Source organism: Streptomyces sp. NPDC002793, assembly GCF_040295485.1.
Classification (GTDB): domain Bacteria; phylum Actinomycetota; class Actinomycetes; order Streptomycetales; family Streptomycetaceae; genus Streptomyces.
On the sequence record NZ_JBEOVL010000010.1, the window covers coordinates 56,784 to 113,648 of the forward strand.

51 protein-coding genes (2 of these 51 running past the window's edge) are annotated in these 56,865 nt (G+C 71.3%); 31 read left to right on the forward strand and 20 right to left on the reverse strand.

What is annotated here, in order from left to right; genetic code table 11:
• Together ABT001_RS12085 and ABT001_RS12090 are read right to left on the reverse strand one after the other, a co-directional pair.
• A protein-coding gene (locus ABT001_RS12085) for an ROK family protein (RefSeq protein ID WP_351275717.1) crosses the window boundary here: on the reverse strand, positions 1–788 show its 5' portion. The gene continues 157 nt to the left of window position 1, outside the view; the window shows 788 of its 945 coding nt (coding positions 1–788); its start codon is at positions 786–788; its stop codon lies off the left edge, out of view.
• Entirely contained in the window at positions 785–1,744 is a 960-nt protein-coding gene (locus tag ABT001_RS12090) for a dihydrodipicolinate synthase family protein (protein WP_351275719.1), read from the reverse strand. The genes ABT001_RS12085 and ABT001_RS12090 overlap by 4 nt, the downstream gene beginning before the upstream one ends.
• Positions 1,745–1,906: 162 nt before the next feature.
• On the opposite strand from ABT001_RS12090, the gene ABT001_RS12095 reads away from it, so the two are divergent.
• A complete protein-coding gene (locus tag ABT001_RS12095) occupies positions 1,907–2,614 on the forward strand; it encodes a FadR/GntR family transcriptional regulator (protein ID WP_351275721.1) in 708 nt (235 codons plus the stop codon).
• A 52-nt stretch (positions 2,615–2,666) separates the two neighbouring features.
• Here the strand turns inward: ABT001_RS12095 and ABT001_RS12100 are convergent, their stop codons facing one another.
• From ABT001_RS12100 to ABT001_RS12115, 4 genes are all read right to left on the reverse strand, one after another.
• Positions 2,667–4,103 (reverse strand): sialidase family protein, encoded by a 1,437-nt coding sequence (locus tag ABT001_RS12100; RefSeq protein WP_351275723.1) that lies wholly within the window; start codon positions 4,101–4,103, stop codon positions 2,667–2,669.
• 73 nt (positions 4,104–4,176) lie between these two features.
• The gene (locus ABT001_RS12105; RefSeq protein WP_351275725.1) at positions 4,177–5,469 is read right to left on the reverse strand and encodes a GDSL-type esterase/lipase family protein; all 1,293 of its coding nucleotides are present in this window, start codon (positions 5,467–5,469) and stop codon (positions 4,177–4,179) included.
• A gap of 14 nt (positions 5,470–5,483) precedes the next feature.
• Complete coding sequence (locus ABT001_RS12110; RefSeq protein WP_351275727.1) at positions 5,484–6,488, reverse strand: acetylxylan esterase; 1,005 nt, start codon at positions 6,486–6,488, stop codon at positions 5,484–5,486.
• Between the two features lie 159 nt (positions 6,489–6,647).
• Positions 6,648–7,379 carry a FadR/GntR family transcriptional regulator gene (locus ABT001_RS12115; RefSeq protein WP_351275729.1) on the reverse strand — a complete coding sequence of 244 codons (732 nt, stop codon included), beginning with the start codon at positions 7,377–7,379 and terminating at the stop codon, positions 6,648–6,650.
• Between the two features lie 167 nt (positions 7,380–7,546).
• On the opposite strand from ABT001_RS12115, the gene ABT001_RS12120 reads away from it, so the two are divergent.
• The 5 genes from ABT001_RS12120 to ABT001_RS12140 all read left to right on the forward strand — a co-directional run bounded on the left by ABT001_RS12120 (position 7,547) and on the right by ABT001_RS12140 (position 14,068).
• Entirely contained in the window at positions 7,547–9,142 is a 1,596-nt protein-coding gene (locus ABT001_RS12120; protein ID WP_351275731.1) for an ABC transporter substrate-binding protein, read from the forward strand.
• 70 nt (positions 9,143–9,212) lie between these two features.
• The gene (locus tag ABT001_RS12125; RefSeq protein ID WP_351275733.1) at positions 9,213–10,163 is read left to right on the forward strand and encodes an ABC transporter permease; all 951 of its coding nucleotides are present in this window, start codon (positions 9,213–9,215) and stop codon (positions 10,161–10,163) included.
• Between the two features lies 1 nt (position 10,164).
• A complete protein-coding gene (locus tag ABT001_RS12130; protein ID WP_351275735.1) occupies positions 10,165–12,132 on the forward strand; it encodes a dipeptide/oligopeptide/nickel ABC transporter permease/ATP-binding protein in 1,968 nt (655 codons plus the stop codon).
• Positions 12,129–13,136 carry an oligopeptide/dipeptide ABC transporter ATP-binding protein gene (locus tag ABT001_RS12135; RefSeq protein ID WP_351275737.1) on the forward strand — a complete coding sequence of 336 codons (1,008 nt, stop codon included), beginning with the start codon at positions 12,129–12,131 and terminating at the stop codon, positions 13,134–13,136. Before ABT001_RS12130 ends, ABT001_RS12135 begins: the two co-directional genes overlap by 4 nt.
• A complete protein-coding gene (locus ABT001_RS12140; protein WP_351275739.1) occupies positions 13,133–14,068 on the forward strand; it encodes a dihydrodipicolinate synthase family protein in 936 nt (311 codons plus the stop codon). Before ABT001_RS12135 ends, ABT001_RS12140 begins: the two co-directional genes overlap by 4 nt.
• A gap of 78 nt (positions 14,069–14,146) precedes the next feature.
• Here ABT001_RS12140 and ABT001_RS12145 read toward each other — a convergent pair whose 3' ends face one another.
• Positions 14,147–14,902, reverse strand: a complete 756-nt coding sequence (locus tag ABT001_RS12145) for a chaplin (RefSeq protein ID WP_351275741.1) — start codon at positions 14,900–14,902, stop codon at positions 14,147–14,149.
• Positions 14,903–15,178: 276 nt separating this feature from the next.
• Here ABT001_RS12145 and ABT001_RS12150 point away from each other — a divergent pair, with 276 nt between their 5' ends.
• From ABT001_RS12150 to ABT001_RS12175, 6 genes are all read left to right on the forward strand, one after another.
• Complete coding sequence (locus ABT001_RS12150; protein WP_351275743.1) at positions 15,179–15,580, forward strand: rodlin; 402 nt, start codon at positions 15,179–15,181, stop codon at positions 15,578–15,580.
• 227 nt (positions 15,581–15,807) lie between these two features.
• Entirely contained in the window at positions 15,808–16,041 is a 234-nt protein-coding gene (locus tag ABT001_RS12155; RefSeq protein WP_502967457.1) for a chaplin, read from the forward strand.
• Positions 16,042–16,213: 172 nt separating this feature from the next.
• A complete protein-coding gene (locus ABT001_RS12160; protein WP_351275745.1) occupies positions 16,214–16,513 on the forward strand; it encodes a hypothetical protein in 300 nt (99 codons plus the stop codon).
• Between the two features lie 106 nt (positions 16,514–16,619).
• Complete coding sequence (locus ABT001_RS12165; RefSeq protein WP_351275746.1) at positions 16,620–17,030, forward strand: rodlin; 411 nt, start codon at positions 16,620–16,622, stop codon at positions 17,028–17,030.
• A 252-nt stretch (positions 17,031–17,282) separates the two neighbouring features.
• Complete coding sequence (locus ABT001_RS12170; RefSeq protein WP_351275748.1) at positions 17,283–17,456, forward strand: hypothetical protein; 174 nt, start codon at positions 17,283–17,285, stop codon at positions 17,454–17,456.
• A 98-nt stretch (positions 17,457–17,554) separates the two neighbouring features.
• A complete protein-coding gene (locus tag ABT001_RS12175) occupies positions 17,555–17,962 on the forward strand; it encodes a rodlin (protein ID WP_351275750.1) in 408 nt (135 codons plus the stop codon).
• Between the two features lie 134 nt (positions 17,963–18,096).
• Here the strand turns inward: ABT001_RS12175 and ABT001_RS12180 are convergent, their stop codons facing one another.
• Complete coding sequence (locus tag ABT001_RS12180) at positions 18,097–18,597, reverse strand: DUF5949 family protein (protein WP_351275752.1); 501 nt, start codon at positions 18,595–18,597, stop codon at positions 18,097–18,099.
• 317 nt (positions 18,598–18,914) lie between these two features.
• Here ABT001_RS12180 and rsgA point away from each other — a divergent pair, with 317 nt between their 5' ends.
• Positions 18,915–20,069, forward strand: a complete 1,155-nt coding sequence (gene rsgA / locus ABT001_RS12185) for a ribosome small subunit-dependent GTPase A (protein ID WP_351275754.1) — start codon at positions 18,915–18,917, stop codon at positions 20,067–20,069.
• 55 nt (positions 20,070–20,124) lie between these two features.
• Here rsgA and ABT001_RS12190 read toward each other — a convergent pair whose 3' ends face one another.
• Positions 20,125–20,607, reverse strand: a complete 483-nt coding sequence (locus ABT001_RS12190) for a DUF456 domain-containing protein (protein WP_351275756.1) — start codon at positions 20,605–20,607, stop codon at positions 20,125–20,127.
• A 74-nt stretch (positions 20,608–20,681) separates the two neighbouring features.
• Positions 20,682–21,668 (reverse strand): helix-turn-helix domain-containing protein, encoded by a 987-nt coding sequence (locus ABT001_RS12195; protein WP_351275758.1) that lies wholly within the window; start codon positions 21,666–21,668, stop codon positions 20,682–20,684.
• A gap of 301 nt (positions 21,669–21,969) precedes the next feature.
• On the opposite strand from ABT001_RS12195, the gene ABT001_RS12200 reads away from it, so the two are divergent.
• The 7 genes from ABT001_RS12200 to ABT001_RS12230 all read left to right on the forward strand — a co-directional run bounded on the left by ABT001_RS12200 (position 21,970) and on the right by ABT001_RS12230 (position 30,132).
• Positions 21,970–23,310, forward strand: coding sequence for a protein phosphatase 2C domain-containing protein (locus tag ABT001_RS12200; RefSeq protein ID WP_351275760.1), 1,341 nt, complete (start codon positions 21,970–21,972; stop codon positions 23,308–23,310).
• A gap of 60 nt (positions 23,311–23,370) precedes the next feature.
• On the forward strand, positions 23,371–25,113 hold the full coding sequence (locus ABT001_RS12205; protein ID WP_351275762.1) for a pyruvate dehydrogenase: 1,743 nt from the start codon (positions 23,371–23,373) through the stop codon (positions 25,111–25,113).
• Between the two features lie 60 nt (positions 25,114–25,173).
• Positions 25,174–25,941 (forward strand): helix-turn-helix domain-containing protein, encoded by a 768-nt coding sequence (locus ABT001_RS12210; RefSeq protein WP_351275764.1) that lies wholly within the window; start codon positions 25,174–25,176, stop codon positions 25,939–25,941.
• 237 nt (positions 25,942–26,178) lie between these two features.
• Positions 26,179–27,216 carry an iron-siderophore ABC transporter substrate-binding protein gene (locus tag ABT001_RS12215; RefSeq protein ID WP_351275766.1) on the forward strand — a complete coding sequence of 346 codons (1,038 nt, stop codon included), beginning with the start codon at positions 26,179–26,181 and terminating at the stop codon, positions 27,214–27,216.
• Complete coding sequence (locus ABT001_RS12220) at positions 27,213–28,256, forward strand: FecCD family ABC transporter permease (RefSeq protein ID WP_351275768.1); 1,044 nt, start codon at positions 27,213–27,215, stop codon at positions 28,254–28,256. The genes ABT001_RS12215 and ABT001_RS12220 overlap by 4 nt, the downstream gene beginning before the upstream one ends.
• Positions 28,253–29,305 carry a FecCD family ABC transporter permease gene (locus ABT001_RS12225; RefSeq protein ID WP_351275770.1) on the forward strand — a complete coding sequence of 351 codons (1,053 nt, stop codon included), beginning with the start codon at positions 28,253–28,255 and terminating at the stop codon, positions 29,303–29,305. The genes ABT001_RS12220 and ABT001_RS12225 overlap by 4 nt, the downstream gene beginning before the upstream one ends.
• A complete protein-coding gene (locus ABT001_RS12230) occupies positions 29,302–30,132 on the forward strand; it encodes an ABC transporter ATP-binding protein (protein WP_351275772.1) in 831 nt (276 codons plus the stop codon). Before ABT001_RS12225 ends, ABT001_RS12230 begins: the two co-directional genes overlap by 4 nt.
• 72 nt (positions 30,133–30,204) lie before the next feature.
• Here ABT001_RS12230 and ABT001_RS12235 read toward each other — a convergent pair whose 3' ends face one another.
• A complete protein-coding gene (locus ABT001_RS12235; protein ID WP_351275774.1) occupies positions 30,205–30,624 on the reverse strand; it encodes a guanyl-specific ribonuclease in 420 nt (139 codons plus the stop codon).
• 252 nt (positions 30,625–30,876) lie between these two features.
• Here ABT001_RS12235 and ABT001_RS12240 point away from each other — a divergent pair, with 252 nt between their 5' ends.
• Positions 30,877–31,287, forward strand: coding sequence for an ATP-binding protein (locus tag ABT001_RS12240; protein ID WP_351275776.1), 411 nt, complete (start codon positions 30,877–30,879; stop codon positions 31,285–31,287).
• Between the two features lie 4 nt (positions 31,288–31,291).
• Here ABT001_RS12240 and ABT001_RS12245 read toward each other — a convergent pair whose 3' ends face one another.
• Together ABT001_RS12245 and ABT001_RS12250 are read right to left on the reverse strand one after the other, a co-directional pair.
• Positions 31,292–32,377, reverse strand: a complete 1,086-nt coding sequence (locus ABT001_RS12245; protein ID WP_351275778.1) for a DUF2637 domain-containing protein — start codon at positions 32,375–32,377, stop codon at positions 31,292–31,294.
• Between the two features lie 205 nt (positions 32,378–32,582).
• The gene (locus tag ABT001_RS12250) at positions 32,583–33,431 is read right to left on the reverse strand and encodes a (2Fe-2S)-binding protein (protein WP_351275780.1); all 849 of its coding nucleotides are present in this window, start codon (positions 33,429–33,431) and stop codon (positions 32,583–32,585) included.
• A 143-nt stretch (positions 33,432–33,574) separates the two neighbouring features.
• Between ABT001_RS12250 and ABT001_RS12255 the strand changes: the two genes are divergently transcribed.
• Positions 33,575–34,321: a GntR family transcriptional regulator gene (locus ABT001_RS12255; protein ID WP_351275782.1), complete on the forward strand. Its 747-nt coding sequence runs from the start codon at positions 33,575–33,577 to the stop codon at positions 34,319–34,321.
• A 12-nt stretch (positions 34,322–34,333) separates the two neighbouring features.
• Here the strand turns inward: ABT001_RS12255 and ABT001_RS12260 are convergent, their stop codons facing one another.
• On the reverse strand, positions 34,334–35,119 hold the full coding sequence (locus tag ABT001_RS12260) for a hypothetical protein (protein ID WP_351275784.1): 786 nt from the start codon (positions 35,117–35,119) through the stop codon (positions 34,334–34,336).
• A 193-nt stretch (positions 35,120–35,312) separates the two neighbouring features.
• A complete protein-coding gene (locus ABT001_RS12265) occupies positions 35,313–37,019 on the reverse strand; it encodes a PucR family transcriptional regulator (RefSeq protein WP_351275786.1) in 1,707 nt (568 codons plus the stop codon).
• A gap of 274 nt (positions 37,020–37,293) precedes the next feature.
• On the opposite strand from ABT001_RS12265, the gene ABT001_RS12270 reads away from it, so the two are divergent.
• From ABT001_RS12270 to ABT001_RS12295, 6 genes are all read left to right on the forward strand, one after another.
• Positions 37,294–38,184, forward strand: a complete 891-nt coding sequence (locus tag ABT001_RS12270) for an FAD binding domain-containing protein (protein ID WP_351275788.1) — start codon at positions 37,294–37,296, stop codon at positions 38,182–38,184.
• A gap of 2 nt (positions 38,185–38,186) precedes the next feature.
• Positions 38,187–38,783 (forward strand): (2Fe-2S)-binding protein, encoded by a 597-nt coding sequence (locus ABT001_RS12275; protein ID WP_351275790.1) that lies wholly within the window; start codon positions 38,187–38,189, stop codon positions 38,781–38,783.
• A gap of 2 nt (positions 38,784–38,785) precedes the next feature.
• Positions 38,786–41,203, forward strand: coding sequence for a xanthine dehydrogenase family protein molybdopterin-binding subunit (locus ABT001_RS12280; protein ID WP_351275792.1), 2,418 nt, complete (start codon positions 38,786–38,788; stop codon positions 41,201–41,203).
• Between the two features lie 190 nt (positions 41,204–41,393).
• Positions 41,394–42,851, forward strand: coding sequence for an NCS2 family permease (locus ABT001_RS12285; protein ID WP_351275794.1), 1,458 nt, complete (start codon positions 41,394–41,396; stop codon positions 42,849–42,851).
• Positions 42,852–42,891: 40 nt separating this feature from the next.
• Positions 42,892–44,031: an XdhC family protein gene (locus ABT001_RS12290; protein ID WP_351275796.1), complete on the forward strand. Its 1,140-nt coding sequence runs from the start codon at positions 42,892–42,894 to the stop codon at positions 44,029–44,031.
• Positions 44,032–44,251: 220 nt separating this feature from the next.
• A complete protein-coding gene (locus ABT001_RS12295) occupies positions 44,252–47,890 on the forward strand; it encodes a S8 family serine peptidase (RefSeq protein ID WP_351276019.1) in 3,639 nt (1,212 codons plus the stop codon).
• Positions 47,891–48,068: 178 nt separating this feature from the next.
• On the opposite strand, the gene ABT001_RS12300 is transcribed toward ABT001_RS12295, so the two are convergent.
• Both ABT001_RS12300 and ABT001_RS12305 read right to left on the reverse strand, forming a co-directional pair.
• Positions 48,069–48,233 carry a hypothetical protein gene (locus ABT001_RS12300; protein WP_351275798.1) on the reverse strand — a complete coding sequence of 55 codons (165 nt, stop codon included), beginning with the start codon at positions 48,231–48,233 and terminating at the stop codon, positions 48,069–48,071.
• 167 nt (positions 48,234–48,400) lie between these two features.
• Complete coding sequence (locus tag ABT001_RS12305) at positions 48,401–49,945, reverse strand: peptidoglycan-binding protein (RefSeq protein WP_351275800.1); 1,545 nt, start codon at positions 49,943–49,945, stop codon at positions 48,401–48,403.
• A 427-nt stretch (positions 49,946–50,372) separates the two neighbouring features.
• Here ABT001_RS12305 and ABT001_RS12310 point away from each other — a divergent pair, with 427 nt between their 5' ends.
• The 3 genes from ABT001_RS12310 to ABT001_RS12320 are packed head-to-tail and all read left to right on the forward strand — an operon-like array spanning position 50,373 to position 52,849.
• A complete protein-coding gene (locus tag ABT001_RS12310) occupies positions 50,373–50,606 on the forward strand; it encodes an acyl carrier protein (RefSeq protein WP_351275802.1) in 234 nt (77 codons plus the stop codon).
• On the forward strand, positions 50,603–51,865 hold the full coding sequence (locus tag ABT001_RS12315; RefSeq protein WP_351275804.1) for a beta-ketoacyl-[acyl-carrier-protein] synthase family protein: 1,263 nt from the start codon (positions 50,603–50,605) through the stop codon (positions 51,863–51,865). Before ABT001_RS12310 ends, ABT001_RS12315 begins: the two co-directional genes overlap by 4 nt.
• Positions 51,866–51,883: 18 nt before the next feature.
• The gene (locus ABT001_RS12320; protein ID WP_351275806.1) at positions 51,884–52,849 is read left to right on the forward strand and encodes an alpha/beta fold hydrolase; all 966 of its coding nucleotides are present in this window, start codon (positions 51,884–51,886) and stop codon (positions 52,847–52,849) included.
• Between the two features lie 70 nt (positions 52,850–52,919).
• Here the strand turns inward: ABT001_RS12320 and ABT001_RS12325 are convergent, their stop codons facing one another.
• The 3 genes from ABT001_RS12325 to ABT001_RS12335 all read right to left on the reverse strand — a co-directional run.
• Positions 52,920–55,334 carry a DUF8508 domain-containing protein gene (locus ABT001_RS12325; RefSeq protein WP_351275809.1) on the reverse strand — a complete coding sequence of 805 codons (2,415 nt, stop codon included), beginning with the start codon at positions 55,332–55,334 and terminating at the stop codon, positions 52,920–52,922.
• 141 nt (positions 55,335–55,475) lie between these two features.
• Entirely contained in the window at positions 55,476–56,648 is a 1,173-nt protein-coding gene (locus ABT001_RS12330) for a DUF1266 domain-containing protein (RefSeq protein WP_351275811.1), read from the reverse strand.
• Positions 56,645–56,865 carry the final stretch of a DUF1266 domain-containing protein gene (locus ABT001_RS12335; protein WP_502967458.1) on the reverse strand. The gene runs 961 nt beyond the window's last position, so 221 of the gene's 1,182 nt are visible here — the last part of the coding sequence; the start codon falls outside the window, past its right edge; its stop codon occupies positions 56,645–56,647. The genes ABT001_RS12330 and ABT001_RS12335 overlap by 4 nt, the downstream gene beginning before the upstream one ends.

A 56,865-nucleotide genomic window follows, 5' to 3' on the forward strand; every position in this document is an offset into this window, starting at 1 on the left:
TACAGCGGACCGATCCGGGGGACCCCGCCGCCGACGACGACCCGGTCGGGGCCGAGCGCGTTGGCGAGGCCGCCGAGGGCCCGCCCGGCGGCCGTCGCCCCGGTGGTGACGGCACGCACGGCGGCGTCGTCGCCCCGGGCCGCCCGGGCGGCCACCGCTTCGAGCCGGTCCACCGGGGTGCCGGTGAGCCGTGCGTAGTGGGCGGCGATGCCCGGGCCGGAGGCGATGACCTCCAGATGTCCGGTGGCCCCGCAGGTGCAGGGCAGCCCGGCGGCCTCCGCGCTGGGGAGGTGGCCGAGGTGCCCAGCGATACCGGCGGCGCCGTGCAGCATCCGCCCGTCGACGGCGAGGGCGCCGCCCACGCCCGTGCCGACGGCCGCGAACAGCAGCGAGGCGTGGCTGCCCGGCAGGGCGGCGAGCTCCGGGCCCGCTGTGGCGCGTACGTCGTTGTCGCAGGCCACCGGCAGGCCGGTACGTTCCGCCAGGCCGGCGCCGAGCGCGGTGCCCGCCCAGCCGCTGATCGAGTCGGTGGCGCTGGTGACCATGCCGCTGCGGGGGTCGACGACCCCGGCGGCGGCGATGCCCAGGACCGTGGCCCGGCGGCCGGGGTCCACCTCGGCCGCCGCCGCGGCGAGCGCGTCGAGCACCGCTTCGGCGCCGTCCCGGGCGGGGGTGGGGCGGGTGTGCCGGGCCAGTACCGTGCCGCCGGCTCCGAAGAGCGCGCCGGCGATCTTCGTACCGCCGAGGTCGAGGCCGATCACCGCGGCCCCGGTCGGCCGCGCGCTCATCGGACCGGCGGCAGACCGGCGCCGCGCAGCCGCTCCGCGATCAGCGCGACGGACTCGTCGGACAGCTGGATCTGCGGGAAGGCGGTGGCGCCGTTGTCGATGACACCGAGCAGCCGCAGTGCCTGCTTGAAGGAGCCGAGCGCCGAGGAGCTGCGGCCCATGTCCTGTTCGGGACCGACGTCGACCATGGCGAACAGCTTGATGAGCCGCTCCTGTTCCCGGGCGGCGAGCTCCCAGTCGCCGGCCCGCGCGGCGTCGTACAGGCGGACGTAGCCGGCCGGGTCCACGTTGCCGATGCCGGGAACGACACCGTCGGCTCCGGCCAGCAGCGCGGCGTCCACGGTGAGTTCGGAACCGGTCAGCACGCTGAAGTGCGGCACGGGCCCCTGGGCCCGGCCCTCGCGCCCGCCGAGCTCCACGATCAGCCGCCGCAGACCGCCCTCGTCACCGCTGCTGTCCTTGAGCCCGGCGAGGGTGCCGTCCTCGGCCAGCTCGCGTACCAGGGCACCGGAGAGCTTGGAGTGCACGGCCACGGGGATGTCGTAGGCGAACAGCGGCAGGTCGACCGCGGCGCGCAGCCGGCGGAAGTGCCCGGCGATCTCCTTCGGGTGCGTACGGGTGTAGAAGGGCGCCGTCGCCACGAGGGCGTCCGCGCCGAGTTCCGCGGCGGTCCTGGCGTGCTCGGTGACCCGGGCGGTCGTCGTGTCGATGACCCCGGCGAGGACCGGGACCCGGCCGCCGGCCGCGGCGACCACGGTCCGCAGCGCGGTGGCGCGCTGGTCGTCGGTGAGATAGGCGACCTCACTGGTCGAACCGAGCGCGAAGAGCCCGTGCACGCCGCCGTCGACGAGGTGGCCGACGAGCCGGGTCAGGGAGGCCGTGTCGATCTCCCCGCGGTCGTCGAGCGGGGTGCAGACCGGCGGTACGACGCCGTGCAGCGGTGCGGTCAAGGACATGGTGAAGGGCTCCAGCTCGTTCGGTACGCCGGTCCGCCGCCGAAAGGGCAGCGGACCGAAACATGAGACGTAAGATGTCCTATGTCTGGACTCACCTTAAACAGATGCCCCGGCGACCGGTCAAGAGGTGCCGGCGGCCGGCGACACCCCAGGAGGACTGTTGTGGCCCGCCCCACCATGGCGCAGGACATCGAGCGAAGGATCAAGGAACTGATCCTCGAACGAAGGCTCGGACCGGGCGATCCTCTGCCCACCGAGGCCGAGTTGATGGAGCTCTTCTCGGCCGGACGCGTCTCGGTGCGGGAGGCACTCAAGGCGCTCCAGGCCATGAACGTCGTCGAGATCCGGCGCGGTTACGGAACCTTCGTCGGCTCCCTCTCCCTGTCGCCGTTCGCCGAGGGGCTGGCCTTCCGCGCCGCCGTCCGGCACGGGCAGGGCGAGCCGGGCCTGCTGGAGCTGATGAAGGTGCGTGAGGCGCTGGAGACCGGACTGGTCGGCGCAGTCACCGCCGGTGTGCCCGCGGAGGACCTGGCCGTGCTGAGGGGCCTCGTCGCGACGATGGAGGCCGAGGCCGCCCGGCACGGCCGGGTCGCCCGGGCCACCGACCGTGCCTTCCACCTCGCGCTCTACGCCTCGCTCGACAACCACCTGCTCAGCGAGGTGCTGGACGCGTTCTGGGCGGCCATGGACCGGGTGCGCGAGGACGTCGACGACGGTCACCAGGACCCCGCCGTCACCTGCGCCCAGCACCACGAGATCGTCGAGGCCGTCGCGGCGGCCGACGGTGTGCGTGCGGTGCGAGCCATGCGTACGCACTTCGGCGGGATCAGGGCCCGCCTCGAACCCCGGTCCGCGCCCGCTCGGGGATGACTGCTCGTCAGCCCGGCACGTCACGGCACCGCGCGCCCACCGTCCCCGGGTGTCACGGGGTGACGGTCACCGTCCGGCTGCCGGAGGCCTGCTTGCCGTCGGCCCTGTAGGTCACGGTGAGCCCCGCGCTCCCGGAGGCGCCCGCCGGGATCGTGACGGGGACCTTGATGTTCGCGCCCTCACCCGGCCGGACCTGCGGGAACGCCACCTGCTTCGTCGTCCAGCCGCTGGGCACCGTCAGATCGAGCGTTCCCGCCGAGCGGGTCACGTCCATCCGGTTGACGACCCGGACGGTGACCTCCGTGGCCGTGCCCGCCTTCAGGGTGGCCGGCGGGGTGATGGTGATGTCGGCGCAGGTGCCGCCGAGCCACTTCAGATCGAACGAGGAGTAGGTGATGTGCTGGTAGTTGTCGCGCTCGTACAGCAGGCCGACCCGGCCGTCCGGCAGTCGCGTCAGGGTCGAGTACGCGGCACTTCCCGGGTCGACGACCTTGCGGATCGGCCAGGACTTCCCGTTGTCGCAGGACATCTTCACGGTGAGGTTGCTCCGTGAGGACGTGCTCTCCGTGTTGCTGAACAGCAGCCAGGAGGACGTCGGGTCGGACGCGGGCGCGTCCGGGGCGTAGCGGATGACCGAGCCGTTGTTCGCCGGGTCCGGGAGCTCCGTGTCCTGTGTGAACGGCGTGTAGTTGACCCCGCCGTCCGTGGAGTAGGCGATCGTCCGGTACGGCGCGGAACGGTTGTTCAGCATGATGCGGCCGTCGCTGAGCTCGACGGTCTTGTTCTCGTCCCCGCCGGGCCCGACCGGGTTGCCCGTCCTCCAGGTCTCGCCGTGGTCGTCGCTGTAGGCGCTGACCGCGTAGTTGGCCCCGTTGTGGCGGATGGCGTACTGCTGGATCAGCCGCCCCTCGTACGTACCGTTGCGCACCTGGATGCCTTCGCCGGAGGCCGCGAACATCCCGCCCCAGGCCGGGTTCTTGATCTGCCCGGTGATCCGGCGGTGCGTCCAGGTCAGTCCGTCGTCGTCCGAGTAGCTGTAGTCGGCCTGGAGGACATCCGGGTCGGTCTCGTCGTTGCCGGTCGCCGAGCCGAAGAAGCCCTGGTTCACGGATCCCGCGTAGAAGACGAAGATGCGGCCCGTGGTGCGGTCCACGAGCAGGCTGGGATCGCCGAAGCCCTTGGGCGCGGCCTCCTTGCGGATGACCTGCTGGTTCTGCCAGGTCGTTCCGCCGTCGGTGCTGCGCCGCAGGACGACACCGAGGTTGCCCGGCAGGTCGCCGAGCGTGGGGCGGGAGTCGTAGGCGGCGAGCAGGGTGCCCTTGACGGAGGTGGTCAGCGCGGGGATGCGGTAGAAGGGGGATCCGACGCCCTGGGCCGTGAGGTCCTGGGAGGTCAGTTCGCCGGCGGCGGGGGCGCCGTGGGCGCTGCCGGCCGTGGTGGCCACCATGACGGCGGCGGACAGCAGGGCGACGGTGACTCTGCGCTGCATGAACGGTCTCTCTTCTCGTGTGGGGGAGAGCTACGGAGATGGAGCGGCGCGCGTGGCGTGACGGGCCGACGCGTCAGGGGACGGAAAGGGTGCACACCCGGCTGCCGGTGTCGAAGATCTGCAGCTCTTCGATCATCTTCAGGGCGATGCGGTGATGACCCCGCTCGTTGGGATGCAGCCCGTCGCTGAGCAGGGACAGGGGGACCTGACCGCCGTTGCCGGCCAGCCAGTCGTTGTAGTGGTCGACGAAAACGGCCTCCTGCTGCGCGGCGACCTCGCTCATGACCTGTGCGTACTGCGAAAGGTTCACCCGGGCGGGCCACTTGGCCGGATCGACCGGGTTGGGTGCCCGGAGGACCAGGGCCGGGGACCCGGGCAGCGCGCGCACCGAGCCGGCCAGCGAGAGGAGATGGGCCCGGTACTTCTCCGGGCCGAGGCCCGACGTCGCGATGTCGTTGGTCCCGATCATGATCGAGACGACCTTCGGCGAGAAGGCGGTGACCCGCTCGCCGAAGTACGAGACGAGTTCGGCGCTCGTGGCGCCGCTCACCCCCGAATCGATCACGAAGTCGCGGTTCTTGGGTTTGCCCAGCTCCCAGCGGACGCGTTCGGTCCAGTGCTCCGGATAGCTGCGCCAGCCGTTGGTGTGCAGGGCGCCGTGGGTGATGCTGTCACCGGTGAACAGCCAGGTGGCGGGGGTGTTGCTGTTGAGCGCCGTGGAGATCCGGCCGTGGTCGGCGACGACGGGACGCGGGCACTGGGCGACCAGTTCCTCCGTGCCGAGCACCCGGCCCCAGACCGCCGCCCGCTCGATGGTGCCCGTGAAGAACCATTCGCCGGACGGGTGATCGCTGTCCAGGTTCCCACCGAGCGTCAGCGCGGTCAGCCCCGACACACTGCCGAAGAACGGTCGGGTCGCCGTGTCGAACACCGCCTGGCCGCCCGCGTGGACCAGGGTGCGGGTGCCGCTGACGGTGACGGCGACGGTGTGCTGCCGACCGTCGTCGTAGCGTGTCCTGGTCGTGACGTCGAGGAGGACGGCGCCCTTCTGCCGGACCGAGAACCGCAGGGCTCCGCCGGTGAGGTTCAGCGTGAGGTTGGAGGAAGGAGCGGACGGGTCCGAGGCGCTGATCAGTGTCATCGCCTGGTTGTGGCTCGTGGTGCGGAAGGTGACGAGGATCGTCCCGGTGCTGAGCGGGGCGACGGCCCCCGCCGAGGACGACAGGTCGACATACGTGCGGCCTGCCAGGTCCACGGGCGTCCGGTGGTCCACGAGCGGGCCGCCGGTGGCGGCGAAGGCCCGGCCGGCCGGGTGGCCGGACAGGGCCGCCGCGCCTGCGGCAAGGAGTACGGAACGTCTGCGCACGGAGCTGCCTCCGGTCAGGAGAGTGCGGCCTGCCCGGTCGGGAGGCCGGCGAACAAGGAGTGGACCCAGGCCAGTTGCTCGGCCCGGTGGTACTCGGCGCCGCCCTCGTGCCCGTTGAACTCGTAGACGCGTACGTCCTTGGGGCCCGCGTAACGGTTGTAGGCCGTGAAGCAGGTGGAGGGCGGGCAGATCTCGTCCATCAGCGCGATGGAGAACAGCGCGGGCGCGGTCGCCCGGGTGGCGTGGTGCGCCCCGTCGAAGTACGACAGCGTGCGGAACACCGACTCGGTGCGGTCGCGGTAGAGCTGGAGGTAGGCGGCGACCTCGGTGTAGGGCGGCACGCCGGCGATCCGCGCGGCCCGGGAGATGTTGCAGAGGAACGGGACGTCGGGCATCACGCCGGCCAGCCCGGGTACGAGCCCGGCCACGGCCAGTGCGATGCCGCCGCCCTGGCTGAACCCGGTCACCACGATGCGGGCGGGATCGATCTCGGGGTGCTCGCGCATCGCCTCCACGCAGCGCACCGCGTCGGTGAACACCCGCCGGTAGTAGAAGGTCCCGGGGCTCTCCACGCCCCGGGTCAGGAAGCCCGGCACGGCACCGGCGGCCCCGGGGTCGGAGTCGGGTGTGACGCCGCCCGCCGCGGACCAGCCCTGGCCCCGGGTGTCCATGACCAGGTGCGCGTATCCGGCGCAGGCCCACATCAACTGCTCGTGTGCCAGCCCCCGGCCGCGCCCGTAACCCAGGAACTCGACGACGCAGCCGAGTGGTCCGGTGGCCCCGGTGGGGATGTGCAGCCAGCCGCGCACAGGACGGCCGCCGTACCCCGGCACGCTCACGTCGTACGTACGCACCTGGGTCAGCCCGCAGTCCACCTGCTTGTACCGGGGCTCGTCCTGGACGCCGTCGTGCGGCCCCTCGCCGAGCGTGTCGGCCCAGAAGGCGTCGAAGTCGTCGGGCAGCGGGAGTTCGGGCCGGTAGGTGAGGCATTCCGCGAGCGTGAGATCGGCCGACGGCATGGCTGTGCCCTCCTGGGGTACGGGAAGCGACAGGACAGAAGACGTCAGATGTCCTGTCGGCAACCGGACCCTAGGGAGCCTTGTGGCCGGACGTCAAGGGTGTGGTGACCACGGAGCCCGGCCTCCGGGGTGAGGGCGGGAGGCCGGGGCTCTCCTCGGTCAGGCCGGGGCCGCCCCGCGTGACCTGGCCTCGGCGATCCGCCGCCTGACGGGCGCGTAGTGATCGTCGAGGGCCTTGAGGAAGGCGACGACATCGCCCGCCCTGGCGGCGTCCACGATGTTCTGGTGGGCGGCGACCGTCGCCGTCTCGTCCGCGTGTGTGAATCCGTCGAGATGCGGCGCGACGATCGTGTAGACGTCCCAGAAGGCCATCGAGAGCTGGCCGATCAGATCGTTGCCGAGGGGGGCCACCAGGAGGGCGTGGAAGGACCGGTCCGCCGCGACGAAGCCGTGCCCGTCGCCCGCGCCGGTGGCACGCATGGTCGCCACGAGGCCGTCCAGGGTGTCGAGCTGCTCCGTGCTGAGCGAGGAGATGATCCGGTCGGCCATGCCCCTCTCGAAGAGTTCGCGGACATCGACGAGGTCGGCCATCACCTGGAAGTCGTCGTCGGGCGAGAGGAGGCCACGGAAGGTGAGGCTCTCCACCAGTGCGGACAGGCTCAGCCGGCCGACGTACGTCCCGTGGCCGTGGCGCACCTCGACGATGTCGAGGGCGGCGAGGATCTTGACGGCCTCCCGGACGCTGGACCGGCTGGCGCCGAGCGCCTCGCACAGGGCCGGCTCGGTCGGCAGAGGGTCCCCGGGGCGCAGCCGCTCGTCCAGGATGTAGCGCTTGATGCCCTCCACGACTTCCTGTCGCAACAGGGTGCGCCCGGGACGCGTGCCGGACATATCTGAACTCCCCACCTCTTGACCCCTCTCGATTGTCAAGCTACGTTCCCACGCTATCAAGGCATCAGACATCTGACGTCTGATGCTTGGTGGTTCATCGGCACCCCGACAGCCACCGGAACCGCACGTCTCCACCCTTTTCGCCATCGAAGTCCCTTGGAGGACCCGTGCCCGAGCTGAGGCCAGCCGGCGTCGAGCGCCGCACCTTCCTGCGTTACACGAGCGCCATCGGCGCGGCCGCCGCGATCACGGCAGGCCTTTCGGCATGCGGCGGGCCCTCCTCGACCGCCGACGGCGCGGCGGGCAAGGGGGACGGCAGCGGCACCATCGAGGCCGGTCTGTCGTACCCGCTGTCGACCGGATTCGACCCGATGATCACGTCGGGCGCCACGCCGTACGCCGCCAACATGCACATCTTCGAGGGCCTCGTGGATCTCGATCCCGCGACACTCGTGGCCCGCCCCGCGCTCGCCACCGAGATGCCGAAGAAGATCAACGCCACCACCTACCGGGCCACTCTCCGCGACGGTGCGACCTTCCACGACGGGTCACCGGTCACCGCCGATGACGTCGTGTTCAGCTTCGAACGCATCCTGGACCCGAAGAACGCCTCGCTGATGGCGCAGTTCGTGCCGTTCATCGACACCGTCACCGCCGTCGACACCAAGACGGTCGAGTTCAAGCTCAAGCACGCCTTCGCACTCTTCCCGTCCCGCATCGCCGTCGCCCGGATCGTGCCGAAGAAGACGGTCGAGGCGGACGTCAAGGGGTTCGACGCCAAGCCGGTCGGCTCCGGGCCCTACAAGTTCGTCGAGGCCACCCGCGAGGACAAGATCGTCTTCGAGAAGTTCGCCGCGTACAACGGCCCCCACCCGGCCAAGGCCGAGAAGATGATCTGGCGCCTGATGTCGGACCAGTCGGCCCGCGTCAGCGCCATGGAGTCCGGCCGCGTCCAGGCCATCGAGGACGTCCCGTACATCGACGTGAAGCGGCTCTCCGCCACCACGAAGACCGAGTCCGTGCAGTCCTTCGGCCTCCTCTTCCTGATGTTCAACACCGCCGACAAGCGCTTCGCCGACAAGCGGGTCCGCCAGGCGCTGCACTACGCGCTGGACACCGAGAAGATCATCAAGACCGCCATGGTCGGGAACGCGGCGGCCGCGACGGGATACGTCCCCCGGACGCACCCCGATTACCACCAGGCCGCCACCGTCTACACGCACGACGTGGCCAAGGCCAAGAAGCTGCTCGGCGAAGCGGGCGTGGGCAAGCTCGAGTTCACCGTCCTGACCACCGACACCGGCTGGGTCAAGGACATCGCCCCGCTGCTCAAGGAGAGCTGGGCCGCCGCAGGCATCGAGGCCACCCTGAGCATCGCGCAGTCCCCGGCCCAGTACGCCAAGGTCGACAGCGGCGACTTCGAGGTCCTGGTCGCACCCGGCGACCCCTCCGTCTTCGGCAACGACGCCGACCTCCTGATGCGGTGGTTCTACTACGGCTTCTGGCCGGAGAAGCGCTACGGCTGGGCCACGACCGCCGAGTACAAGCAGGTCAAGCAGCTCCTCGACAAGGCCGCCCGGGCCGCCGACGAGCCCGCGCGCAAGCAGCTGTGGGGCCAGATCACCGACCTCGTCGCCGAAGAGGCCGCGCTCTACCCGATCCTCCACCGCAAGCTGCCCACCGCCTGGAACGAGAAGGCCCTGCCCGGCTTCGAGCCGCTGCCCACCACGGGCCTGTCCTTCGTGGACGTCGGCCGCGCCTGACCCCCACCGGTCCGGGCCGCCCTCCCCGGCGGCCCGGACCGCAGTCCGCCCAATCGCAAGGAACCCGACGATGGTTGCTTTTCTCCGGCTCGCGCTGCGCCGCGTCGCGATGATGCCGGTGATGATCCTCGGCATCGCGCTGCTGGTCTTCGTGGTGTTGCAGTTCTCGCCGGTCGACCCGGCCTTCAACGCGCTCGGGGAGAGCGCCACCCCGGAGGCCCGGGAGGCCTTCGCCGAGGCCAACGGTCTCAATGACCCGCTGCCCGTGCGCTACGTCGACTTCCTCGGCCAGTTGCTCCACTTCGACCTCGGGATGACCGTCCCGCCGAGCCAGCCCGTGATCGACCGGATCACCGCGGCCTTCCCGCTCACCCTCCAGCTCACCTTCCTCGGACTGCTCCTCGCGGTCGTCCTGGCCGTCGTCGGCGGCGTACTGGGCGCCATGTACCGCGACCGCTGGCCCGACCAGCTCTTCCGGATCCTGTCCATGGCCGGTGTCGCCGTCCCGTCGTTCTGGCTCGGCGTCCTGCTCATCCAGCAGTTCGCCCTGAACACCCGGATCTTCCCGACCGGCGGATACACCAACCCCGCGGACTCGTTCAGCGGCTGGCTCACCACCATGGTCCTGCCCGCCGTCTCGCTCGCGGTACCCGTCGCGGCGTCCCTCGCCCGCCTCGTCCGCACCTCGATGGTCGCCGAACTCGACCGCGACTACGTCCGTACCGCCCAGGGCAACGGCCTGCCGGTCTTCCTGGTGATCCGCTCGGTGCTGCGCAACGCGCTCGTCACCCCGCTCACCGTGCTCGGCGTCAAGGTCGGCTACCTGCTCAGCGGAGCCGTCGTCATCGAGGCGATCTTCGACCTGCCCGGCATGGGCAAACTCATCCTCGAAGGTGTCACCGGCGGCGACGTGGCCCTGGTCCAGGGCACCGTACTGACCATCGCCATCGCTTTCCTGGTGGTCAACGTCATCGTCGACCTGCTCTATCTGCTGGTCAACCCGCGCATCAGGACGGTGTGACATGTTCACCACGGGCCGTCTGGCCAAGAAGCTCTCCCGACCGGGCATCGCCTTCCGCGCCCTCCCGGTCACCTCCCGCGTCGCCCTCGGTGTCCTGGTCGTCGTCGTCCTCGGCGCCGTACTCGCCCCCCTGCTCACCCAGGACCCGCTGACCACGGGCACCCCCGTGCAGGCCCCCAGCGGCGAGCACTGGTTCGGCACCGACCGGGCGGGACGCGACGTGTTCGCCCGCGTGGTGCACGGATCGCGCTACTCCCTGGTCATCGGCCTCGGCGCGACAGCCGTCGCGCTGATCGCCGGAGCCGTCCTCGGCTCGCTCGCCGCCACCTCGCGCAAACTCGGCGACGAATCCGTCATGCGCACCCTCGACATCGTGATGTCGTTCCCGCCGATCGCGCTCGCGGCCGTCCTCGTCGCCGTGTTCGGCACCAGCATCCCGGTGATCATCTTCACCATCGCCTTCGTGTACACCCCCTCGCTCGCCCGCGTCGTACGCGCCAACGTCCTCGCGCAGTACGGCGAGGACTACGTAGCGGCCGAGAAGGTCATCGGCGCACGGCGTGGCTACATCGTGCTGCGCCACGTCGCCGTCAACTGCATGGCCCCCGTCATGGTGTTCGCCACCGTCATGGTCGCCGAGGCCATCATCTTCGAGGCCAGCCTCTCCTTCATCGGCGCCGGCGTGCAGGACCCCGACCCCAGCTGGGGCAGCGTCCTCGCCTACGGCCGGCAGATCCTCCTGGCGGGCGGCTGGTGGGCCACCTTCTTCCCCGGCCTGGCCCTGCTGGTCACCGTACTCGCGCTCAACATCCTGTCGGAGGGCCTCACCGACGCCTCCGCCGCGCCCAGGAACGCACGCCCCTCGGCCGATTCCAGGACCGTCGCGGCCCCGGACCCCGTCGAGGCCGCCTCGACCGTCGACATCGACGCCGCGCTGGCCGAGCTCGCCCGGCACATCGACGCCACCGAGCCCGCGCTCACCCCGGTACCCGAGGACGCGGGCGAACTCCTCGTCGTACGCGACCTCGCCATCCGCTTCCCGGACCGCTACGGCGAGATCCCCGTCGTCGACAAGCTGAACTTCACCGTCCACGAGGGCGAGACCCTCGGCCTGGTCGGTGAGTCCGGGTGCGGCAAATCCATCACCAGCCTCGCCGTCATGGGCCTCCTCGCCCGCAACGCCGAAGTCAGCGGTGAGATCCTCTACCGCGGCCGGGATCTGCTGAAGCTTCCCCTCAAGGAACGCCGGGCGCTGATGGGCCCCGAGATCGCGATGGTCTACCAGGACGCGCTCTCCTCCCTCAACCCCTCCGTCCTCGTCGGCACCCAGCTGAAGCAGCTGACCTCACGCGGAGGCACCAAGACACCCGCCGAACTCCTCGAACTCGTCGGACTGTCACCGGAACGCACCCTGCGCAGCTACCCGCACGAGCTCTCCGGCGGCCAGCGCCAGCGCGTCCTCATCGCCATGGCCCTGTCCCGCAGCCCCCGCCTCCTGATCGCGGACGAACCGACCACCGCCCTCGACGTCACCGTCCAGGCCCAGGTCGTCGAGCTCCTGATCAGGCTGCGCGACGAACTCGGCTTCGCCATGGTGCTGGTCTCCCACGACCTCGCCCTGGTCGGCGACCTCGCGCACCGGGTCGCCGTCATGTACGCCGGACGCCTCGCCGAGATCGGCGACACACGAGCCGTCCTCACCGACCCCGCCCACCACTACAGCCGGGGCCTCCTCGGCTCCGTCGTCTCCCTGGAAGCCGGCGCGGACCGGCTCCACCAGATCCGCGGAGTCGTCCCCGCCCCCCAGGGCTTCGGCCAGGGCTGCCGCTTCGCGGGACGCTGCGGTGCGGCGACCCAACTCTGCCGCACCACGACCCCCGCGCTCACCGCACGCGGCACCGCGGAGGACCACGGCTCCGCCTGCCACCACCCGGCCGGAGCCGAGAAGCTGGAAGGGAGCGCCCTGTGATCGAGCTCAACGGCGTCCACGTACGCCACAAGGCACGCAGCGGAGGCCTCTTCAGCCGCGATGCCGTCCACGCGCTGACGGACGCGACCCTGCGGGTCGAACGCGGCGAGATCGTGGGTCTGGTGGGGGAGTCGGGCTGTGGCAAGTCCACGCTCGCCCGGGTGCTGACCGGTCTGCAGAAGCCCACCGAGGGTGAGGTCCTCTTCCACGGGCGCGACCTGTGGGAGATGTCGGCCGCCGAGCGGCGGGACGACTTCGGCGCGGCCGTCGGAGTCGTCTTCCAGGACCCCTCCACCGCGCTCAACCCGCGCCTCACCGTCCGCCAGATCCTCCTCGACCCGCTCGACGTCCACCGGCGCGGCACCCGCGAGGCGCGGGAGGCCCGGGTCGAGGAACTGCTCGACCTGGTCGGGCTGCCCGGACACACACTCGCCGCACTGCCCGGACAGCTCTCCGGCGGGCAGCGTCAGCGTGTGGCCATCGCCCGGGCCCTCGCCCTCGAACCGGAACTGATCGTCGCCGACGAACCGACCTCCGCGCTCGACGTCTCCGTGCGCGCCCAGGTACTCAACCTCCTCGTCGACCTGCGTGAACGCCTGGGCCTCGGCATGGTGTTCATCTCGCACGACATCCAGACCGTTCGTTACCTCGCCGACCGCATCGCCGTCCTCTACCTCGGCCGCATCGTCGAGGAGGGCCGGGCCGCCGAGGTGGCGGGCGCACCCGGGCACCCGTACACCGAGGCGCTGCTCTCCGCGACGCCCAGCCTGCTGGAGGCGACCCAGCGCATCGTGCTCACCGGCCCGGTGCCCTCCGCCACCAACCCCCCGCCCGGCTGTCCCTTCAGCACCCGCTGCTGGAAGGCGGACGCGGAGTGCTCCACGGCGTTCCCCGCGGAGACCTCCGGGCCCGGCGGGCACCGCTGGCACTGCGTCCACCCCCAGACCTCCGTCTCCCCCGCCGGGGACCGGACCCCCGTACCGCCCGCAAGGAGCACCGCATGACCACCACCGGCACCCCCTACTCCGGAGTGATCCCGCCCGTCGTCACCCCGCTCACAGCGGACGGTGAGCTCGACCGGGCCTCCCTGGAGCGGGTCGTCGGCCATCTCCTCGACGGAGGTGTCAGCGGCCTCTTCGCCCTCGGCAGCTCCGGCGAGACGGCCTACCTGACCCCGAGTCAGCAGGACGAGGTCATCAAGGTGATCACCGCGACGGCGGCGGGCCGGGTACCGGTCCTCGTCGGTGCCATCGAGACCACCACCAACCGGGCGATCGAGCGGGCACGTGCGGCGGCCGCACTCGGCGCCGACGCGGTCGTGGCCACCGCGCCCTTCTACACACGCACCCATGCCACGGAGATCGACCGCCATTTCCGGGACATCGCCGCGGCCGTGGAGCTGCCGCTCCTCGCGTACGACGTACCGGTCTGCGTGCACAGCAAGCTGGACCCGGAACTCCTGCTGCCGCTCGCGGCGGTCGGAGTGCTCGCGGGGGTGAAGGACTCCAGTGGGGACGACGGATCCTTCCGCCGGCTGGCCCTCGGGGCCAGGGACCTGCCGGGCTTCGCCGTGCTGACCGGACACGAGCTGGTGGTCGACGCGATGATGCTGAGCGGCGCCCACGGCTCCGTGCCCGGCCTGGGCAACGTGGACCCGCACGGTTACGTACGCCTGCACGAGGCGGCCGTACGCGGTGACTGGGCGACAGCCAAGGCCGAACAGGACCGTCTCGTAGCGCTGTTCGACATCGTGGGGGCCGCCGCACCCGGTACCGCCTCGGCGACGGCGGCCGGGCTGGGGGCGTTCAAGACCGCTCTGATGCTGCGCGGGATCATCGCGACCAACGTGATGAGTCCGCCGATGCGCCGTCTGGACGCGGAGGAGACGCACGTGATCGCCGCGTACCTGGACCGGGCCGGACTGTCCCGCGCCTGAGGCACCCCTCTGCACCACGACCACGGGCCGCCCCTCAGCGCTGATGCTGGAGGGCGGCCCGTGGCCGTGTGCACGGAACTAGTTGCGAGAACCGCGGGTGCGGCGCATGAGCACCGCGCCACCCAGCAGCAGCGCCGCGCTGGCTCCGACGGCCATGCCGATCTCGCCCGCACCGGTCTGGGCCAGCTGCGTGTCAGGCGTGTTCGGGCTGTCGGCCGGGGGCTCCTGGGCGGGAGGCTCGGTGACCGGCGGCTCCACCGGCGGCTTCGAGGTGGGCGGCACGACGGTCGGGGGCTCCTCCGTGGGGGGCTCCACCACCGGCGGGTCGACCGGCGGAACCTCGTGCTCGTAGCCGCTCTCGTTGGCGCAGGTGTTGCCGCCCGTGGGGTTGAGCAGGCCGACGACATTGATGCTGTTGCCGCAGGCGTTCACCGGGACGTCCACCGGCACCTGGCCCAGATTGCCGGACAGGACGCCGGGCGAGCCGACGGCCTTGCCGTCGGCACTGGCGCCGGAGGACTGCTGGCCGTGGCCTTCGCCGTACGCGTCGCCGTGCTCGTCACCGTACGCGTCGCCGTGCTCGTCACCCGAGCTGACGTTCGCGCAGGCGTTGCCGAAGGCCGGGTTCAGCAGTGCGATCACATCGACGGTGTTGCCACAGAGGTTGACCGGGACGTGCACCGGCACCTGTACGGCGTTGCCCGAGCCGACGCCCGGCGAGTTCGCGGCGACACCGTCGGCCGAGGCGTCGGCGTGCGCGTAACCGCCGGCGGCCGTCAGGATGCCCGACGCCGCCGCCATGACGATCATGCTTTTATTCAGAACCTGTCGCATTACATGCCCTTCTCCGGTGAAATTCGCGTGGGCGGTGACCCTGATGGCGGTCATTCCATCGACGCGGACGACTTCCTAACGACGCGACGGTTACGGGGGAAACTTGGAGATCGGTGGAAATTCTGTAACCACCCGAAAGGGTCACGTACGGATGTTCGCCCAAGGGTGGAGTTCCGGCATTCGGGTGAACGCCGCCGAACCGGAGGAACCAAACGCCCGGCGGTGAGTTGATCAGGGCGCTCCGCCGCGGGGCACTCGGTACGAGAAGGGTTCATCGTGATCAAGAAGGTTCTGGCTACGGGCGCCGTCGCCGCCTCCATCCTCGGTCTCTCGGCGACCAGCGCCATGGCGATCGGTGACGACACCGGCACCACGTCGATCAACGGCAACGGTGCCGAGTCCGCGTTCGGCAACAGCGCGACCAAGGGCGACCAGAGCCCGCAGCTCAGCCTGGTCCAGGGCTCGCTGAACAAGCCCTGTGTCGCGCTCCCGGTCAAGGCCAACGTCGGTTCGCTGATCGGGCTCATCCCGATCACGGTCCAGGACGTCAACGTCCTGTCCTCGCCGCAGAACCAGCAGTGCACGGACAACTCCACCCAGGCCAAGGGTGACGAGGCGCTGTCGCACATCCTGTCGGACATTCCGGTTCTCTCCGGCAACGGTGCCGGCAACAGCTGACCCTGACCGGGCCGCAACGACCGGTCCGGGCCGCCGACACTCCTCCATCGTGCGGTCCGGGCCTGCGGCATTCGGGCGGCTTTCCGGGAAACGGCTCCCATAGCGTTTCGATGGCGCCCGTCAATCGTTACGGATTACAGCTCCGGAGTCACGAGCGCGTTCCGACAGGCGCTCGTGCGGCACGAAAGACGTGTCCGTCGAAGACTCCGCTGCAGAAAGGGACGAAAGTGAAGTACACCAAGGTTGCCGCCGTCGCCGCCGGAACCCTCATGGCGCTGGGCGCCGCTGCTCCGGCCATGGCCGACTCCGGCGCCGAGGCCGTTGCCGCCCACTCCCCGGGTGTCCTGTCCGGCAACGTCGTGCAGGTTCCGATCCACATCCCGGTGAACGTCTGCGGCAACACGATCAACGTGATCGGTCTGCTCAACCCGGCGTTCGGCAACACCTGCATCAACGGCTGATCTTTCGCCGGCCGAGCCGACGGCTCGGCATGAGAAGGCCCCGGAGCGCGGTTACCGCTCCGGGGCCTTCTCGCTGTGCACGGGAAATGCCGTGCGCACAGTTTCCCCGCGCACCGTTCGATCGTTGTCCCTGCAAAGGCGGCGAATGCCGCCGGAGAAGGGAATTGAGAAAGTGAAGTACGCCAAGACCGTCGCCCTCGTCGCAGGATCCGTGGCCGCTCTCGGGGCGGCCGCTCCCGCCTTCGCCGCCACCCCCACGGCTCCTCGGATCAGCCTCACCACGGGTGTCAACCAGCTGTCCTCCACCCTGCCGACCGTCCCCGACCAGGTGGTGAATCCCGTGGTGGACGCGGTGGGCCACACGGCGGAGAAGGTGCGGGAGGACGGCACGGTCGCCAAGTCGGCGGACGCGGTCACCGGTGTCGCCGAGGCGGCGGGGCCGCTCCTGGGCGGGCTCTCGATCGGCGGCTGATCCGGGGAAATCGTTCGAGTGATATGGCGCAACCGAAACCGTCTGGGGGAGTTGTACAGAATGCTCCGGACAGGCGGGCAACAGAGAAATTCAGAAGGGCACGTTCATGATGAAGAAGATTCTGGCGTCCGCGGCAGTCGCCGCCTCCGTCGCAGGCGTTTCCGCCGCTGCCGCCCCCTCGGCCATGGCGGTCGGCAACGACCACGGCACGACGACGGTCAACGGCAACGGCGCCGACCAGTACTACGGCAACAGCAGCACGCACGGTGACATGAGCCCGCAGATCGGCCTCATCCAGGGTTCGTTCAACAAGCCCTGCATCGCCCTGCCGGCGAAGGCCAACCTCGGTTCGCTGATCGGGCTCATCCCGATCACGGTCCAGGACATCAACGTCCTGTCCTCGCCGCAGAACCAGCAGTGCACCGAGAACTCCACCCAGGCCAAGGGGGACGAGGCGCTGTCGCACATCCTGAACGACATCCCGATCCTCTCGGCCAACGGTGCGGGCAACAACTGACCCCGAGCGATCCCGGCTGCCCCTAGGCCCGTTCCGGCCAGGGGCACCACCTCCCGCCTCGACGTAGCCGGTGAAGACGTGTGGGGCCGTTCCGTCCGTGTCGCGACCGACTTCCGGTCGGCGCTCGGATGGGCCGGCCCCACACGTCCGTCCACTCCCGGTCTGCACGTCGGGTAGCCCGATAGTGCGGGAATTGGGCCGGTTGCCGCAGTCGAGGCCGAGGCGGCGCAACGGGCCGGGTAGGTGCGTTTCATGGATCCGTACGACAGTCATCACGCGCCCGGCGGCGACCGGTCGCCGGAGAGCTCCACGCCCATCTACGACCGGCTGCTCGCCGAATGGCGGTCCGCGCGAGGCCGGGAGGGTGTTTTCGTCCCCGCCGCCCGCGTGGAGGCCGGCCGCAGGCAGCGGCCACGTCGACCGTGAAGCGCATCCAACCCGTTCGAGTGGTGTAGCGGAACCAAACACTCCGCTCGTGGTTAACAGTACGTTCCACAACGGGACGCTCCGAAAGGTGAAGCGTAATGAAGAAGATGATGGCCGGCGCCGCTGTGGCTGTGTCCCTGATCGGTCTTTCCGCCGCTGCGGCCCCCTCGGCCATGGCGATCGGCAACGACCACGGCACCACCACGGTCAACGGCAACGGCGCCGAGTCCGAGTTCGGCAACAGCGAGACCAAGGGCGACCAGAGCCCGCAGCTCAGCCTCGTGCAGGGCTCGCTCAACAAGCCCTGCATCGCGCTCCCGGTCAAGGCCAACGTCGGTTCGCTGATCGGGCTCATCCCGATCACGGTCCAGGACGTCAACGTCCTGTCCAACCCGCAGAACCAGCAGTGCGCGGACAACTCCACCCAGGCCAAGGGTGACGAGCCGCTGTCGCACATCCTGAGCGACATCCCGGTGCTCTCGGGCAACGGCGTCGGCAACAACTGACACCACTGAGTGCGGGCGGCCGGGGCGCAACGCCTGCGGACCGCCCGCATTCGGCTGTGCGGCCGGATGCGGCGATGCCCACCACTCCACGGGGGGTGGTGGGCATCGCCGTGTGTGCGGGAGTGCTGGGGCGGTCAGCCCAGGCTGCGTACCGGCATGAGGCAGTGGGCGGAGGTCCCGATGACCTCGGGGTCGCACACGAAGGACCGCAGCAGTTCCTCGCCGACCGGCTGCCCGGGCACGGCCGCGGGCCACGGACGTGTCGCGAACATCCCGTGCACCCTGCCCTCCGAACGGGCCACGGCCAGCCACTCCTGCGGCATGGTGTGCTGCGCCTTGAAGTGAGGCAGCGTCAGGACGGCCTGCCCGGCCTGCACGAGCAGCTTCACCGGATGGTTCGGCAGGTCCGAGACGTCCAGCGTCTCGCCTCCCACCCGCAGGCCACTGCGCTCCAGGGCCGTGCGCATGGCCCTCTCGCCGGTCTCCGGGCCGTCCGTCCCGTCGCCGAGCGAATAGGTGAGCAGGAAGGCGGTCCCCCGCCCTGTCGCGGGGTCGGACCCGCTCCAGCCGATCAGGATCTGGGTGCCCAACTGGGCGGGTGAGAAAGGGGTGGTGGCGGATGTGGATGAGGTCATGTCCGGCACACTAACGGCCCGAGACCGGTCCTTGTGCACGCGTATCACCTGATCGGGGAATATCTCTGCCAACTCCCCACAATGCGCCGGAGGAGGCCCCCACCCGGAAAACCTGTTGACGACCCCGGGCCTCCCCGGGCTACGGTGTGCGCAGTTCAAGGAATCAGGAGGTGAGGACATTGATGACTGTCGTTGCGGTGGGCACTGCCCACGACCCGAAGCGCATCGTTCCCACCCCCGTGGCCGCCGGCTGATCCTGACCTTTCCCTCCGCGCCTGAACGCGCGTTGCCGGGGCCGCCCTTGTGAAGGGTTTCCCTTGTCTTTCTCCATCTCTCAGGCCTCCACCCCGTCGCACCCTCTGGCCCCGTACGGCTGGGACGACGCATGGGCCGACACCTTCGCCCCGTACGCCGAGCAGGGACTCCTGCCGGGACGCGTGGTGCGGGTGGACCGCGGCCGGTGCGACGTGGTCACGTCGGACGGCACCCTCAGGGCGGACACCGCCTTCGTGGTGCCCCGTGACCCGATGCGGATCGTCTGCACCGGCGACTGGGTGGCCGTCGACCCCGACGGCGACCCGCGGTTCGTCCGTACCCTTCTGCCCCGTCGCACCGCCTTCGTACGCTCGACGTCCTCGCAGCGCTCCGAAGGACAGGTGCTCGCCACCAACATCGACCACATCGTCATCTGTGTGTCGCTCGCCGTCGAGCTGGACCTCGGACGACTGGAACGGTTCCTGGCACTGGCCATGTCCAGCACCGACGGCGCCGCCCTGCTCGACGACGGGGCCCGCTCCGCGGGGTACGAGGCGCATCCGCTCGTGCTGCTCACCAAGGCCGACCTCGTCCCGGACGCCACGACACTGTCCCACCTCGTCACGGACATCGAGGGCATCGCCCCCGGGGTGCAGGTGCTTCCCGTCAGCTCGGCCACGGGGGAGGGCGTCGACGTGTTCGGTGCGATCGTCACCGGCGGTACGAGCGTGCTGCTCGGAACCTCCGGCGCCGGCAAGTCGACGCTCGCCAACGCCCTGCTCGGCGAGGACGTGATGCACGTACAGGCGGCGCGGGAGGTGGACGGCAAGGGCCGTCACACCACCACGACGCGCAATCTCCTCGTGCTGCCGGCCGGGGGTGTCCTGATCGACACCCCCGGGCTGCGGGGCGTCGGTCTCTGGGACGCGGGGACCGGCGTCGGCCAGGTCTTCTCGGAGATCGAGGACCTGGCGCGGCAGTGCCGCTTCCACGACTGCGCCCACGAGGCCGAGCCCGGCTGCGCGGTGCTCGGCGCGATCGAGGACGGGTCACTGCCCGAGCGGCGTCTCGACAGCTACCGCAAGCTGCTCCGGGAGAACCACCGCATCGCGGCGAAGACGGACGCCCGGCTGCGCACCGAGACCCTGCGCGAATGGAAGCGCAGGAGCGCGGAGGGCCGTGCCGCCATGGTGATGAAGCGGGGCAGGGTGCGTTGACGGGAACGGCCCGGGGCGTCCTGACGACGGAAGCCGTCCGGACGCCCCGCGGTCATCAGCCCCAGAGGACGGCGCCCAGCCACGCACCCACCGCCAGAAGGCAGCAGAAGAGCTCCAGGAGCACCGAGTACCCCGTCGCCCGCATCACGGACCTGAGGGACGCCCGGCCCGCCGCCCCGCTGCCGAGGCGCAGGCGCTCGGCGCCGTAGACGGCGCCGACGTATCCCAGGATCCCGCCGGCCACGGGGATCAGGAAGAAGCCGGCGATGGCGGCGATCCCCCCGGCCATCAGCGTCCTGCGCGGCGCCCCCGTCTCGTGGGGTCGCCGCGAGGGCAGCAGCACCTTCAACGCCTGGTTCAGCAGCAGCAGGCACGTCGCGCCGATCAACACGCCCCAGGCGACCGGAGTCGGGTCCGTGAGCGCCCACCAGAGCACCGCGGCCCAGACGATCGCCTGCCCGGGCACGCCCGGCACCAGTACGCCGATCAGGCCGAGCAGCATCACCGCCCCGACGGCAACGAGCTGCCATGCACTCATTCGACCAGCGTGCCGGAGCGCGCCGGGTCCCGCGCGCCAGCGGGGGCCCGTGAGCGGCCGAGGCCGCGGGGCGGTCAGCGCGGGGCGCGGGCCACCCAGCCGCGTTCGTACGCGTGCCAGCCGAGCTGCAGCCGGGTGGAGACCCCGGTCAGCTCCATGAGTCCCTTCACCCGTCGCTGCACCGTCCGTAGCCCCAGGTCCAGCTGTTTTGCGACACTCGCGTCCGTCAGACCGGCCAGCAGAAGCGAGAGGATCTCCAGGTCGGTGGGATCCGCACCCGGACCGTTCTCCTCCCGGATCCCGCTCGCGCCGAGCCGCAGCGGCATCGCGTCGCGCCACACGGCCTCGAAGAGGCCCATCAGCGACTCCAGCAGCCCGCTGGCGTGGATCACCAGGGCGGCCGGTTCGGCCCCACGGCCGGTCAGCGGCACCATGGCCAGCGCGGAGTCGGCGAGCACCAGCTTCGTCGGCACCCGGTCCACCACCCGGCACTGCTCGTCGCGGCCCAGCGCCGCCGCCAGCTCCACGATCCCGGACGGCAGCGAGAGGACGTCCCGCTCGACGACCACGCGGTAGGACACACCCCGCATCGTCGCCCGTTCCTCGGACTCGTTCTCCATCCCGGTCACCGCGATGGGCTTCCCCGTGACCAGCGCGCAGACCTCCGACGTGGCACCCAGCTGCAGCTGGTGGAACCGGTGGGCCACCGCACTCGCACCCGTCACCACCTCGACCAGGTCGTGCACCGCGGGTTCGGCGGCCTCCGCCCGGTACTCCTCGGCGAGGAGGGCGGACGTCAGCTCCGCCTGTTCGAGCTCATGGCGTTGCTGGGTCAGCAGCGCGCCCAGGGCGACCCCGGGCGGCGCCGCGACCCAACGTTCCGTCCGCGACGACGACTGGGCCACGAGCCCCTGCTGTTCCAGGGCACGCAGAGCGCGCTCGGTCTCCGCCTCCGGCATCGCCAGCCGGCGCGCGAGATCGGGGAGTTCCGCGGCGCCCGCCGCGACCATCGCGCGGTAGACCGCTTCCTGTCTCTCGTCGAGACCTATCGCTGACAGCATCCTCGGCCCTCCCCGGATCGGTGCGTTTCCGCGCTCATCGGACGGGACGCGCCGTGGCGGGAAACGGCCACGGCGTAAACCCGCCGGGCCCATCATGCCCCGTAGCACCCGTTCCTCTGACAATCTGGCGCCACCGCAGCAACAACCGCCTCACGGGCGGTGGGCTGAACACAGACCGGCCCGCCGGACGACCTTCCCGTGGGGGGTGGGGACGTCCGGCGGGTCTTTTCGCGATGCCACTTCCGGGCCTCATTTCCGCATGAGCCGTTTTCGTACGCCCCGAGCGGTCGACACTATGGGCATGAGCCAGCAGGGGGAGAAGCCCGCCGCCCACGAGGACGAGTGGTGGCGCAGGCTGTACGACGAGACCGCGCCGGACACCGGGCCGAGCAGCGCGGCCGACAGTCTCGACGACCGCTTCGACTCGGCGTCGGATGCCGTGGGCGGCGCGGACACGCCCCGGCCGCCGGACCACGTGGACCACCCGGTCACGGCGGTGCCGCTGCCCGACCCGCGGTCTCCGGGAGCGGATCCGCCGACCGTGCCCGCGCCGGAGGCACCGCCCGTCGCCCCGGAGCCGGATCTTCCGCGCACCGTCGTGCGCGGGCGAGCCCCCTGGGAGGCCCCTGCCGGGCCCTCCGGGCCGCAGACCTTCGCCGCACCGCCACCCGCCGTGCCGGAGCCGTCGGCGCGCCCCGCCCCCGGCCACGTCGGGGACCGGCCCCCCACCTACGACGCCGAGCCCGCCGCGCTGCCCGCGTCAGGCCCCGACGACCTCGACGACCTCGTCCCCGACACGGTCCTGGACGGCGCCCGCTACGGGACGTTCACGCTGCGGGCCGCGTCCGTGCGCGGGGACTCGGCGCGCTTCCGCGGTGAGCCCCGCCGTGACGCCCTGCTCACCGCGCGCTTCGGTACGGGGGACAGTGCCCTCGTCCTGGTCGCCGTGGCCGGCGGCGACAGGGGCGCGGAACGGGCCGGTCCGGCGGCCGCCGACGCCTGTCGCTGGATCGGCGGATCGGTCGCCCGCAGTCACGCCCGGCTCTCCGACGACATAAGAGCGGGACGCAGGGACGACCTGAGGTCGGGACTGCACCGCCTCACCGACCGCACCTACGGCAAGCTGCGCGCCCGTGCCGTCGAACTCGGCCTCGAACCGTCCGCGTACCACGCCGGCCTGCGGTGTCTGCTGCTGTCCGCCGACCCGGAGTGCCGCACCCGGGTCTTCTTCGGCATCGGGCCGGGCGGCCTCTTCCGCCTCCGCGACGGAGCCTGGCAGGACCTCGATCCCGTGCTCCCCGCGACCGGCGCCGCGGTGCCCGAAGCAGGACCCGGCGGGGACCGGCTGACGATGGACCTGCAGATCACCACGGTCCCGTCCCCGTACGCCGGAGGCCCGCCGCCACCGCCCGCCGAGCCCTTCCGCTTCCGCGCCTCCGTCGCCAGGCCCGGCGACACGCTGCTGCTCTGCGGAAACGGCCTGGCCGAACCGATGCGCGGTGAGCCGGCGCTCGCCGATGAGCTGGCGCGGCGCTGGTCCGCGGACGGCCCACCCGGCCTGCCCGCCTTCCTGGCCGACACCCAGCTCAGGACCAAGGGGTACGCCGACGACCGTACGGGCGCCGCGGTCTGGGAGGCGTAACCGGGCGCGCCGTGGGTTGATGGACCCACGGACAGCCGGAGGCAGAGAGGGTGCGCACCCATGGCCAAGCAGAACGTGTCGGAACAGTTCGTCGACATCCTCGTGCGGGCGGGGGTCAAGCGGCTGTACGGCGTCGTCGGCGACAGTCTGAACCCCGTGGTCGACGCCATCCGGCGTAACGCCGCCATCGAGTGGGTCCAGGTCAGGCACGAGGAGACCGCCGCGTTCGCGGCCGGCGCCGAGGCCCAGATCACCGGCACCCTCGCCGCCTGCGCAGGGTCGTGCGGGCCGGGCAATCTCCACCTCATCAACGGCCTGTACGACGCCCACCGCTCCATGGCCCCGGTGCTCGCACTCGCCTCGCACATCCCGTCGAGCGAGATCGGCCTCGGCTACTTCCAGGAGACCCATCCGGAGCTGCTCTTCCAGGAGTGCAGCCACTACAACGAGATGATCTCCAACCCGCAGCAGATGCCGCGGCTGCTCCAGACGGCGATCCAGCACGCCATCGGCCGGGGCGGTGTCAGTGTGGTGTCCATGCCTGGCGACATCGCCTCGCAGCCGGCCCCGGAGAAGTCGATCGAGCACGCCCTCGTCACTTCCCGGCCGTCGGTGAAGCCCGGCGACGAGGAGATCGACAAGCTGTGCCGGATGATCGACAAGGCCAAACGGGTGACGCTGTTCTGCGGGAGCGGAACGGCCGGCGCGCACGCCGAGGTCATGGAGTTCGCCGAGCGGGTGAAGGCCCCGGTCGGTCACGCGCTGCGCGGCAAGGAGTGGATCCAGTACGACAACCCGTACGACGTGGGCATGAGCGGACTGCTCGGCTACGGCGCCGCCTACGAGGCCACCAACGAGTGCGACCTGCTGATCCTGCTGGGCACCGACTTCCCGTACAACGCATTCCTGCCGACCGACGTGAAGATCGTCCAGGTCGATGTGCGCCCCGAGCACCTGGGCCGGCGGTCCAAGCTCGACCTGGCGGTCTGGGGCGATGTGCGCGAGACGCTGCGTGCACTGACACCGCGGGTGAAGGTCAAGACCGACCGCAAGTTCCTCGACCGGATGCTGAAGAAGCACGCCGACGCGCTCGAAGGCGTGGTCAAGGCGTACACGCGGAAGGTCGACAAGCACGTCCCGATCCATCCCGAGTACGTCGCGTCGGTCCTCGACGACCTCGCGGACGACGACGCCGTGTTCACCGTCGACACCGGCATGTGCAACGTGTGGGCGGCCCGCTATCTCACACCCAACGGCAAGCGCAGGGTGATCGGCTCCTTCAGCCACGGCTCGATGGCGAACGCGCTGCCGCAGGCGATCGGCGCCCAGTTCACCGACCGGAACCGGCAGGTCGTGTCGATGTCCGGCGACGGCGGGTTCACCATGCTGATGGGTGACTTCCTCACGCTCGTCCAGTACAACCTGCCGGTGAAGGTCGTCCTGTTCAACAACTCCTCGCTCGGCATGGTCGAGCTGGAGATGCTGGTGGCGGGACTGCCTTCGTTCGGCACGACCAACGAGAACCCCGACTTCGCGGCGATCGCACGGGCCGCCGGAGCCTACGGAGTACGGGTGGAGAAGCCCAAGCAGTTGGCGGGCGCGCTCAAGGACGCCTTCAGGCACAAGGGGCCGGCGCTCGTGGACGTGGTCACCGACCCGAACGCACTCTCCATCCCGCCGAAGATCAGCGCCGACATGGTCACCGGCTTCGCCCTCTCCGCCAGCAAGATCGTCCTGGACGGCGGGGTGGGCAGGATGCTCCAGATGGCGCGCTCCAACCTCCGCAACGTGCCGAGGCTCTGAGCGGGGCCTCGGCGGGTGGGGGCCGAAGGCGCCCTGCGGCGGACTCGTTAGTGTGAGGACATGACCAGGGAGACCCGCACCGTGCCGGAGCAGGACGCGGCGCGGAGCCCGTTCGTCATCCACGGTTACGAGGAGACCGTCGCGCACGACACCAGCTGGAACGCCCATGCCCACCCCTGGGACGAACTGCTCTGGAACCAGCGGGGCGCGTCCATGGCCGTGGTCGGCGCGCGGGCGTGGACGATCACCCCGACTCTGGGCCTGTGGATGCCGGCGGGCACGATGCATTCCGGTTCGGCGATCGCCGGGACGTGGTACCGGGCGACCTTCTTCGGCCGGGCCGCCACGCCCTCCCTCTCGGACGTACCCGTGGCCGTGGAGATCACCCCGCTGCTCCGCCTGCTGCTGGAGCGGCTCGGCGACGGCACCCACGGGCCCGCGTCCCAGGCGGCCACGGAGGCGATGGTGCTGGACGTGCTCACCCCGTCCTCCCGGCAGTTGCTGGTCCATGCCCCGGCGTCCCCGCTGCTGCGCCCGATCGCGGAGGCCGTGCGTGACAACCCCGGTGACCAGCGGACGCTGTCCCAGTGGGCCGCCGAGCTGGGCGTGAGCGCCCGAACCGTCACCCGTGCCTTCAACGCCGAGACCGGCACCAGTTTCGCGCGCTGGGTGGCCGGAGTCCGGGCACAGCACGCTGTCGGACTGCTCACCCGGGGCTGGGAGGTGGAGGCCGTCGCCGCAGAGGTCGGCTACCGCTCGGCGAGTGCCTTCGGTGCGGCCTTCCGGCGTACGACGGGACTGACCCCCGGAGCCTTCAGGGCGCGCTGAGCCTCAGCACCGGGAGCTGGGCCCCGGGGTGATTTCTCGCCTGATGTCCCGATCGCTACAACGGATGTCCGTAACAGGTGATTGCGACATTCCTATGACTTTCATAAGGTCAAGGCCAAGCAAGCCTTACCTAAGTCGCTTGTGAGTTTTTTTCGGTGCACCGCTCCACGTTCGACACCGCCCATGCGGACTCGTGCGGGGCCGGCGCTGCCCATTCCTGAACTGGAGTACGGATCCATGCGTCCACACCGCCTTCGCACAGTCGCCGTCGCGGCCGCCCTGCTGGTGGGCCTCACGGCCTGCGGCGGGGAGTCCGGGTCCGAGAAGGCCGAGAGCGGCAAGGCCGGATCGGGGGAGTTCCCGGTCACGATCGAGCACGCACTGGGCAAGACCACGATCCCGTCCGAGCCCAAGCGGGTCGCCACGGTGAACTGGGCCAACCACGAGGTGCCGCTGGCGCTCGGCGTCGTGCCCGTCGGGATGGCCGCCGCGAACTTCGGGGACGACGACGCCGACGGGGTCCTGCCCTGGGTCTCGGACAAGCTGAAGGAGCTGGGCGCCAAGACCCCGGTCCTCTTCGACGAGACCGACGGCATCGACTTCGAAGCCGTGGCCGACACGAAGCCGGACGTCATCCTGGCCTCCTACTCCGGGCTGACCCAGCAGGACTACGACACGCTGAGCGACATCGCTCCCGTGGTGGCGTACCCGGAGGCGGCGTGGGCCACCCCCTGGCGCGAGATCATCCAGCTGAACAGCAAGGCGATCGGCCTCGCCGACGAGGGCGAGAAGCTGATCGACGAGGTCGAGGGCGACATCAAGAAGACCGTCGCCAAGTACCCCCAGCTCACGGGCAAGTCGGCGATGTTCATGACGCACATCGACCCCAACGACGTGAGCGAGGTCGGCTTCTACACGGCCCACGACACCCGTGCCCAGTTCTTCGAGGACCTGGGTCTGAAGACCCCGGGCAGCATCGCCGAGGCGTCCGCGGGCAACAAGAAGTTCTCGCTCACCAAGAGCGCGGAGCAGATCGACGCGTTCGACGACGTCGACATCATCACCGGCTACGGTGACGACACGGGTGAGCTGCTGAAGACCCTGAAGAAGGACCCCCTGCTCTCGAAGATCCCCGCAGTCGAGCGCGGATCCGTCTACCTCCTGCCGGGCAGCGCCCCGCTGGCGACCGCCGCGAACCCCACGCCGCTGTCGATCTCCTGGGTGCTGGAGGACTACGTGGCCGAGCTCGCCAAGGCCGCGGACAAGGTCAAGTGACCACACTCGACACCCGACCGACCCCGGACGCCGCCCTGGTGCGGCGTCCGGCCCGCGTCCGGCTCCTGTGGCTCCTGGTCACCCTGCTCCTGCTGGCGGCGGCGACCGTGCTCTCGGTCGCCGTCGGGTCGCGCACGGTCGCCTGGTCCGACGTCTGGAGCGCGCTCGGAGGAGCGGACGGGACACTGGAACAGGCGGCCGTCACCAAGCGGATCCCTCGCACCGTGCTGGCCGTGGTGGTCGGCGCGGCGCTGGGCCTGGCCGGTGGCGTCATGCAGGGAGTGACCCGCAACCCCCTGGCAGACCCGGGCATCCTCGGCGTCAACATGGGCGCGTCGCTGGCCGTGGTCACCGGGGTCGCCTTCTTCGGACTCACGTCCCCGACCGGGTACGTGTGGGTCGCCATGGCCGGAGCCGCGCTCTCGGCGGTGTTCGTCTACACCGTCGGCTCCCTGGGGCGTGGCGGCGCCACGCCCCTGAAGCTCGCCCTCGCGGGAGCCGCCACCTCCGCCGCCTTCGCCTCGCTGGTGACCGCTGTCGTCCTGCCCCGCAACGACATCTCCGGGGCCTTCCGGCTCTGGCAGATCGGCGGGGTCGGCGGCGCCTCCTACGAGCGCATCGGTCATGTGCTGCCGTTCCTGGGGATCGGCTTCCTGATCTGCCTGTTCTCCGCGCGGGCGCTGAACTCGCTGGCCCTGGGCGACGAACTCGCCGCCGGACTGGGTGAACGCGTATGGGTGGCCCGTGTCACGGCGGCGGCCGGCGCCGTCATCCTGTGCGGCGCCGCGACCGCGGCCGCCGGACCGATCGGCTTCGTCGGACTCGTCGTCCCGCACGCGTGCCGGATGATGGTCGGCGTCGACCACCGCTGGCTGCTGCCGTTCTCCGCGGTGACCGGTGCCGTGCTGCTGACCGCCGCCGATGTCGTCGGACGCATCGTGGCGCGGCCCTCGGAGGTCGACGTGGGCATCGTGACGGCGCTGATCGGCGCCCCGTTCTTCATCTACACCGTCCGCCGTCAGAAAGTGCGTGCCCTGTGAGCGCCCCCGCCGTCGCCCGGCCGTCCGTCCTGCGCGAGGTCACCCGAGGACGGGTCCGGAACGCCTCCCGCCGGCGTCTGATCGCACTGGTCCTCGCGGTGCTCGTCGTGGCCGCGTTCGCCGTGACGCTGATGGCGGGTCAGACCTTCTACCCTCCGCGTGACGTGGTCCGGGTGGTCCTCGGGGAGCAGGTTCCCGGAGCGTCCTTCACCGTGGGACGGCTGCGGCTTCCGCGCGCGGTGCTCGCCGTGGTCGCCGGATTCAGCTTCGGCATGGCAGGCGTCACCTTCCAGACGATGCTGCGCAATCCCCTGGCCAGCCCCGACGTCATCGGCATCAGCGCCGGCGCGAGCGCGGCGGCGGCCATCGCGATCGTGACGCTGTCGCTCGACGAGACGCAGGTGTCGGTCCTCGCGATCCTCGCCGCCCTCGTCGTCGCTCTGCTGGTGTACACGCTGGCGTTCCGCGACGGGGTCGTCGGCACCCGCCTCATCCTGATCGGCATCGGGATCTCGGCGATGCTCGACAGCATCACCTCCTACGTCCTGTCGCGGGCCGCCGAATGGGACCTCCAGGAGGCCACGCGCTGGCTGACCGGCAGCCTGAACGGTGTGAGCTGGGACCAGACGGTTCCTGCCCTCGTGGCGCTCGCCGTGCTGGCTCCCGTCCTGCTGTCGCAGGGCCGCAGCCTGTCCGCCCTGCAGCTCGGAGACGACACGGCCTCGGCCCTCGGGGTCCGTGTCGAACGCACCCGGATCACCGTCATCGTCGTCGCCGTCGGCCTGATCGCCTTCGCGACGTCCGCCGCGGGACCCATCGCCTTCGTGGCGTTCCTGTCCGGTCCGATCGCGGCCAGGGTGGTCGGCGCGGGAGGTTCGCTCCTGGTGCCCGCGGGGCTGGTCGGCGCGCTCCTGGTCCTCGTCGCCGACTTCGTGGGGCAGTTCGCCTTCGACACCCGCTACCCGGTCGGAGTCGTCACCGGGGTGCTCGGCGCGCCGTACCTCGTCTACCTCATCGTCCGCACCCATCGGGCTGGAGGCTCGATTTGACCACGTCCCACTCCCTCACCGCCGAACGCCTGACGCTCGGTTACGGCGACCGCGTCGTCGTCGACTCCCTCGACATGACCGTGCCGCCCGGCAAGGTCACCGTCATCGTCGGGGCCAACGCCTGCGGGAAGTCGACGCTGCTGCGCTCGATGTCCCGGCTGCTGTCACCCCGGGGCGGGCAGGTGCTCCTGGACGGCAGGCAGGTGCACCGCACGCCCGCCAAGGAACTCGCGCGCACGCTGGGGCTGCTGCCCCAGTCGCCCGTCGCACCCGAGGGCATCACGGTGCTGGACCTGGTGGGCCGCGGACGCCACCCCCACCAGGGTGTCTTCACACGGTGGAGCGAGAAGGACGACGCGGCCGTCGCCTCGGCCCTGGAGGCCACCCGGACCGCGGAGCTCGCCGACCGCTCGGTGGACGAGCTGTCCGGGGGGCAGCGCCAACGGGTGTGGATCGCCATGGCGCTGGCGCAGCAGACCGATCTGCTGCTTCTCGACGAGCCCACCACGTTTCTCGACGCCAGCCACCAGATGGAGGTGCTCGACCTCCTGACCGACCTCAACCGGGCGCGGGGGACGACCGTCGTGATGGTCCTGCACGACCTCAACCTGGCGGCCCGGTACGCCGATCACCTCATCGCCATCGCCGACGGGCGGATCCACGCAGCCGGTTCACCGGCCGAGGTGCTGACGGAGGAGACGGTGGGGACGGTGTTCGGTCTGGAGAGCCGGATCATCGAGGACCCGGTGTCCGGCAAGCCCCTGATGCTGCCCATCGGCCGGCACCACGTCCTGGACCGGGCCGACGCGGCCCCGCAGCAGGCGTAGCGTTCCGGGTCCGGTCCGGAGATCCGCGCCGCAGGTGGGGGACTACGGCGCGGACCGGATCCGGGGAGTGGGTCAGCAGTCGTGGTCGACCAGGTCGAAGGACTCGTAGTGGTCCGCGGTGTAGTAGTCCTCCTCGACCTCTTCACCCGTCACGATCCTGCGGGCCCCGCGGTCCGACGAGCCGGGCGTGATGACCGTGTACTCGTGGTAGTAGCCGGTGCTCTGACTGGGCAGCAGCGCCTCCCGGTTCTGGAAGACCGTGCCGTCCTGGTCGTACGGGAAGGGGCCGCCCGCCTCGATGAGATCGAGCGTGTCGTGGGCCTGTGACGGCAGCGCGGAGTAGCAGATGCTGCCGACCGCGGCGGCCGAGGGGGCCGTCGCGGCAGTCGCGGGGAGCGTCGCGGCCGAAGCGGTGACCGGCCCGCCGACGAAGAGGACGGACAGGAGGGCGGCGACGCCGCCGAGCGTGGTGATCCGTGGGGGGATTCGCATGTCCACCATGATGACGCGCGTAGATCCCCCTTCGTCAACGCCGGGACGGGTGAATTTTTGGGAAGTTAACGACCGGTAGGAAAATGTTACGCGCCGGTTGTACGCCCGGGCTTGCGAGTCGGCCTGTTCATATGTTGACGCCCGGGGACGCGTGACCGCTCGGCTGTGGGGCATGCATCCCGTGAAGGTGTTCGAGACATGACGTCGTGAAACGGAATCCAGGGAGGCCGATTCAGCGTGCGTGCGGGGGACATGACGAAGCGACAGGAGAGCCCGCCGGTGCGGCTGCACCGGAGACTCGGGCACACCGACCTGTCCGGTGTGGGGGAGATACGCACCGCGCTGCGGGAGTTCCTGCGCTACCGCAGGCGGCCGGAGGAGACGGAGGTGGCGGAACTCCTGCTCAGCGAACTGGTGACGAACGCGCTCATCCACACCAGGAACGGCGCCGTGGTCACCGTGACCTCCGCCCCCGCGACCTTGCGGGTGGAGGTGCGCGACTTCGTGGGCGGGCAGGAGCCCGCGCCGTACGTACCGAACGCCGACGACGGTACGCACGGCAGGGGGTTGCTCCTCGTCCAGAGCCTGGCGGACTCCTGGGGGGTCACGGCACAGGCGCTGGGCAAGGTGGTCTGGTTCGAGCTGAACGCCGGCATGTCCTGACCGCTCAGCCGAACTGCTGCTCCAGGTCCTTCAGTTTCCGCTCCAGGGAATCGAGCCGGGGCAGGGCCTGGGTGTCGTCCTCGGCGGTGAGGTCGACGGTCGTGGGATCACCGCTGGTGGTCTGTGCCGAAGTACTCCTGGAGTTCGAGCCGTTCACGGCTTGCAGGGATGGCCGGGGGCGCAAGGGCAGTTGTCCCGGCTCTGTTATGGCAGGCTCCGCGACGGCCGGTGGGCCGCCGCCCGGTGCCGGGGCGATGGCCTGGACGTCCAGCTGGCGGCCGTTCCGGCTGCCGCGCCCCCAGGCCCGGTTCTGCCGGTTCAGGGCCTTGATGTGGGCCCTGTCCAGCTTCGCCTGGTCCCTTCGGCGGTGCCGGTCCTGTTCCTTCTCCCGGCGGTCCTCGCGTACCTCGTCCACCGCCTCGTCCAAGGTGCGCACGCCCTCCAGGAGCATCAGCGACCAGGCGCCGAAGGTCTCCCTGGGGGCGCGCAGCCACCGTACGATCCGGATCTGCGGCAGCGGGCGGGGCACCAGGCCCTGTTCGCGCAGCGCCGCGCGGCGGGTCTGCTTCAGCGCGCGGTCGAACAGCACGGCGGCCGAGAGCGACATGCCCGCGAAGAAGTGCGGGGCGCCCGCGTGGTCGATCCCGCGTGGTGCGTGCACCCAGTTGAACCAGGCGGCGGCGCCGGCGAACGTCCACACCAGCAGCCGGGAGCCCAGCGCCGCGTCGCCGTGGCTGGCCTCGCGCACCGCGAGCACCGAACAGAACATCGCGGCCCCGTCGAGGCCGAAGGGCACGAGGTACTCCCAGCCCCCGGAGAGGCTGAGGTTTTGCCGGCCGAAGCCGACGAGCCCGTGGAAGGAGAGGGCAGCGGCGACCGCGGCACAGCAGAACAGCAGGACGTACGAGGCGGTGGCGTAGAGAGCCTCCTTGCGCCTGCGGCGCTCCTCGCTGCGTTCCCAGTTGTCATCGGCCGCGGCCTTCCCAGCGGCGCGCTTGCCGCGAGCGACCACCGTCACCGCCGCCATGACCCCCACGAGCAGTACGGCGCCCGGAAGCAGCCAGTCAAGCGATATGTCGGTCAGTCTCATGCGCGGTCCCTTGCGTCGCGATAGGGCGTTTCGGGCGCCATCGTGACGGAAATACCGCCGCGCTCAGGGGGTTTCAGGGCAAGTGAACGCGATTGGGGTGGCTGAGCTCATCGTTGGACGGAATCTTTCCGAATGCCCGCGCGAGAAGGCCGAGTTGTGTGCGAATTGTGGTCGCTCGTCCGAGGGGTGTGAGCCGCAGCAGTGCTCAGGCGGCCGTCGTCAGCTTCCGGACGCGGTCGGCGTCGCAGGTGCGCGGGCAGGTGACGCAGGTGTCCTCGGGCCGCAGGGTGTAGAAGAGGCAGCAGCTCGCGCGGTCGCGCGTCGGGAGCGATTCGCCGTCGGGGCCGGTCAGTTCACGGAAGCCGGCGGTGCCCACGTACGGCTCGGTGGTGCCCGGCAGGAGCAGTTCCAGCTCCCTCATCGCGCGGTCCTCCTCCCCGAGCAGATGCGCGACGTACCAGAGGCCCTCGACGATCTCGTCGGTGGCCATCCCCCACAGGGCACGCTTCCCGCGCCGCATGCGCGGCCGGAAACCGTCCAGCACCGGACCGAGGTGCCGCGCCACGGAGTCGAGGACCTCGGCCCGGAGGGCCGACTCGTCGGGAACGACCCTGGCCCCCGGCAGCCCGGCAGCCGGGTCGTCGGGCAGGCAGGCGAACTCCCGTACGCGGAGGGCCAGACGGCCCAGTTCGCGGTGGAAGGAGACGTCACCCACGGGGATCCGGGGGACCCGGCGGTGCGTGAACCACGGCAGGGTCACCAGGAGGCAGGCCGGCCAGGCGTAGCGGTGCAGCCCGAAGCTCGCCACCACGTCGGGGCGGGCCCGGGTGCCGTAGTCCCGCAGCACCTGGGCCTCGTCGCGGGCCAGGAATTCGTCCAGCGCGGCACCGCCCGCCGCGAGCTCGGCGGCGCCGACCCAGCCACCGCCCGAAGGCGCCACGGCGTCATCCGTGAGCACGTCGGCGCGCAGCCCGGGGAAGACCTCGGCCAGACGGACGTAAGCCGCCGTCAGAGGGGACGGGGCGGTGGCGGTGAGCACAGCGGGCACGGTCATTCAGGGACCACCGAATCACGATCTCTTACAGGTTAGCCTAACCTTACCCGAATAGATCGATGTGTGAACTTCGGCGCGCTCCGCCTATCGTGCACAGGGGGTGCGGCGCACGCGACCGGGCCCGCCAGCCCGAGGAGGTACCGGTGGAGCAGGGCAGAGCGCGTGAGGGCGTGTGGCCGTACGCGTCCTCGGGGACCCCGCCGGAGGTCCGCGTGCCCACGCAGGCGCGCGGCGAGCACACCCACAGCGAGCCGCCCGCACCCCGGGTGGTCCAGCGGCACTCCGTGCGTGGCCAGATCCTGGACGCACTGCGTGCCGCCCTCGTCGGCGGCGAGCTGGCCCCCGGGGAGGTCTACTCGGCCCCGGCGCTGGGCGCCCGCTTCGGGGTGTCCGCGACCCCGGTGCGCGAGGCGATGCAGCGGCTGGCCGCCGAAGGCGCCGTCGAGGTCGTGCCGAACCGCGGTTTCCGGGTCAGTGAGAAGGGCCCCCGCGAGTTGGCGGAGCTGGCCGAGGTGCGTGCCCTGGTCGAGGTCCCCGTCATGCTGCGCCTCGCCCGTACCGTCCCGGCGGCCGGCTGGTGCGCGCTGCGCCCGCTGGCCGACGCCACGGTCCGGGCCGCCGCCGTCGGTGACCGGGCGGCGTACGCGGAGAGCGACCGTGCCTTCCACCGTGCGGTGCTCGCGCTGTCCGGCAACCAGCAGCTCGTCTCGGTCGCCGACGACCTCCACCGCCGGTCCCAGTGGCCGCTGGTCGGCAGCCCCGCCGGACGCCGGGCCGACCTGCTGGCCGACGCCGCGGAGCACACCTCCCTGCTGGACGCGCTCATCGCCCAGGACCTTCCGGTGGTGCGGTCCCTCGTACGCGAACACTTCCACGGGGCCGACGTCTGAGGCCAGGGCCCGTCAGTTCGCCTCCACGGTCTCCGGCGGCGGCGGCTCCAGCCGCGGGGCCAGCCAGGTCGGTACGCCGCCCAGCAGGCGGAACAGCCTGCCGGCCTCGGCGCGCAGCCGGGCGGCCGCCTCGGGCTCGGACTCGGCGTCCGCGAGCGAGATGAGCGCCGGAGCCGTCCCGACGAGGTAGCCGAGCTCCTCCCTTATCCGCAGCGACTCCGCGAAGCCGTGCCGTGCCTCCGCCAGCTCTCCCTCGCCCAGGGCGAGCGACGCGAGGTGCCGCCAGGTGAAGGAGAGCAGAAGCTCGTCTCCCCGTGCCGCGGCACCGGCGTGCGCTCTGCGGTAGGCGGCACGGGCCGACTGGGGCGAGTCGGCGATGTTCTGGGCGATCAGGCCCCGGCGGAAGTCCAGCAGGGGACGGCCGGGGGCCGCCGGGGAGAGCAGCGCCGCGGCCCGGCTGAGCGCCACGCTCGCCTCGTCGGCCCGGTCGCGCGTCCCGAGCAGGGTCGAGGCGTAGGCGAGGTAGCCGCGCTCGCAGGCCGCCGCCCCGCGCTCGGAGTCGTCCTGGGCGAGCGCCTCCGCGGTGCGCAGCGCGTCCTCGGCGTCGGTCCAGCCGGTGCCCGTGTAGAGGCACCGCTCGGTCAGCAGAGAGGTCCGCTGGAGAGCGGCGGCGGGGTCGGTGGCGGCACGGGGTCCGAGCAGCGCGGCCGCGTCCGTCCAGCAGGCCCGTGAGCGCAGACGCCATACCGCGGTCTGGAGCGGCGGATCGTCATCTGCTGTCGTTCCGGAACCAGACATGGCGGAATGCGCCACATTGCCCTCCCCGAGCGCGCCATCGAGCTGTGGAGGCCGGGCCGGCGACCGCCGGTCGGCCAGGGTCTGCGCGCATCTCAGCACGGAATGGCACGCCGGGCCAAGGGGTGGGATCAATGTCAGGTGAAAGATTTCACAATCGCCCGGAGTCGCGAGGGGGTGTGACGGGCCGGGGAAGTCAGCTCATACGCAGGGCGAGGAAGAAGTCGAGCTTGTCCTCGAGGCGCGAAAGGTCACGTCCCGTCAACTGCTCGATACGGCCGACGCGGTAGCGCAGTGTGTTGACGTGCAGGTGCAGCCGGGCCGCGCAGCGGGTCCAGGAACCGTCGCAGTCCAGGAAGGCCATCAGCGTCTCGATCAGCTCCGCGCGGTGCCGCCGGTCGTAGTCCCGCAACGGGTCGAGGAGCCGGGCGGTGAAGGCGCGGCGGACGTCGTCCGGGACGAAGGGCAGCAGCAGGACGTGCGAGGCGAGCTCGTGGTGCCCCGCCGCGCAGACGGGGCCCGGCCGGGCCGCGGCGACCCGGCGGGCGTGCCGGGCCTCCTCGAGCGCACCGCGCAGCCCTTCGGCGGAATGCACGGCGGCACTGACACCCAGTGTCAGGCGGCCGTCGTCCGAGAGTCCCGCGGTGAGCGGGGCGCGGACGGCGCCGAGCAGGGCGTCGGCGTGCAGCGCGCTGTCGTGCGGTTCCGGGACGGCAGGGGTCTCGGCGCTGTCGGGGTCCGGTGCGGCGAGTGCCGCCAGCGGCACGAGGGCGACGGCCTCCTCGCCCGTGTACGCCACGGCGATCCGGTCCGCCGAGTCGGGGCCCGTCACCGAGGGGTCGACCAGGATCTCCTCCAGCAGGGCCTGCGCGGCCCGGCCGCCCGACAGGTCCTTGCCCTCTTCCGTCCACTCGACCCTGGCCACCACGACCTGCCAGTGCGGGGCCGCGCCGAGACCCGGCAGCAGCACGGGGGCGGCGACCCTCAGCCTGGCCGCGATCTCGGCCGGGGCGGCGCCCGTCCGGACCAGCTCGAGAACCTCCTGGGCGAGTCTGCGGCGTACCGAGCGGGCGGCGTCGCGGCGGTCCCGTTCGACGGCGATCAGCTGGGTGACGCCCTGGAGCAGGTCCAGCCGGGCCGCCGGCCAGTCGTCGGCGTCGGCGGCCACGGCCAGCAGCCAGTCCGACAGCACGGACTCGCGTGCATCGCGGGACGGGGCGGGCAGGGCACTCCGGCCGGTGTTCCGGATCGGGAACAGCGAATAGGGCGTGCCGTCCACCTCCGCCCGGTGCGGCCCCGGGCGGCCCGTGCGGGTCGCCGCGAGGTGCCGGCCCGCCAGCTCCGCGCCCGTACGAGGGGACAGGGGTTCACCCGCTCCGGCGATCTGCCGGCCCGTGGGGGACAGGACCCAGGCCTTCAGGTCCAGGTCGGAGGTCAGCAGATCGAGGACCACCTCGGGGCCTCCGCCGGCCGGGCCCGAGGTCATCAGCCTGCGGTGCCGGTCGACGACCGCGGCGAGGTCACCGGCCCGCTCACCGGAGACCTGGCGCACCACATGCTCGGTGATCGTCGCGAACGCGACGGTCTCGTCGACCGCGAAGAGCGGCAGCCGGTGCCGCAGACACGCCTCGACCAGATCGTCGGGGACGTCCCCGAGCTCCGCCTCGCCCGCCGCCAGACCGGCCACCCCGGCGTTCGCCAGGATCCGGACGAACGGCTCCGCGTCCGATGCGTCCCGGCGCCAGGCCAGACCCGTGAGGACCAGCTCGCCGCCGGAGAGATACCGGCTGGGGTCGCGCAGGTCGGTCGTCATGACGCCCCGGACCGAACGGTCCAGCTCGTCCTCGCCGCCGAGCAGCCGCAGGCCCAGTGCCTCGGTGTCCAGCAGTGCGCGCAGCCGCATCGTCGATTGCCGCCGATCTCTTCGTTGGTGCGGGGACGGCGGAGGGAGGTCACCTGTGAGGTGCGGTGAGGTCACCGCTGTCCGCCATTCGTTCGAATCTACAAGACCGGGACAGGGGCCAGCCAATTCCTTCATGGGTTCGGTGACTGCACCGAGTGGAGCAAGGCTTGTGTACTGGGCCACACACCGCGTCAACAACACAGGAACGACCCCGTCCAGGGCCGGCCGTCCCCAGCCCAGCCGAACGACCCGACCGAGAAGAAGAGAGCCACTCATGGACTTCCTTCGCCCCGCCAGCTGGGAGGAGGCGCTCGCCGCCAAGGCCGAGCACCCGACGGCTGTGCCCATCGCGGGTGGCACCGACGTGATGGTCGAGATCAACTTCGACCACCGGCGGCCCGAACACCTCATGGATCTCAACCGCATCGGTGAGCTGTCCGAGTGGCAGGTGGGCCCGGACGCCGTACGCCTCGGCGCCTCGGTGCCCTACAGCGCCGTCATGGACCACCTGCGGGCCGAGCTGCCCGGTCTCGCCCTCGCCTCGCACACCGTCGCGTCGCCGCAGATCCGCAACCGAGGCGGCGTCGGCGGCAACCTGGGCACCGCCTCACCCGCCGGGGACGCCCACCCGGCCCTGCTCGCCGCCGGCGCCGAGGTCGAAGCCGCGTCCGTACGGGGGACGCGGATGATCCCGATCGACGACTTCTACACCGGCGTCAAGCGCAACGCCCTCGCCCCGGACGAGCTGATCCGTGCCGTGCACATCAAGAAGGCCGACGGACCGCAGCAGTACTCCAAGGTAGGCACCCGCAACGCCATGGTCATCGCCGTCTGCGCCTTCGGCCTCGCGCTCCACCCCGCGACCCGCACCGTGCGCACCGGCATCGGCTCCGCCGCCCCGACCCCGGTACGGGCGGAAGCAGCGGAGACGTTCCTGAACGCCGCGCTGGAGGAGGGCGGCTTCTGGGAGAGCGGAAGGACCATCACCCCGTCCGTGGCGAAGCAGTTCGCCCAGCTCGCCGCCGGGGCCTGCAACCCCATCGACGACGTACGGGGCACCGCCGCCTACCGCAGGCACGCCGTCGGCATCATGGCCCGCCGCACCCTGGGCTGGACCTGGGAGCAGTACCGCGGAGCGGGCCGCACCCTCGAAGGAGCTGCTTGATCATGCGAGTGAATTTCACGGTCAACGGCCGGAAGCAGGAAGCCGACGACGTCTGGGAGGGCGAGTCCCTCCTCTACGTGCTGCGCGAGCGCATGGGCCTCCCCGGCTCCAAGAACGCCTGCGAACAGGGCGAATGCGGCTCCTGCACGGTCCGCCTCGACGGGGTGCCCGTCTGCTCCTGTCTCGTCGCAGCGGGCCAGGCCGAGGGCCGCGAGGTCGTCACCGTCGAGGGCCTCGCCGACTACGCCAGGCACCGCGACGACGCCCATCCCGGCACCGGCTGCGCCGCCGGCACCTGCGGAATCCCGCTCGACGCCGCCCGGCGGTGGCGGGCCGGACCCGACGACGGACGGAGCGCCGACCCGGCGGAACTCTCCCCGATTCAGCAGGCGTTCATCGACGCGGGCGCCGTGCAGTGCGGCTTCTGCACCCCCGGGCTGCTGGTCGCCGCCGACCAACTGCTCGAAGCGCAGCCCTCCCCGTCCGACCAGGACATCCGCGAGGCACTCTCCGGCAACCTCTGCCGCTGCACCGGTTACGAGAAGATCCTCGACGCGGTCCGTCTCGCGGCCGCCCGTCAGGAAGAGGCGGTCCGATAGCCATGTCGCCGCACCCGCGAGCCGCGTCCGTACCGGCCGGCACCCCCACCAAGATCACCCAGGGCTCCGAGACCCGGGGCGGTATCGGCGAGTCCACGCTCCGCCCCGACGGCATCCTCAAGGTCACCGGTGAGTTCGCCTACTCCTCGGACATGTGGCACGAGGACATGCTGTGGGGCCACACACTCCGCTCCACCGTCGCGCACGCCGAGATCCGCTCCATCGACATCGGCGAGGCCGTCGCCACGCCCGGTGTGTACGCGGTCCTGACCTACGACGACCTGCCCGCGGAGATGAAGAACTACGGGCTGGAGATCCAGGACACCCCGGTCCTCGCCCACGGCAAGGTCCGCCACCACGGCGAGCCCGTGGCGCTCGTCGCCGCGGACCACCCCGAGACCGCCCGCCGCGCCGCCGCGAAAATCCGGATCGACTACGCCGAACTGCCGGTCGTCACCGACGAGGAGTCCGCGACGGCCCCCGGCGCTGTCCTGGTCCACGAGGGCCGTACGGACCACCACATCGGCCACGTCCCGCACCCCAACATCGTGCACCGTCAGCCCATCGTCCGGGGCGACGCCGACGCGGCAGCCGGACGGGCCGACGTGATCGTCTCCGGTGACTACGTCTTCGGGATGCAGGACCAGGCGTTCCTCGGCCCCGAGTCCGGCCTCGCCGTGCCGTCCGAGGACGGCGGCATCGAGCTGTACGTCGCCACCCAGTGGCTGCACTCGGACCTCAAGCAGATCGCCCCGGTCCTCGGCCTCCCCGAGGACAAGGTCCGCATGACGCTCTCCGGCGTCGGCGGTGCCTTCGGCGGCCGCGAGGACCTGTCGATGCAGATCCACGCCTGCCTGCTGGCGCTGCGCACCGGCAAGCCCGTCAAGATGGTCTACAACCGTTTCGAGTCCTTCTTCGGCCACGTCCACCGGCACCCCGCGAAGCTGCAATACGAGCACGGGGCCACCAAGGACGGCAAGCTCACCCACATGAAGTGCCGGATCGTGCTGGACGGCGGCGCCTACGCCTCCGCCTCCCCGGCAGTCGTCGGCAACGCCTCCTCGCTCGCGGTCGGACCGTACGTCGTCGAGGACGTGGACATCGAGGCGATCGCGCTCTACTCCAACAACCCGCCCTGCGGCGCCATGCGCGGCTTCGGCGCGGTCCAGGCGTGCTTCGCCTACGAGGCACAGATGGACAAGCTGGCCGCCGCCCTCGACATGGACCCGGTCGAGCTGCGGCAGCTGAACGCCATGGAGCAGGGCACCCTCCTCCCCACCGGACAGCCCGTCGACTCACCGGCCCCCGTCGCCGAACTGCTGCGCCGCGTCAAGGCCCGCCCGATGCCCCCCGAACAGCAGTGGCTCTCCGCCGACGCCGAGGGCAGCTCCGTCGACGTACGGGCCCTGCCGGGCGGGCTGTCCAACACCACGCACGGCGAAGGCGTCGTACGCGGTGTCGGTTACGCCGTCGGGCTGAAGAACGTCGGTTTCTCCGAGGGCTTCGACGACTACTCCACCGCCCGGGTGAGGATGGAGGTCATCAACGGCGAACCGGTGGCCACCGTGCACACCGCGATGGCCGAGGTCGGGCAGGGCGGGGTCACCGTCCACGCCCAGATCGCCCGTACCGAGCTCGGCGTCAGCCAGGTGACCATCCATCCGGCGGACACCCGGGTCGGCTCCGCCGGCTCCACGTCGGCCTCCCGGCAGACGTACGTCACCGGAGGGGCCGTGAAGAACTCCTGCGAGGCCGTCAGGGAACAGGTTCTGGAGATCGGCCGCCGCAAGTTCGGCACGTACCACCCCGCCTGGGCCACCGCCGAACTCCTCCTGGAGGGCGGCAAGGTCGTCACCGACGGGGGCGAGGTGCTCGCCCCGCTGGCCGAGGTGCTGGAGGGCGAGGCCGTCGACGTCGAGCTGGAGTGGCGCCACCGGCCCACCGAGGCCTTCGACCTGCTCACCGGACAGGGCAACGGCCATGTCCAGTACTCCTTCGCCGCGCACCGTGCCGTGGTCGAGGTCGACACCGAGCTCGGCCTCGTCAAGGTCATCGAACTGGCCTGCGCCCAGGACGTCGGCAAGGCGCTCAACCCGCTGTCGGTCGTCGGCCAGATCCAGGGCGGCACCCTCCAGGGCATGGGCATCGCCGTCATGGAGGAGATCATCGTGGACCCGAAGACCGCGAAGGTGCGCAACCCGTCCTTCACGGACTACCTGCTGCCCACCATCCTCGACACCCCGGCCCTCCCGGTCGAGGTGCTCGAACTCGCCGACGACCACGCCCCGTACGGGCTGCGTGGCGTCGGTGAGGCTCCGACCCTGTCGTCCACCCCCGCCGTCCTCGCGGCGATCCGGAACGCGACGGGCCTGGAGCTCAACAGGACGCCGGTGCGCCCCGAGCACATCACCGGTAGCTGACGGAACGTCAGAGAACCCGGGGTGCTGCCGGCTCACCGCCGGCCACCCCGGGACCCGACCGACCGACGCATCTGTACGAAGAGTTCGTCTCGGGCCGTCCCCCGGGTCGTGCGCCTCGCAGTCATCCCAGATCCCGCAGTCACGAGAGCTCCACGCGGGTGTCCCTGTGAACCTTGGGAGTCAGGCAGACATGACCCAGCAGTCAGTGGAACCCAGGACCGGCACGGAGGGCGCGGGCTCCGGCTCGCGCGTCCCCGCCGGGCGGTCCTGGCTCGACCGGTACTTCCACATATCCGAACGAGGATCGACCGTCGCGCGCGAAGTGCGCGGCGGCGTCACGACCTTCATGGCCATGGCGTACATCCTCCTGCTCAATCCGCTCATCCTCGGCGGCAAGGACGTCGACGGCCAACTGCTCGGCCAGTCGGGTCTGATCACCGCCACCGCACTCGCGGCGGCGGCCACCACCCTGCTGATGGGTTTCATCGGCAAGGTCCCCCTCGCCCTCGCGGCGGGACTGAGCGTCTCCGGCGTGCTCGCCTCCCAGGTCGCACCGGCCATGACCTGGCCACAGGCCATGGGCATGTGCGTGACCTACGGACTGGTGATCTGTCTGCTGGTCGTCACCGGTCTCCGCGAGATGATCATGAACGCCATCCCGCTCGCGCTGAAGCACGGCATCACCATCGGTATCGGTCTCTTCATCGCGCTCATCGGCCTGTTCAAGGCCGGCTTCGTCCACAAGGGCGAGGCCACGCCCCTCTCCCTCGGTCCGGCGGGTGAGCTCGCCGGATGGCCCGTACTGGTCTTCGCGGTGACCCTGCTGCTGATCTTCATGCTGCAGGCGCGCGACGTCCCGGGCGCGATCCTGATCGGCATCGTCGTCGGGACCCTGGCCGCGATCGTCGTCAACGCCGTCGCCGGCGTCGACCCCCGGGCGTGGAGCAGCGGCCCGCCCGAGCTGAGCGGCAGCGCGGTCTCCCCGCCCGACTTCTCGCTCTTCGGGAACGTCGAGTTCGGCGGTTGGGGCGACGTCGGCGCGATGACGGTCGGCATGATCGTCTTCACGCTCGTGCTGGCCGGCTTCTTCGACGCGATGGCCACCATCATCGGGGTCGGCACGGAGGCGAGGCTCGCGGACGACAAGGGCCGGATGCCCGGCCTGTCGAAGGCGCTGTTCATCGACGGGGCGGGCGGAGCGATCGGTGGAGTGGCCGGCGGCTCGGGCCAGACGGTGTTCGTCGAGTCGGCGACCGGCGTCGGCGAGGGTGCCCGCACCGGTCTCGCCTCCGTCGTCACCGGGCTCTTCTTCGCCGCCTGCCTGTTCTTCACCCCGCTCACGGCGATCGTGCCGGCCGAAGTGGCCTCCGCCGCCCTGGTCGTCATCGGCGCCATGATGATGCAGAACGCCCGGCACGTGGACTGGGGCGATCGCTCCGTCGCCGTGCCGGTCTTCCTCACCGTGGTCCTGATGCCGTTCACCTACACCATCACCGCCGGCGTCGCCGCGGGCGTCATCTCGTACGCGGCCATCAAGCTCGCCCAGGGCCGGGCCCGTGACGTCGGAGCCTTCATGTGGGTCCTGACGCTGGTCTTCCTCGTCCACTTCGCCCTGCACCCGATCGAGAGCCGGCTGGGCGTCAGCTGACCCGGCCCGGCCCCCACGCCTCTGCCAGAAGGAGAACGCCATGCTGGACATCGCCGAGGAGCTCCACAGGTGGGTCGGGCAGGGACGTGCGTTCGCCGTGGCCACGGTGGTGGCCGTCGGCGGCAGCGCGCCCCGGCAGCCGGGTGCCGCGCTCGCCGTCGACAGCGAGGGCACGGCCGTCGGCTCGGTCTCCGGCGGTTGTGTGGAGGGGGCGGTGTACGAGCTGTGCCGACAGGCCCTCGACGACGGAGTCACCGTGCGCGAGCGCTTCGGCTACAGCGACGAGGACGCCTTCGCCGTCGGCCTGACCTGTGGCGGCGTCATCGACGTCCTGGTGACACCGGTGCGTGCGGACGACCCCGCACGCCCGGTGTTCGCAGCCGCGCTCGCCGCCGCCTCGCAGGGCCGGGCGGCGGCGGTCGCCCGGGTCACCGAGGGCCCGGAGAGCCTGCTCGGCAGGCCCCTGCTCGTCCACGCGGACGGCACGCACGCGGGCGGGCTCGGAGGACACCCCGAGCTCGACCGCACGGCCGCCGCCGAGGCCCGCGCGATGCTCGACGCGGGCCGCACCGGAGAGGTCGTCATCGGGGCCGAGGGCTCCCGCTGCGGCAGCCCTCTCACGGTGCTCGTCGAATCGAGCGTCCCGCCGCCCCGGATGATCGTCTTCGGGGCCATCGACTTCGCCGCCGCCCTGGTGCGGGCCGGCCGCTTCCTCGGCTACCGCGTCACCGTCTGCGACGCCCGCCCGGTCTTCGCCACGGCGGCGCGCTTCCCCGACGCCGACGAGATCGTGGTCGACTGGCCGCACCGCTACCTCGCCACCACCGGTGTGGACGCGCGCACGGTGCTCTGCGTGCTCACCCACGACGCCAAGTTCGACGTTCCGCTCCTGGAACTGGCCCTGCGGCTGCCGGTCGCCTACGTCGGCGCGATGGGCTCGCGCCGCACCCACCTGGAACGCGCGGAGCGGCTGCGCGAGGCCGGGGTCACCGACCGGCAACTGGCCGCGCTGCGCTCGCCGATCGGGCTGGACCTCGGAGCCCGTACGCCGGAGGAGACGGCCCTGTCGATCGCGGCCGAGATCGTCGCGGACCGGCGCGGCGGCACCGGTCTGCCGCTGAAGGGCGCACACACCCCGATCCATCACGAAGGCCGCACACCGCCGGCCCCGATGGCCTGAAATCGACCCTTCGACGGCCGGTCAGGACCGCTGATCACGTCGGGCGGATTGCCGCCACGGCGGATTCACGCCAGGGATGAACCATCCGTGGCCCGGGATTTACCGGTAGATCAACTGCATGACATTTTCCCTCTCCTCCGTTTCCGGCCGGGCGAGACCCGCTCGCGCGGGACGCAGAGCCCTGCTCATAGCGACCTCGGTCGCACTCGTGAGCGGCGCCATGCTCCCCGCGGCCGGATCCGTCGCCGCCGCCCCGAAGCCGCCGACCGCTGAGGACCGCCGCGGTCCCGAGGTCCGCGACTACGACATCACGCTGGTCACCGGCGACGTCGTCCACTACGCGGACGGCGCGGGCAGCCAGGACACCGTCACCGTCGACCGCCCCGACGGTGCGAAGGGCGGCGTGCACGTGCAGCAGGCCGGGGAGGACATCTTCGTCATCCCCGACGAGGCCAGTGCCCTCATCGCGGCGAAGAAGCTGGACCGGCGGCTGTTCAACATCTCGACGCTGGTCGAGATGGGGTACGACGACGCACGCTCCGGTGGCATCCCGCTCATCGCCACCTACTCCGCGGCCACGGCACGTTCCCTTCCCGCCGCCCCGCGCGGCAGCGAGACCGTCCGCCGCCTGGAGTCGGTGAACGGCGCCGCGCTGAAGACCGACAAGGACGACGCCCGCGCCTTCTGGAGCGACATCTCCCGTATGGAGAAGAGCCGTTCGCTGGACAAGGGCATCGCCCAGCTCTGGCTCGACGGCAAGGCCGAAGCGGTCCTCAAGGACTCGGTGCCGCAGGTCAACGCCCCGCAGGCCTGGGCCGCCGGCTTCGACGGCAAGGGCACCACGGTCGCCGTCCTGGACACCGGCATCGACGAGGACCACCCCGACGTCAAGGACCGCATCACCCAGGCCAAGAGCTTCATCCCGGGTGAGGAGGTCGACGACAAGCACGGCCACGGCACCCATGTCGCCTCCACCATCGCCGGCTCGGGCGCGGCCTCGGACGGCGCCAACAAGGGCGTCGCGCCCGAGGCCGACCTGATCGTCGGCAAGGTCCTGAGCGACGAGGGATCCGGCGCCGACTCCGGGATCATCGAAGCCATGGAGTGGGCGAAGGCCGAAGGGGCCGACGTCGTCTCCATGAGCCTCGGGTCCAGTGTCCCGGACGACGGCACCGACCCCATGGCCCAGGCCGTCAACGCGCTGTCCGCCGACGGCGGACCGCTCTTCGTGGTCGCCGCGGGCAACGCCTACGGCGCCGGCACCATCGGCTCGCCCGGCTCGGCGGACAAGGCGCTCACCATCGCCGCCGTCGACAAGAACGACAACCGGGCCGAATTCTCCTCCATGGGCCCGCTCGTCCGCTCCTACGGTCTGAAGCCGGACCTGTCCGCGCCCGGCGTCGGCATCAACGCCGCCGCCTCCCAGTCCGCCCCCGACGCCACGGGCATGTACCAGGCGATGGACGGCACCTCGATGGCCACGCCGCACGTGGCCGGCGCGGCCGCGATCCTGAAGCAGCGCCACCCCGAGTGGTCGGGCCAGCGCATCAAGGACGCGCTGATGAGCTCGTCCAAGCAGCTGCCCGCCTACACGCCGTACGAGCAGGGCACCGGCCGCCTCGACGTCAAGGCCGCCATCGACACCACGATCGAGGCCACCGGGTCCGTCGCCGTCGCCGCCTACAGCTGGCCGCACAGCGCCGACGACGAGGTCGCGCAGCGCACCATCACCTACCGCAACACCGGTGACGCGGACGTCACCCTCGACCTGGCCACCGACACGGACGCCGAGGCGTACACCCTGTCGGCCTCCGAGGTGACCGTCCCGGCGGGCTCCACGGCCGAGGCCGTCCTCTCGCTCGACCCCTCGAAGGTCGCGAACGACACCCGCTTCTCCGGCCAGGTCGTCGCCGCCGACGCCTCCGGTGCGACCGTCGCCCACACCGGCTTCGCGCTCCAGAAGGAGCAGGAGCTGTACGACCTGACCTTCCGTCTGCGTGACCGCTCGGGCAAGCCGATGGACGGCAACGTCGTCTACGCCACGCTCGGTGACCCGCAGCTCAGCGTCGCCCAGGTCTCCGGAGAGACCACCCTCCGGCTGCCCCCGGGCAACTACACCGCCTGGACCTCCGCCGACATCGACGGCGACACGGCCGACTCGAAGGCCATCGCCTTCCTGATGGCCCCCGAGACGGTCCTCGACAAGTCCACCACCGTCACCCTGGACGCCTCGAAGGCCCGCAAGGTCTCCGTGCGCACCCCCGAGGAGACCGAGAACCGCCAGCTCCGCTACGACATGGCGCGCACCGCTCCGAACGGCATCGTCCACCGCGACGCGTTCCAGATCCCGACGGCGTACGACCAGTTGTGGGCGAGCCCCACGAAGAAGGTCACCCAGGGCGACTTCAGCTTCCTGACCCGGTGGCGTCAGGGCGAGGAGCAGATCGACGTGTCGGCCGGCGGCCGTGACGTCCCCGTCACCCCGCAGGGCGGTTCCCTCGTCGCCGAGAACAGCGAGCGCAAGCTCACCGCCGTCTTCGCGGGCAACGGCGCGGCCTCCGACTACAAGAAGCTGTCCGTCAAGGGCAAGGCCGTGGTGATCAACCGCAGCGATGCCGTCGCGCCCGCCGACCGGCTGGCCAACGCGCTCGCCGCGGGCGCCTCGGCGCTGTTCGTCGTCAACGACGGACGGGGCGTGCTGCTGGAGAGCTACGGCGCGGAGACCACCGTCCCGGTCGCCTCCGTACAGCGCCTCGCGGGCGCGAAGCTCGTCGAGACCGCCCGCAAGGGCGGGAAGATCGACGTGGACCAGCGGAAGTTCGCGCGCTACGTCTACGACCTGGTCGACCGTCACGACGGTGTGGTCCCGGACCGCTCGCTGGCCTTCGCCCCGACCGCCCGGCAGCTCGCGAAGGTGGAGAACACCTACTACGGCCACCAGGACGCCCTCGGCGCCGGTTTCCGTTACGACATCCCGGACTACGGCCCCGGCATCGGCTTCCTGGAGTACGAGAAGTTCCCGGGCACCCGTGCCGAGTGGGTCACGCCGCTGCCCGGCGCCTCCTACTGGTACGAGAACCACACCGTGTACGACACCCGGACCGGCCAGGACGGGCAGGAGGTGCGCAGCACCGAACTCGACTACCAGGCCGGCCGCACCTACCGCGAGGACTGGTTCGCCCCGGTGACCGGCCCGCGGCTCGGTACCGCCTACTGGGGCCCGTTCCGTACGTCGTACAACGACATCCAGTTCAACATCACCCCGTGGACCGACTCGGGCGAGGGCCACTCCGGTGCGATGCCCGGGGAGGAGTACGACACCACCTCCTACGCCTTCTACCAGGGTGACACCCTGGTCAAGAGCGGTGCGGGCCGCGCCGGTTACGCCTGGGACCTGTCGGGTGAGTCGCTGCCCTACCGCCTCGTCCTCGACGCGACGCGTGACGAGGCCACCTGGAAGACCTCGACGCGCACCCACACCGCGTGGGACTTCGTCTCGGGCTCCCTGCCCGAGGGCACCGCGCGGGCCGACATCCCGCTGCTCCAGCTCGACTACGACGTCGACACCGACCTGGCGGGCGACGTCAGGGCCGGAAAGCAGACCGAGGTCGGTCTGGCGTCCGGCACCCAGGACTGGCTGGACGGCGCCGTGAAGGCGACGAAGGCATCGCTGTCGGTCAGCTACGACGAGGGCGCCACCTGGAACAAGGTGGAGCTGCGCAAGAAGTCGTCCGGCGAGTGGACGGCGAAGTTCAAGACGCCGAAGAGGGCGGACTCCGTCTCGCTCAAGGCCCACGCCGAGGGGCCCGGAGGCCTGGCCGTCGACCAGGAGATCATCAAGGCCTTCGGCCTGAAGTGATTCTCTGACGGTCATCCGCTGAAACACCTGGTCGAGGTGGTTCCGCGCCCCCCCTGGTGGGGGTGCGGGACCACCTCTTCTTCACGCATTTTTGAAGATCAAATTATGTCTGCTTCGCCCGTATGAGGTGGGTCATAACCCCGGCAGAGCCGGCGTGAACCCGGGGACGGCGACGGCCTCACCGGCGGCGGGCCGCCCGCTCCCGTGCCTTGCGCCGCGCGACCGTGTACGTCGACCAGTCGCCCCGATGCCGGTCGCAGCGGGAGGCGTCCTTCATCGCCAGCCGACGGCACCGTGTGCCCTTCTGGGTGAGTGCCCCGCATGCCGACTGCGTACGAGCCATGTCCGACCGCCCTCCGAATCCCGTCGGCCCCGTGCCGACGGCGCCCAGAATCGCCCGCGGACGCGGCACGGCGGAAGGCGTGCCCGCGCCTTCCGGGTGCGCACCGGAGCGCGTGGGTGGTGGGGACGGTTCCCGGAACCGGCCGCCGTGGTCCGGGGCTGCGGGGATCAGAGCCCGGACTGCAGCGCCCTCCAGGTGTCGGGACCGACACTGCCGTCGGCCGACAGCTTCCGGGCCGTCTGGTAGTCGCGGACGGCCCTGTCCGTGGCGGTGCCGAAGGAGCCGTCGACGGCCACGGTTCTGCCCAGCGCCGCGGTCAGTGCCCGCTGCAGACGCTTGACCGCGTCACCCGAGGAACCGGAGACGAGCGTCGGGGTGGTGCCGGCGGAGAGCAACGCGGTCCAGGTCTTCGGGCCGACCACACCGTCGGCGCCGAGGCCGCGCGCGGTCTGGAACGCCCGTACGGCGCCGTCGGTGAGCGAGCCGAAGATGCCGTCCGCGGCCCCCGCTGTGTATCCCTGACGGTTCAGCAGCGTCTGCAGCGCCATCACCTGCGGACCCTGCGAGCCCGTCTTCTGGATCGCGTACGACGGGAAGGTCAGCACGTCGCCCCCGCCTGCGGAACCACCGACGAGCTGCATGTAGTAGGCCCAGTTCCAGTTCGCGCCGGGGTCGGTGTGGTCGTTCCCCGGGACCTCGACGTGTCCGACGATGTGCGAGCGGTCCTTGGGGATGCCGTACCGGTCGCAGAGGTACGTCGTCAGTGCCGCCGACGAGCGGTACATCGTGTCGGTGAACCACGACGGGTCGTCGACGAAGCCCTCGTGCTCGATGCCGAGCGACGAGGCGTTGGCGCTCTTGGCGTGGTAGGCGGTGTCCGCGTCGCGCACCATCTGGGTGATCTGGCCGTCCGAGGAGCGGACCACGTAATGGGAGCTGACCTTCGACGTGGCGTTCTGGAACCAGCTGATGGTTCCGGCGTACGAGCCCTGCGTGACGTGGATGACCACCTTGTCGAGCGCAGCCGCGCGGCCCGTCGCGAAGTTGGCGGAATTGGCCGCCACCCAGAGCGCCGAAGGGTAGTCCGGGCTCTGCGCGGTGACGTCGGCCTTCGCGAGGGGACCCTTGTCGGGGGAGACCGGGCGGGAGGTGACCGAGATCCGCTCGCCGCCGGTGACGGTGGTCCGCAGCCCCTGGGCGAGGAAGGTGTAGACCGTGTCCGCGTAGAGGGCGGCGATCGCGCCCTCGGCCCCGCTGTAGCGGGCGACGGCCGGATACCAGGCGTCCACGTCCGTCCGCTCGGCCTCGTCCAGGCCCAGCGCGTCGGCGTGGCTGCGCAGGACGGCGGCGCCGCCCAGGATGTTGGCCTCGGTGTCCTCGCGCAGGTCGGTCATGGACTCGCCGGTCAGCGCGGCGGCCTTCTCCAGGGAGCGGTTGACGGGGTTGCTCACCAGGTGCATCACGCCGTAGCCGTTGTCCTGGCTGGGGCGCCCGGCGTGCCCGTCCAGGTGCGTCTCGCCGTAGCCGACGGCCGCGAGCAGGTCACGGGGTACGCCGAATTCCTCGGCGGCCTGCTCGAAGGCCTGGTTCATGGGATCCGCGGTGGCGGGTGCGGCTCCGGCCGGGTGGCCGGTGGCGACGAGGGCGGTGACGGTGAGAGAGGCCAGCACGGCTGCGCGGCCTCGGGTGTGGCCGGCGGGACGTCGGGGCATAGCTGCTCCAGGTCTGTGGGGGAGAGGAAGGCCGCCGGACCGGTGAGTTCGGCCGAGGGCCGCTGAGCCCGCACAGGCTATCCATGTGTCCAGGGCATGACAATGGCGCCACGCGGCGCCCAAATCCCTTTCACCCCAATGGAGTTGGGGTGAAGCGGCGGGCGGTGGCTGCGTCCCCGCAGCCCGGCGCGCACCGGGCGGCGAGGGACCGGTCCGACCGTACGTCCGCGCCCGCCGCGTCTTCCGCCGCTCCGGCACGGTGGAATCGCACACCTGGCCGTCCACCCTCCTCACGGGGGAACGGGGTCGGGAACGGAGGCCGCGAAGGCGTATAAAGGGTCCCTCCCGAGCAGCCGGCGTCCTCGACGGCCGTCTCACCCCCCACGCGGCCGGCGTCACCGCGTACCGAGAGCGGAGGAGCATCCCCATGAGCACCTCGGAAGAGATCAGCGCCTTGCTCGTCACCAGATTCGGAACCGACCCGGAGGCCATCCGGCCCGAGGTGCCGCTCCGGCAGCTGAAGCTGGACTCGCTCGCGCTGGAGGAGCTCAGGCTCCACATCGAGGACCGGATGGACATCGACCTGGAGGACGTCGTCCTGTCGTCGCGTGACACCGTCGGCCAGCTGATCGCGGCCGTCTGCAGCAAGGCCGGCGCGTGACGGGCCGCAGGACGTACGCACACGGCTCCGTCCGGCCGTTCGCCGCCGCGGTCACCGGCATCGGCCTGGTCACCGCCGCGGGCGTGGGGACCGAGAACGCCTGGCGAGGCGTGTGCGGCACGACGGCCGCCCCTTCCGTACGGCACCTGCCCGAACTCGAGGGGCTGCCGTGCGACTTCATGTACGTCGTGGACGGCCTGGACGCGAAGGCCGCCCTGGGCGTCGCCGCGCAGCGCCTGATGGACCGCTTCTCGCAACTCGCCGTGATCGCCGCCCGCGAAGCGGTCGCCGACGCCGGGCTCGACCCCGCGGTCTGGGACAGCGGACGGGTCGCCGTCGTCATCGGCTCCGCCCACGGCGGCCTGCCCTTCTACGACGAACAGCACACCACCCTCACCGAGCGCGGCGCCCGGCGCGTCTCCCCGAAGCTCGCCCCGCTGACCGTCGTCAACGGCGCCGCCAGCAGCGTCGCCATGGACCTGGGTGTCCACGGACCCAGCCAGGCCGTCTCCACGGCCTGCTCGTCGGGCACCGTGGCCATCGGCACGGCCCACCAGATGCTCCGCACCGGCGCCTGCGACATCGTGGTCGCGGGCGGCGCCGAATCGGTCCGCTCCCGGCTCCTGATCGCCAGCGCCTGCCAGATGCGGGCCGTCTCGACCCGCCGTGACGACCCCCAGGCCGCCTGCCGGCCCTTCGACACCCACCGCGACGGATTCGTCGTCGGTGAGGGTGCCGGCCTCCTCGTCATGGAGCACCCCGAGCACGCCCGTGCCCGCGGCGCCACCGTCCGCGCCCACGTCGCCGGCTACGGGGCCTCCAGCGACGCCCACTCCGCCGTCGCACCCGACCCCGAAGGGCTCGGCGTCGAGCGCGCGCTGCGCACCGCCCTGGCCGACGCGGGCGTCGGGGGCGCCGACATCGGCCACGTCAACGCCCACGGGACGTCCACCGTCGCCAACGACCGCATCGAGGCGACCATGCTGCGCCGCGTCCTCGGCGAGCACCCCCTCGTGACCTCGACGAAGGCGATGACCGGGCACACCCTGGGGGCCGCCGGTGGCATCGAGGCGGCCCTGACCGTCCTCGCGCTCCAGCACCAGCTCGTCCCGCCGACCGGCAACCTCGACGCCCCCGACCCCGACATCCCCGTCGAGGTGGTGAGCAAGGAGGCCCGGCGTGCCTCGTTCGACTGCGCCGTCAAGACGTCGCTCGGGTTCGGCGGCCACAACGCGGCGCTCGTGCTCACCCGGGCCTGACGGGAGGCGAGGAGCATCATGCCCGAGGAGATCATCCGGTCCCTGGCGGTGGACGGAGTGCGTTACCGCTACCGCGTTCTGCCCCGTGACCCGGCCGCCGGCGGAGCACCGGTCACCGAACCCGTTCTCGTCATCGGCGGCGCCCTCCAGGGCATGTACGGCTGGCCGCAGATGGACGACCACCTGAGCCCGTCGGCCGACGTGGTGACCGCCGACCTGCCCGGTATGGGCTCGGCGGATCCTCTGCCGCCGGGGCCCAGCGCCCCCGTGCTGCGCGCGGCGGTGGCCGGGATCATCGACGACCTCGGTGCCACCGGAATCAACCTCTTCGGCTTCTCCTACGGCGCGGCCATCGCCTTCGGCTACGCGCAGCACGATCCGGAGCGCGTCGTCCGGCTCGTCCTCGGCGGCGTGCCCACCCACATCGGTGAGGCCGGTCGGGCCTACTGGCACCGGGCGACGCAGGTGCTGGCTGAGGGGGACCCGGAGGGTTTCGCGGCGCTGGCCGCCGACGGGCTGATGTGCCTGGACCCGGAACGGCCCGTGCACCGCAGGGAGCTCGCCCGGCGCTATGTGCGACGTTCCTTCCTGCACGCGCTCGCCCACTCGGAGCACGCGGTCGAGTCGCTGCGGCGGGCACTCGCCGACCGGCCGGACTTCTCCGGCGGGCTGTCGGGCGTACCGGCCCTGGTCTTCGCCGGGGAACACGACACGGTGACCGCGCCGGAGCTGCAGCGGGAGTTCGCCGGGACGATCGAGGGGAGCCGCTTCCTCACCCTCCCGGAATCCGACCACTGGGTCGTGCTGGAGCGTTCCGACGAGGTCGCCGCCCTGGTGACCCGCTTCTTCACGGACCAGCCGCTCGACCCCGTCGTGGCCCTGCTGCCGCACCAGGCGCGGGCCGGTGAGGCCGTCCCGGCGGTGTCCCCACCCGTATCGCCCCCGCGCCCCGGTCCGCCCACACCGCGTACGGCGCCCCGGTGAACTCCCCCACGGCGGGCGGGGCGCAGCACGGTACGGATGGCGGCCCCGGCCGGGGCCGCCACCCGGGATGTCAGTGCCGGGGTCCCTTGCCCTTGACGTCGATCCGCACGATCTGCGGGTCGTGGTCGCTCGCCTGCTCGGCGAACTCCGCGTTGATGTGCACCACGTCGTAGTCGAAGCGGCGGACGCCGGGGCTGGTGAGGATGTGGTCCAGCGTCTGTGAGTTGCCGTCGTAGACGTAGCTGTACCGCTCGTTCGCGGGCAGCGTGGTGATCAGTGGTGTGAGCACCTTGCCGGCGGTCAGCGTGCGCATCGTGGGGGAGAAGGCGAAGTCGTTCAGGTCGCCGAGCGTGACGACCCGGGCCGACTTGTCCGCCTTCAGCAGCGAGGTGACGAAGGTGTTGACCTCCGCCGCCTGCCGCACGCGCTGCGTCTCGGAGCTGCGCACCGGCTCCTGGTAGCGGCCGTGCAGGGACTGGTCGCCGCCCTTGGACGCGAAGTGGTTGGCGATGACGAAGACGCTCTCGCCGCGGAAGCGGAACTCGCCCACCAGCGGCTTGCGGCTGTTGTCCCAGGCCGTGCTCGCGGGGTTGATCCGGCCGGGCGAGACGGAGAGCGTGGCGCCCTTCCTCGTCTTCACCGCCTGCACGGCGGTGGTCGCGTCGCCGCCCGGACGGTCCACGAAGTCGACCCGGTCGGGGTCGAAGAGGAAGACGTTACGGATGTTGCCGCCGGGCTCGCCGCCGTCCCGTCCGTCCTCCGGGGCCACATAGCGCCAGGCGTACCTGGGGCCGCCCGCGGCGGCGATCGCGTCCGTGAAGCGCTTGAGCGTCGCTTCGGAACCCACGGTGCCGTCGTTCTCCGCGCCGTTGTCGTCCTGGATCTCCTCCAGGGACACGACGTCCGGGGACGCGAGGCTGACCGCCACACCCCGGGCGAGTGTGTCGAACTTCGACTGCGCGTCTCCCGCGTCGAGGTTCTCCACGTTGTACGTGGCGACGGCGAGTTCCCCGCGCTTCTGCTTCCGCGTCACCTCGCGCTCCAGGCCGTTGTCCCGCAGCGCACCCAGCTCGGTGGCCTGGACGTTGTAGCCGCCGTACGACGCGTAGTCGAGGACCCCGGTGGTGGAGCCGGACAGCACGTCGCCCACGTCCGCGACCGGTACCGGCCGCGCGGCGTCCAGCGACATCACCTTGAGGCGGCCGGTGTTCGGGTCCTCGTAGGAGGCGTACAGGGTGCCGCCGCGCCGGGTCGGGTTCTCGCCCGGCTTCACCGTCACCCAGATCTCGTCGTACGCGGTGGTGGCACCCGTCACCCGGGTGTCGGCCATCGTGACGCGGGCGCCCTCGAGGGACTCGTACAGATCCAGGGCGTACGCCTCCGGGGCGAGGGCGAGCGCCTCGATCGAACCGCCGCCGGCCGTCGGCACGTAGGCGTCCGGTACCGAGGAAGGATCGAGGAGGACAGCCTCCGGCAGGGTGTTGCCGGCGGACAGGACCGTCGTCAGCGGCGCGGTGATCTGGGTGAGCGACTGGGCTCCGGTGGCCGGGTAGTACTCGGCGACCTTGCCGCTGACCAGCACCGAGTCGCCCACGGCGACAGCGGGAGCCACGGAGCCGGTGTAGACGAACAGGCCCTCGCTCGTACGGGCGTCGTCGTCAGGCGCGGTGTCCTGGATCCAGAACCCGCGTGACCCCGTGGTCCGTACGCCGGTGACCACGCCCGGAACTCCGGTGACCGGCCGGCCCGCGAGCGGGGAGAGCCGGGACGTGCCCTGGATGTCGTGCACCCGCACCGTGCCCGGCTCGGTCGGTCCGCCGGGCTCGCCCGGTCCGGAGCCGCCGGCGGTCTCGCCCGCCGCGTTCACGGGTGTCGGGGTTCCCGCCGTCAGGTCGGCGGCGTTGTCGTCGGTGTCCGCCAGGGAGGTGCCGCGCGCCACGGAGGCGGTGGCGGAGGCGCCCGGCACCGGCCCGGCACCCTCACGCACGACCGCGGAGCCGTAGCCGACGAGGTCGACGATCCGGGTGTCGGCGGCGCAGTCCGCAGCCGTCCTGCACGTCAGCGGGGTCGTGCCGGTGACGAGCGCGACGGTGCCGCTCGCCGCGGACATCGCGGTCGTGCCGGTCGCGTCGGCGGCGGGCAGGCCCACCGTGCCACCGGTGCCCGTGGCCTGCGCGACGAGGTAGCGCCCGCCCGGCGCGACGGCGCCGGACAGCGCGGAGACCTGCCACAGCGATCCGGCGGAGGGGCTGCCCGGCAGGTACTGGACGCTGAGGCCGGACAGGCCGAAGGCGCTCCCGCCGGCGTTGGCCAGCTCGATGTAGTCACGGGTGAGCGTGGCACCGGAGTTGCCCCCGCCGCCGTACACCTCGGAGATGACGGCCGACGTCGACGGTGCCGCGGAGGCGGCGGGCAGCGCGGTCACCGACAGGGTCACGGCGACGGCGGTGGCCAGCAGGGCGGAGCCGGGTCTGGCTATGTGCACGGGAACTGCCCCCAAATGTGTAGTGAGGGGCCAAAAACTATGCGCGTAGACCTGGCGTGGCAAGAGACCGGAGGTTAATGCCGGGCGTCATTACCGCGCCCGCCGGACCGTCGGGGCCCGCGGCACGAGCGGTTCTCCGGTTCAGCGCCAGGAGAGGTTCCGCCACGGGCTCCCTTCGCTCCCGGTCAGCAGGCGGTGCGCCGTGACGTTGTCCTGGTAGTAGTCGCCGTAGTCCTCACCGTCGAACCGCAGCACACGGCCCAGCGCGTACCCCGCGGAGAAGTCCTCCCAGGAGCGGTAGGCCGACTTGCTCAGCGCACCCGCGTACACGATGGCCTGCTCCGCCTCGTGCGGAACGCAGAAGCGGGCGGAGAGCCCCCAACGGGCCAGGTTCACGGCCCGCCCGTAGTCGTAGGCGACCGTCGTGGTGACCCGGCCGTCCGGTGCCAGCAGCCCGTCGGCACGGAACCGGGCCTCGTACCTGACGATGCGCCGGACCAGCTCCTCGATGTCCTTGACCGCGTCGTGGCCCGCCCCGATGTCCTGGGCGTGCCCGGCTGCCGTCTCGCGCCACAGGTCCGGGGAGGGCTGCTCGCCGAGCCCGGCCGCGAGCCGTTGACGCACCCGGAGTACGAAATCGGGCTCGGGCGGACTGTTCCGCGCGTCGAGGAGGGCGTCCAACTGCTCGCGCCAGCCGCTCGGTTCGGTGATGCCCCAGGAGTCGCGCAGCAGCTCTCGCTCCTGGGTGTACTCGCGGTAGACGGCGCCCACCTCGTTCCACGGAACCCCGTTGCCGACCGCCAGGTGGGCCCCGCACGCCAGCCCGTAGGCCAGCGGACCGTGGAGCGCCCCGTGCCGCAACGCGATCAGCCGGTCGCCCCTGGGGCGGTCGTTCTCCGCGTGGTAGCGCAGCCACAGCGCTCGGTGCGGGGGCGTGGCCGCGAAGAGGGTCTGGGCCGGTGTGCCCGCGTTGACGGACAGCAGCTGATGCGGATTCGGCCAGTCGATCTCCGCCACCCATTTGAGGGAGACCCCGTGGAACACCCATTCCGGATGCCACGGCGGCAGCATCCCCCGGGTGAGGACCCCTCGGCAGCTCCGGCCGGCCTCGTCCCGGTGCGAGCGCCACATGATGCTGTCGGGATCGGAGTCCACCTCGGCCTTCGGGGCCATGATGTAGAGCTCCTCGCCCGCCAGCACGCGCAGTTGGGCCTCCGCGTCGCCGCGCGCTCCCGCCTCGTGCAGCAGGTGTTCCGTCACGGACGGCGGCACCCAGGGGGCGCCGTGGGCGCCGTGGGACGGCAGGGAATTCATGACCAGTCGATGTTCCGGTAGGGGCTGTTGAGGTCCTGGGTCAGGATGCGGTGCTGGGCGAGTGACTGCTCGTACTTCACCCCGGTCGCATCGTCCGCGTCGAAGTGCATCACTCGGGCCAGCGAGTAACCGAGGGAGAACTCCGCCCAGGAGCCGTACGCCTGTCTCGCCAGGGAGCCGGTCCGCAGCACGGCCTCTTCCGCCTCCCGCGGATCGC

Excerpts from the sequence above, each read along its gene's own strand:
- ABT001_RS12090 (WP_351275719.1), bottom strand. The coding sequence starts at position 1,744 with ATGTCCTTGACCGCACCGCTGCACGGCGTCGTACCGCCGGTCTGCACC.
- ABT001_RS12100 (WP_351275723.1), bottom strand. The coding sequence starts at position 4,103 with ATGCAGCGCAGAGTCACCGTCGCCCTGCTGTCCGCCGCCGTCATGGTG.
- ABT001_RS12110 (WP_351275727.1), bottom strand. The coding sequence starts at position 6,488 with ATGCCGTCGGCCGATCTCACGCTCGCGGAATGCCTCACCTACCGGCCC.
- ABT001_RS12115 (WP_351275729.1), bottom strand. The coding sequence starts at position 7,379 with ATGTCCGGCACGCGTCCCGGGCGCACCCTGTTGCGACAGGAAGTCGTG.
- ABT001_RS12125 (WP_351275733.1), top strand. The coding sequence starts at position 9,213 with ATGGTTGCTTTTCTCCGGCTCGCGCTGCGCCGCGTCGCGATGATGCCG.
- ABT001_RS12130 (WP_351275735.1), top strand. The coding sequence starts at position 10,165 with ATGTTCACCACGGGCCGTCTGGCCAAGAAGCTCTCCCGACCGGGCATC.
- ABT001_RS12140 (WP_351275739.1), top strand. The coding sequence starts at position 13,133 with ATGACCACCACCGGCACCCCCTACTCCGGAGTGATCCCGCCCGTCGTC.
- ABT001_RS12145 (WP_351275741.1), bottom strand. The coding sequence starts at position 14,902 with ATGCGACAGGTTCTGAATAAAAGCATGATCGTCATGGCGGCGGCGTCG.
- ABT001_RS12165 (WP_351275746.1), top strand. The coding sequence starts at position 16,620 with ATGATGAAGAAGATTCTGGCGTCCGCGGCAGTCGCCGCCTCCGTCGCA.
- ABT001_RS12170 (WP_351275748.1), top strand. The coding sequence starts at position 17,283 with ATGGATCCGTACGACAGTCATCACGCGCCCGGCGGCGACCGGTCGCCG.
- ABT001_RS12175 (WP_351275750.1), top strand. The coding sequence starts at position 17,555 with ATGAAGAAGATGATGGCCGGCGCCGCTGTGGCTGTGTCCCTGATCGGT.
- ABT001_RS12180 (WP_351275752.1), bottom strand. The coding sequence starts at position 18,597 with ATGACCTCATCCACATCCGCCACCACCCCTTTCTCACCCGCCCAGTTG.
- ABT001_RS12190 (WP_351275756.1), bottom strand. The coding sequence starts at position 20,607 with ATGAGTGCATGGCAGCTCGTTGCCGTCGGGGCGGTGATGCTGCTCGGC.
- ABT001_RS12195 (WP_351275758.1), bottom strand. The coding sequence starts at position 21,668 with ATGCTGTCAGCGATAGGTCTCGACGAGAGACAGGAAGCGGTCTACCGC.
- ABT001_RS12200 (WP_351275760.1), top strand. The coding sequence starts at position 21,970 with ATGAGCCAGCAGGGGGAGAAGCCCGCCGCCCACGAGGACGAGTGGTGG.
- ABT001_RS12205 (WP_351275762.1), top strand. The coding sequence starts at position 23,371 with ATGGCCAAGCAGAACGTGTCGGAACAGTTCGTCGACATCCTCGTGCGG.
- ABT001_RS12210 (WP_351275764.1), top strand. The coding sequence starts at position 25,174 with ATGACCAGGGAGACCCGCACCGTGCCGGAGCAGGACGCGGCGCGGAGC.
- ABT001_RS12215 (WP_351275766.1), top strand. The coding sequence starts at position 26,179 with ATGCGTCCACACCGCCTTCGCACAGTCGCCGTCGCGGCCGCCCTGCTG.
- ABT001_RS12235 (WP_351275774.1), bottom strand. The coding sequence starts at position 30,624 with ATGCGAATCCCCCCACGGATCACCACGCTCGGCGGCGTCGCCGCCCTC.
- ABT001_RS12240 (WP_351275776.1), top strand. The coding sequence starts at position 30,877 with ATGACGAAGCGACAGGAGAGCCCGCCGGTGCGGCTGCACCGGAGACTC.
- ABT001_RS12245 (WP_351275778.1), bottom strand. The coding sequence starts at position 32,377 with ATGAGACTGACCGACATATCGCTTGACTGGCTGCTTCCGGGCGCCGTA.
- ABT001_RS12250 (WP_351275780.1), bottom strand. The coding sequence starts at position 33,431 with ATGACCGTGCCCGCTGTGCTCACCGCCACCGCCCCGTCCCCTCTGACG.
- ABT001_RS12260 (WP_351275784.1), bottom strand. The coding sequence starts at position 35,119 with ATGTCTGGTTCCGGAACGACAGCAGATGACGATCCGCCGCTCCAGACC.
- ABT001_RS12265 (WP_351275786.1), bottom strand. The coding sequence starts at position 37,019 with ATGCGGCTGCGCGCACTGCTGGACACCGAGGCACTGGGCCTGCGGCTG.
- ABT001_RS12270 (WP_351275788.1), top strand. The coding sequence starts at position 37,294 with ATGGACTTCCTTCGCCCCGCCAGCTGGGAGGAGGCGCTCGCCGCCAAG.
- ABT001_RS12275 (WP_351275790.1), top strand. The coding sequence starts at position 38,187 with ATGCGAGTGAATTTCACGGTCAACGGCCGGAAGCAGGAAGCCGACGAC.
- ABT001_RS12280 (WP_351275792.1), top strand. The coding sequence starts at position 38,786 with ATGTCGCCGCACCCGCGAGCCGCGTCCGTACCGGCCGGCACCCCCACC.
- ABT001_RS12285 (WP_351275794.1), top strand. The coding sequence starts at position 41,394 with ATGACCCAGCAGTCAGTGGAACCCAGGACCGGCACGGAGGGCGCGGGC.
- ABT001_RS12290 (WP_351275796.1), top strand. The coding sequence starts at position 42,892 with ATGCTGGACATCGCCGAGGAGCTCCACAGGTGGGTCGGGCAGGGACGT.
- ABT001_RS12295 (WP_351276019.1), top strand. The coding sequence starts at position 44,252 with ATGCTCCCCGCGGCCGGATCCGTCGCCGCCGCCCCGAAGCCGCCGACC.
- ABT001_RS12300 (WP_351275798.1), bottom strand. The coding sequence starts at position 48,233 with ATGGCTCGTACGCAGTCGGCATGCGGGGCACTCACCCAGAAGGGCACA.
- ABT001_RS12305 (WP_351275800.1), bottom strand. The coding sequence starts at position 49,945 with ATGCCCCGACGTCCCGCCGGCCACACCCGAGGCCGCGCAGCCGTGCTG.
- ABT001_RS12310 (WP_351275802.1), top strand. The coding sequence starts at position 50,373 with ATGAGCACCTCGGAAGAGATCAGCGCCTTGCTCGTCACCAGATTCGGA.
- ABT001_RS12320 (WP_351275806.1), top strand. The coding sequence starts at position 51,884 with ATGCCCGAGGAGATCATCCGGTCCCTGGCGGTGGACGGAGTGCGTTAC.
- ABT001_RS12330 (WP_351275811.1), bottom strand. The coding sequence starts at position 56,648 with ATGAATTCCCTGCCGTCCCACGGCGCCCACGGCGCCCCCTGGGTGCCG.